Raw genomic sequence first — 55001 nt, forward strand, 5'->3', positions numbered from 1 at the left:
CTCCTCGCTGCTCGCGATCGGCTCGTTCCGCTCCGAGATCGGATCCCTGCTGCTCATGGTCGGCATGCTGTTCGGCATCTCGGCGCTCGTGATCGGTGCGTTCTTCACGGTGTGGACCATGCAGCGCGCGGGTGACGTCGCGATCCTCAAAGCGCTCGGGGCGACGACCCGGCGGCTCGCGCTCGACGCGCTCGGTCAGGCGTCCGTCCTGCTCCTCCTCGGCGTCGGGCTCGGCATCGGGCTCACGGCGGTGCTGGGTTCCGCCGCCGGCACGGCGCTGCCGTTCGTCCTCAGCCCACTGACGACGCTCCTGCCCGGCGTCATCATGATCGCCCTCGGGCTCGTCGGCGCAGCGTTCGCGCTGCGGTCGATCCTGTCGGCCGATCCCTTGACCGCGCTCGGCGGCAACCGGTGAACCCGGGCTCCGCCACCGCATCCACTCCAGCACCCACCCCCGTCACCATCGGAGTCCCCGCATGATCTCGCTCACCGACGTCTCCCTCACCTTCCCCGACGGCGACCACCGCGTCACCGCCGTCGACCACGCGACCCTCATCGTCCCGGCCGGGACCGTCGCCGCGCTCACCGGCCCGTCCGGCTCGGGCAAGTCGAGTGTCCTCGCCGTCGCGGCCGGACTCATCCGCCCCGACAGCGGCACCGTCGAGGTCGCCGGGATCGACGTGACCTCGCTCGACCGTCGAGCCGCCACCGACTTCCGCCGGACGAACCTCGGTATCGTCTTCCAACAGGCCAACCTCCTGCCGTCGCTCACCGCCCTCGAACAGCTGTGCGTGCTCGGGACCCTCGGCGGCCGCGCCTCCCGGGCCGACCGGGCACGGACCCGTGATCGGGCCACGATGTTGCTCGCCGCGGTGGGACTCGCGGACCAGGCCGGCAAACGGCCGCACCAGCTCTCCGGTGGTCAGCGGCAGCGCGTCAACATCGCCCGGGCGCTCATGAACGAGCCGGACGCGCTCGTCGTCGACGAGCCGACCAGCGCGCTCGACCACGAACGCGGTTCCGCCATCATCGAGCTCATCCTCGAACTCACCGCATCGTCGGGCGCAGCGACCCTGCTCGTCACCCACGACCGGACTCACCTCGGACGCATGGACCAGGTGCTCGTCATGGAGGACGGTCGTCTCAGCACGGCCGCCGACGCGCTGGCCCAGCGGTCCTGAGGTCCGTCGCCGCCCGACGGTAGTGTGAGGTCACGCCGAGAGAGGATCACCATGCGCAGCGCCACCCGAGGGCTCACCGTGATCGCGATCGTCGGAGCCCTCCTCGGCACCAGCGCGTGCACCGGCAGCTCGGACGAACCCTCCGGCCAGGGTTCCGCGAGTGCCGCCGGCGTGATCGCGCCCGTCATCGTCCAGCTCGTCGATCAGGACGGCCGCACGATCTCCGTCGGGCTGGACAACGTGGTGGACCTCGTCGCCGTCGACCCGAACGCCTGGTCCGCCGAGATCGAGGACCCGTCGATCGCCGAGTACGTGCCCGGTGGCTCCCGGGGCGGCGCCTCCTTCAACCCCGGCCTGCAGCCCCTCGCCGTCGGCAGCACCGACGTGACGCTGACGAACCGCTCCGACGACTCGACCGTCGTCTTCACCCTCGAGGTCGTCGCCGGACCCTGAGCCGAGACCGGCCGGAGACGCACCCACCGGTCCCTGAGCCTGTCGACGGGCAGCCGTTCAGCCGCTCAGATGTTCAGGTAGCGGCAGAGGTAGGCGGTGGCGACCTCCACCTGGACCTGGAAGCTGCTGCTCCCCGGGACGCTGAACTGGGCGTCGGGGCCGAAGTCCTGCCAGGCGCTCGTGTTGGGCAACAGGACGCGGAGTCGGCCGGAGATGACGGACATCTCCTCGGCCTTGCCGGTCGTGAAGGTGTACTCCCCCGGAGCCATGACCCCGACGCTCGCCGACTCGGCTCCCGGCTCGTGCGTGGCGAAGCCGATCGACTTCACGTTGCCGTCGAAGTACTCGTTGCTCGTCAGCATCAGGGGCCTCCCTCGTGGTCCACGACCGCGGTGGCCGATCCGCCATTCATCGTATCGGCTCGGCGAAGAAGGCCTCCTCGTGTGCCGCAGAGGCGAGGAACGCCCGACGCATCGCCTGGAGCTCCGTCGCATCCGCGCGCTCGGCGGCACCGGCGACGATCTCGATCGCGCGCGCGGTGGCGATCGCGAAGGAGGGATCGGCGTAGGTGTCGAGCCACGCGGCGAACGGGTGCGCGGCGTGCGACGCCTGGACGAGCCGCTCCCCCAGATCCTGATAGATCCAATAGCAGGGGAGGACCGCGGCGATCACCCGTCCGTAGTCGCCGTCGACACTCGCAGCGTGCAGGTGGTCGAGGTAGGCCGTCGTGGTCGCCGACGGTTCCATCTCCTCCCCGGCTGCGGCCGAGGCCTCGAGCCAGGTGCGATGGAGTTCCATCTCGGCCTCGATCGAGCCGGCGGCGCCCGTCGCCCAGAACACCTGTTCCTCGGGGGTCGGGGCCAGCGCGCTCGCCCGCGCGAGCACCCGCGAATAGGCGCGGAGGTAGATCGCATCCTGCTGCAGGTACCACGCGAACCGGGCCGGATCGAGGGTGCCGTCGGCGAGCATCGCGACGAAGGGTAGCCGGTCGATCCGCGCCCGCAGCTCCGCGATGTCGTCCCACCAGCCCCCGACGAGCTCGGCACCGTCCGCCCGGCGCGCACCGAGGCCCGCCGACTCCCACACCGTGGCGAAGTGGTTGATGGGCCCGCTCCCCGCGCCGACCTCGAGCGCATCCGCCGCCTCGAGACTCGCGGTGAGCCACGACTTCGCCGCGCCGAGCGCCTCCGACCAGGAGCCGGTGCGGGCGACGAGGGTCGCCATCGCACTCGACAGGGAGCAGCCGGTCCCGTGGGTGTTCGTCGTGGCGACGCGAGGTCCGTCGAACTCGACGAGCGAGCGGCCGGCACCGAGGCCGCCGCCGGCGTCGACGAGGGCGTCCGGGCAGTCCACCACCCCGGACAGGTGCCCACCCTTCACGAGCACGATCACCCCGGCCCGTTCCGACACCCGCCGCGCCTGCGCGAGGGCGTCGGCCCAGCGCTCCGCCACCGGTTCGTCCGCGAGGACCGCGAGCTCGGGGAGGTTCGGGGTGACGAGGTCGACGAGCGGCAGGAGCTCGCGCATGGCGGCCTCGGCGTCCTGCCGCAGCAGGCGGTCGCCGCTCGTCGCCACCATGACGGGGTCGAGCACGACGGGTCCGGTCACGGTCTCGCGCAGCCACGCGGCGACGGCCTCGATGATCCGTGCGTCGCCCAGCATGCCGATCTTGACGGCGTCGATGACGACGTCGTCGGCCACCGCGTCCAACTGTTCACGGAGGAACCCGACGGGCGGGGTGTGCACGGAACGGACGCCGCGGGTGTTCTGCGCGACGAGGGCGGTCACGACCGCCATGCCGTATCCACCGTTCGCGGCGATGCTCTTGAGGTCGGCCTGGACACCGGCGCCGCCGGTCGGGTCCGTCCCGGCGATGCTCAGCACCCGCGGCGTGGTCCTCGTGACGAGCGGCCGTCGCCCGATCCCCGCGTCGTGCGACGGCCGGGCCGGGGCTGTCCTCAGCGAGTCGGTGGCGCTCACGCGGGCACCTCGTCCCACGCGGCACGGAACGCGCGAGCCGCCGCGGCCGGATCGTCGGCAGCACAGATGGCGGACACCACCGCGAGCCCGGCGGCACCCGCCGATCGGAGGGCCGCGGTGTCGGCGAGCCCGACCCCGCCGATCGCCACGCAGGGCAGCTGGGTGGCGGCGGCGATCGCGGCGAACCCGTCCACGCCGAGCGGCTCCGGGTGGTCCGGTTTCGTCGCCGTCGGGCGGATCACGCCGACGCCGAGGTAGTCGACGGTCCCCGCGGGCAGGGCGGCCACCGCGTCGAGGTGGGCTGGCGTGTTCGCCGTCAAGCCCACCACGGCCGCGTCACCCACGATCCGGCGGACCGCGTCGACCGGGAGGTCGCTCTGCCCGACGTGGACACCGTGGACGACGGCGCCGGCGGAACGGGCGGCGAGGAAGACGTCGACCCGGTCGTCGACGAGGAGCAGGGCTCGACCCGAGACGAGCTCCGCGGCACGGAGCGTCAGCTCGAACAGCTCGCGGGCCGTCGCGGTCTTCTCCCGGAGCTGCACCGCGGTCACCCCGCCGTCGACGGCCCGACGCACGACATCGAGCACGCCCCGGGCGCCGCTCGCCGAGGCGTCCGTGACGAGATACGTCGCCATGGCCCGGCGCACGAGGGCAGCGTGCGAACGCGCCGCGTGCACCCCGTCGGACATCGTCCCGGCGCTCATGCCACCACCGCCAGTCGGTGGACGGTCTCCGCGTCGAGGAGGTGGAGGCGGTCGAGGAACGCCGGGGCGAAGGACCCGGGCCCGCGGCTCTCCGCGGCGGCAAGCTGAGCGGCGACCGTGTACACGCTCGTGGCGGCCACCGTCGTCAGCAACCGGTCGTCGTCGAGCGAGGCGAACGCGGCGAACACGGCGCCGAGCGCGCACCCGCCGCCGGTCACGAGCGTGAGCCAGGCGTGCCCGTTGGAGCAGCGGACGATGCGCTCACCGTCGGTGATGACGTCGGTCGGCCCCGAGATCGCCACGACGGCTCCAGAGCGGCGCGCGATCGCGGTCGCAGCCTCGATCGCACTGTCGACAGAGTCGGTGCTGTCGACCCCGCGACCGCCGGCGCCGAGGCCGGCGAGGGCGATGATCTCACTCGCGTTGCCCCGGACGATCGTCGGCCGGAGCGCGAGGAGCTCTGCGGCGAGCGCCGTCCGGACGGGGAGGGACCCGACCGCGACGGGATCGAGCACCCACGGGGTGCCCACCTCGTTCGCGGCGGTCGCGGCTTCGATCATGGCCTCGCGCTGCTCCTCCTGCGGTGTGCCGAGGTTGAGGAGCACGCCGGAGGCGATGCGGGCGAACGGCCCGGCCTCCGTGGGGATGTCGGTCATCGCCGGGGCGGCACCGACGGCGAGGAGGACGTTCGCCGTGAAGTTCGTGACCACGGCGTTCGTGATCGATTGGACGAGCGGGGTGCGTTCGCGCAGGCGGTCGAGGAGGTCCCCCGCGGTGCTCGCGAACCCGCCGGCGGCGGCATCGTCGGTGGACGGGTGGGCAGACTGCTGCGGTGTGCGAATGCTCATTCGCGACATCCCTTCGCTCGGACTAACGAGATCAGGTTCGACGGGTGTGTTCTCAGCCGGTCGTCATGGGATCGGCACCCCGTGTCACTCGCGACCACCATAGCGGGTCGGCGCCGCTTCCCGTCCGGCGAGGCGACGAGGATGATGGGCGCATGGACTTCTTCGAGCTGGTCACCATCGTCTTCGAGGTCGCCGGTGTCGGGGCGATGGTCGTGGGCTTCGTGATCGCCGTCACCCTGTCGGCCCGCCTGTGGCTCCGCACCCGTGACGGCGGGCGGGCCTTCCGGATGCTGCGGGAGACGATCGGCTCGGTGATCCTGCTCGGGCTGGAGATCCTCGTCGCCGCCGACCTGGTGAAGACGGTCACCTCCACGCCGTCGCTGACCGACGCAGCCGTCCTGGCGATCATCGTCGTCATCCGCACCCTGCTGAGCTTCTCCCTGCAGATCGAGATCGAGGGGACCCTGCCCTGGAGACGCCTCGCGACGACGGGACCGCAGGCGTTCGGCCAGACCGTCGCGCGCGGCGGTGAACGCCCGCGAGGAGCCGTCAACTAGCAGGATGTGACCGCCCCGGACGCCGGAGGAGCCACCGTGCCTGACGACGACGGCCGGTTCCCGGAACTGCGCAGTCGCGGCTAGCGCGTGGTGGCGGTTTCCGCCCAGGTGTCTCGGATGAGGTCGGGCAGCTCACGCATGTCGTCGAAGACGTGGGTGCCGTCGCCGATGAGGCGCTCGGCCGGGGTCATGCCACCGGCGTAGGCGTACACGGTCATCCCCGCGGCCCGCGCGGCGAGGACGCCGACGACGCTGTCCTCGACGACCGCGCACCGCTCGGGGGCCGTGTCGAAGTCGGCAGCCGCATGCAGGAACAGGTCCGGGGCCGGCTTGCCGACGGCGACGTCGGTGGCGCTGAAGATCCGCCCGGCGAACCGGTCGTGGATGCCCACCTGGCCGAGGTTGCGGACGACGTCGTGGAACATGCCGTTCGAGGCGACGCACAGCGGCACCCCGGTCGCCGCGATGCCGTCGAGCGCGTCGACGACACCGTCGACCGCTTCCAGCTCGCGCTCGCAGATTCCACGGAACATGTCGCTCCAGCGCTGGATCCAGTCGGCCTCCAGGGGCTTGCCGAGCCGCGCTTCGACGAGCGTCGCGTAGGTCTCGAGCGATGCGCCGACGAACAGTTCGCGCACCTCGGCCTCGGTGTAGTCGCCGCCGACCTCGTTGAGGAGCTGCAGGTTCACGCGTACCGAGATGCGTTCCGTGTCGACGAGGGTGCCGTCGCAGTCGAAGATGACGAGGTCCGGATAGTCGACTGGCATGCTCCGAGCCTAAACGACACCGCCTGCGTCCACGCCGGGCGCGTCTCGGGGAAGCTGCCGGCAGCACAGCCGGCCGGGATCAGCGGGACAGGCTGACGCCCTGCCGCTGCCAGGTGACGATCATGCGTCGCGCATACTGGGTCGCCGCCACGAAGTGCCCGACGAGCCCGAGGAGGATCGCGACGAAGCCGATACCGCCGAACACGCGGGACAGCGGCGAGGCCGGATCACCACCGCCGAGCGCGAGCCCCGTGAGCAACGCGAAGAAGCCGACGAAGAGGAGCACCGTACGGATCTTGCCGGCGAGGCTCACCGGCACCTCGGGCGTCCCGCGGAACGCGACGACCGCGATGAACGCGAGGAGGAGGTCGGGCACGATCATGACGACGAACACCTGCCATGGGATGATCTGCGCGACGGCGAAGGACGCTGCGACCACGACGACGGTCAAACGGTCGGCGACGCCGTCGAGCCAGGTGCCGAGCGCCGAGACGGCCCCCGTCCGGCGCGCGATCTGCCCGTCGGCGACGTCGCTCAGGAACACGACCGCCCCCACGACGAGCGCCGCCCAGTAGGAGCCGGTGATCACGAGGACGGCGAAGACGGGGAGCAGGAGGATGCGTCCCGCCGTGATCGCATTGGGCAGGTTCCGCCAGTCGTCGTCCGCGAAGAGCTGGGTGCGGAGGCGCGCGAGCGGCGTCTTCTCGTGCAGGGTCACCGGGATCATCGCTTCGTCGCCCGGGATCGCGAGGCCCCGTCGAGCGCGGACGATCGCGACGGCCGACACCACGACGACGAGCGCGAGCAGCAGCACCCACCCGGCGGAACCGAGGTACTGGCGGACCCCGTCGAGCACGACACGGACGAGCGAACCGACCCCGACGAAGACGGCGGACCACAGGAGCGAACCGAGCACCGACGCCAGGAGGAACGATCGGTACGGCACGCGGGCGACCCCGGCCGCGGCCGGCGTCAGGCACCGGAGCACGGGGACGAGGCGGGTGAGGAAGACGGCCTGGGCTCCGCGCCGTTCGAGCGCCTCGACCGCCCGGTCCCAGCCGCCGACGCCGAGACGCCGGACGACGGCCGTGTCGCGGAGGCGCCCGCCGCTCCGACGACCGATGAGGAAGCCGAGGTGGTCTCCGAGCGATCCACCGAGCGCGACGGCGAGGAACAGGACGAGCGCGGCCGGACCGGAGTCGAGCATCGCCGAGAGGAGGAGCACGACGGGCTCCCCCGGCACCAGCAGGCCGAGCCAGAGCCCTGACTCCGCCACGGCGAAGAGGAGGCCGACCAGCCAGATCATCGGATCGGGCAACGCCGTCGTGGCGCCGTCCACCCAGCCGATGACGTCCACGGGTCCCCGTTCACGAATGCGATCCGCGCCCCTGGTCGGAGCGCGGCTCGCCCAAGTCTACGGACGAGCCGCGTGCTCCGATCCCCTTCGGGACGACGGAGCGGTCAAACGTCGGACGGGGTGTCCCGCTCGGCACGTCGACGTCGGAGGACCGCGGCCGTCACGACGCCGGCGGCTCCGAGCACGAAGAGCACTCCGGCCGCGACGATCCAGGGCATCGTGTCCGCGCCGGTCGAGGGCAGGCGGCCCGAGGTGCCCGGCACGGCGGGGTCGCTCGGGCTCGCCGAGGGCACGGGCGTGACGGCATCCGGGACCAGGACGAACGCGGGCACGGAGACCACCGATCCGTCGGCCGCGACGATCGCGACGGCCGAGGCGGCACCCTCGGCGGTGTAGCCCGATGGCACCGTCACCGTGACCTCGTACGAACCCGCGGCGAGATCGTCGAGGAGATAGGCGCCCTCGGCGTCCGTCGTGACGACGACCTCCCCGGCCGGGGTGTCGACCGTCACGCCGACGTCCGCGAGCGGGGCACCGGCATCCGTCTCGATGGTTCCGGACAGCCCACCGAGCACCGCGTCCGCGACGAGCACGAAGCTCGGCACCGTCTGCACCGAACCGTCCGAGCCGACGACCGCGACCGCGGTCGTCACTCCGCCATCGGGGACCGAATACCCTGCCGGCACGGTCAGCGTCACCGGGTAGTCGCCGGGCGGAAGGTCGGCGAGCCCGTAGGAGCCCTCACCGGATGTCGTCAACACCACCGGGCCCGTCGGCGTCTCGACCGTCACCGTGGCTCCGGGGACGGGCGCACCCGTGTCCGTCACGACATCGCCGATGACGGTCCCGAGCCGGGCGAGCTCGAAGTCGACCGCGTCCAGATCCGTGTCGGCGAGCTCCTCGGAGCGCGTCGCCGTCCCGGAGACGACGTAGCCCTCGGGCGCGACGATCGAGACGGTGTACGACCCCGCCGGCAGGAGCGGGAAGCTGTACGAGCCGTCGGCGGCCGTGACGGCGCGTTCGACGCCGCTCGGACCCTCGGCGCTCACCGTGACGCCGGCCACGCCGACCCCGCCGGAACTGATCACGCCGCCGAGGCGCGGGTTCGCGACGAGCACGAAGTCCTGTGCCGTGACGGGCGTCTCGCTCCCGGCCGGGACGGAGAACGGGGACGGCGCGATCTGCACGGCGTACCCCGCCGGTGGGGTGATGACGAGCGTGTGGTCGCCGACCGGCACGGTGTCGAAGAGATAGTCCCCGTCGGTGTCGGTGGTCACGCTCCCCACGCCGTCGATGGTGACGGTGGCCCCGACGATGGGGACACCATCGGCGTCGAGGGCGGTGCCGGAGACCGCGACGGGCACGATGTCACGGACGACGAAGTCCGCGATCGCGTCGGTGTCCGTGAGGTCGGCGCCGACCCGCGTCGCCTCGACGGCGATCTTGCCGGCCGGCGGGACGAGCTGCACGGTGTAGCCGTCGGTCGCGAAGTACCCCTCGAAGGCGTATGCGCCTCCGCCGGCGGTCGTCGTCGAGGCGACCACCCGGCCGACGCGGTCGATGAGTCGCACGCCGACGCCGTCCAGACCGCCGGTGACCTGGTCGGTCACGGTACCGGTCACGTCACGCGCGATCGACGCGAACCATGTCTGGAACACCGGGAACCCTGCGCGCTGCTGGAAGGAGAAGGTGAGGCTGGAGATGGGAGCGGCGGGCTCGAACCAGGCGGCCGCACCGCTCGTGTCGGCGGCGGCGGCGTTGCCGCGCAGCACCTGCGTCGCGGGATCCCAGGTGGGGACGTCCGTCGCGGAACCGGTGCAGGAGGGCTTGCCGGTCAGGCCGGGAGCGCAGGCATTGAAGCCACCGTTGAACCCGAGCTCGTCCGCCGTCAGGGCGACCCCGTCGGGACCGATCGCCGTCACGGTGACCTGGTCGGCGTCGATGTCGCCGAGCACGAACGTCCAGCCGGACGGCGGTGTCGGCGTCGAGAAGGAGTAGGTCGTGGTCGAGGGCGACGCCGGGTTGTTCGCCTTCGGCCGGAGGTTCAGATAGGGCTGATCACGACTGCTGCCGTACTTCGCGCCCACCGGGGTCGACGCCGCCAGCCAGTTCGAGGCGCCGGAGACGAGGTTCGCGCCGCCGAGCGAGTCGCTCGTGAGCGTCGCGGTCAGGGCGGGCTGCCCGGCCAAGGTCATCGTGCCCTGGTACGAACCGAGGCGCCGGAGAAGGTGGGCCACGCCGCCCAGCTCGAGGTGGTGGCGGCGGAGGCCGCCGGAACGGCTGCGGTGAGGGCGAGCGCGGAGGCTCCGAGCAGGACGAGCACAGCGGCTCCGATGCGGCGGGTCATGCCCCCGCCACGATAGGCACTCCCCTTGCGGCGCAGGAAGCCTGAATCTGATGCGGGACATCCTGGACGATCCGTGATGTGTCCACCGTGGTGGCACCACCGACCCACGGACCGGTCACCCCGGATGGTCCCGCAGGACGAGGGAAGATCGGGCGCGCGGGCGATCCGCGACGGACACGATCGGAGGAGGCTTGCAGCATCAACCGAACAGCTCCGCAACCGCGGAGGAAGGAACGAAGCCCATGTCCGCCTCAGCCACCACCGAGTCCCCCACGACCTCGCCCGCCGAGGACGTGACCCTGGCCGACGCCCCGACCGAATCGTTCGGCACGGACCCGCTCGCCCAGACGACACCCCTCCCGGATCAGACGACACCCGTCCAGACGATCCCCACCACCCAGACCACCGCCCTCGCCGCCCTCCCGCCGGTGCCGGCCACCGCGGCGGCAGACCGCGAGAGCTCCACGCAGACGCTGTCGATCATCGCCTTCGCGCTGTCGATCGCCGCGATCGTGGCCCCCTCGTTCGTCCTCCTCCCGATCGCCTCGCTCGTCATGGGCATCATCGCCCTGGCCCGCAAACCGCACTCGAAGGGCTTCGCGCTCACCGCCGTCATCATCTCGGGCACCATGCTCGCGCTGGCCCTGATCGTCGCCGCCGGTGCCGCCCTGCTGCTCGGCGTCTCGATGGTCGCCTCCATCAACTGATCCGCCATCGCGACGACGCCCGCCTGCTCCACGAGCCGGCGGGCGTCGTCGTACGTGGTCCCACGACATCGGGCGTTGATTGTTACACAATCCTCCGCCAGGCTGTCCCCATGACCCGATCAGCCACCTCGGCCGGCCCGAGCGCTCCAGCCCCGGCGGCGCAGCGCCTCCCGGTCGCGGCCGCGATCCTCGCCGCCGTGTGCTTCGGCACGACGGGGACGGTGCACGCCCTCCTCCCCATCGAGGTCGGCTCGGTCGCCTTCGGCGCCGCGCGGATCGTGTTCGGCGGCGTCCTCCTCGTCCTGGTGTGGGCCGTCGTGGCGAGGCGAGCGATGGTGGCCCGCACCGACTCCCCCTCCGCAGCTCGTCCGCGGGCCACGGCGCTCGCGCGGCCGGCGCTCATCGCGGCGATCGTCCTCGGAACCGTCGGTGTCGCGGCCTACCAACCCTTCTTCTTCCTCGGTGCGGAGCGCAACGGCGTCGCGATCGGCACCCTCACCGCGCTCGGCTCGGCACCCGCCATCACCGGACTCCTCGAATGGGCGATCCATCGACGTCGCCCGAGCGCCCGCTGGTTCCTCGCGACCGTGGTCGCGGCCGCCGGCGTCGCCGTCCTGTCCGGCCTGACCGGCGGCGTCGGGGAGGTCACCGTGGACGGGCTGCTCGCCTCGGTGGGTGCTGGCGCCTCCTACGCCCTCTACACGCTCTGCAGCAAAGCGCTCATCGACCACGGCTGGAGCCCCCTCGGCACCATGGCGGCGCTCTTCGGCTCGGCCGCGGTCGTCTCCCTGCCCGTGCTCCTCGCCACCGAGGTCGCCTGGATCGCCACCGTCCCCGGTGCGCTCGCGGTCGCCTGGCTCGCGCTCGTGAACACGCTCGCGGGGTACCTGCTCTTCGGCTACGCGCTCGGCGGGCTGCCAGCCTCACGGGTCGCGACGCTGACCCTCTTCGAACCCATGACGGCCACCCTGCTGGGTATCCTGCTGCTCGGCGAATCGTTCGGGCCGACCACCGTCGTCGGCGCCGCACTCCTGCTCGCCGGGCTGGCGATCCTCGTGACGCCGGCGCGCCGGAGCCGTCGCCCGGGCAGCCGATGACCGCCGTCGAGACCGTCGCGCACGCGCTGCGGGAGGACATCCTGGACGGCCGAACCGTCGCGGGCGAACCCCTGCGGGAGGCCGCCCTCACCACCCGGTTCGGCGTCAACCGGCACACCGTCCGCGCGGCGCTCCAGATGCTCTCGGCCGAACGCCTCGTGACGTTCGAGGCCTACCGCGGCGCACGGGTGCGGTCGTTCAGCGATGCGGACGTCCTGGCCCTCATGGAGTACCGCACGGCGATCGAGGTCGAGGCACTCCGGCTGCTCCGGACGCGATCGGCGGCAGGACCGCGACCGCACGACGCGATCGTCGCGGCGAACGAGGCGCTCCGGACGGCCTGCACCGCACGACCCCACGGGCAACGCCGCATCGAGCGGGCCCACGCCGAGCTGCATCACGCGATCGTGGCCGCCGCGGGCAGTCCGAGGCTGCTCGAAGCCCACGCCGGACTGCTCGCCGAGCTCGGGCTGTTCATGGTGCAGCTCCGGAGCGTCCTCCCGCCGGAGGAACTCATCAGCCAGCACGACCGGCTCGTCGACGCACTGCTCGGCGACCACGCCGAGGCGGAACTGCGTGCACACCTCGCGCACTCGGCCGAGCAACTCGTGGCGCTCCGCCACGCCGCCGGCTGAGGCCCCACCTCGACAGGCTCGGTGACCGGGGCGGGTGCTTCGGTGGCCCCCGGTCCCTGAGCCTGTCGAAGGGCGGCGGTCAGGACCGGGCCGAGGGGACCTCGTCCGGGTGCACCGCGGCCGCGCCACCGGCCGACGACCGGACGGCCGGGTGCTCGTCGGACGGCCCCGACCACGGCAACGTCACCGTGAACGTCGTGCCGGCGGGCGAGGAAGCGACCTCGATCGCGCCCTCGTGCCCTTCGGCGATCGACAGGGCGATCGCGAGACCGAGTCCCGTGCTTCCCGCGGCCCGAGACCGGGACGAATCGGCCCTCGCGAAGCGGTCGAACAGCTCAGGGAGGAACGCCTCGTCGATGCCGGGGCCGTCGTCCGCGATCGTGAGGGCCGCGCGCTGCGGCTCGTCGGCGTTCTTCGGCGCGGCGATGCGCGTCACCACCGAGGTGCCGGCCGGGGTGTGCACCGCGGCGTTCGACAGCAGGTTCACGACGAGCTGGTGCAGCCGCTCGCGGTCGCCCCGGACGATGATCGCGCGCTCCGGCACGTCGACCGACCAGTGGTGCCCGGGAGCCGAGACCGCCGCATCGCTCACCGCGGCGGCGACGAGGTCGCTCAGGTCCACGTCGTCCAGGTGGAGGTCCTGGCCCTCGTCGAGTCGAGCGAGGAGGAGCAGCTCGCTCACGAGCGAACTCATGCGCGTCGCCTCCGACTCGATACGGGCGAGGGCGTGCTCCGTCATCGGCGGGAGGTTCTCGCTGTCCTGGCGGGTGAGCTCCGCATAGCCCTGGATCGCGGCCAGCGGCGTCCGCAGCTCGTGGCTCGCGTCGGTCACGAAGCGCCGCATGCGCTTGTCGGTGGCCGCGCGCACGGCGAGCGCCCGGTCGACGTGGTCGATGAGGCCGTTGAGCGCCTCGCCGACCTTGCCGATCTCCGTCCGCGGGTCGGTGTCGGCCTGATCCACGCGCACGTCGATCCCCGTGTCGCCTCGCTCGAGTTGCAGCGTCGAGACCTCGGCTGCGGCGGCGGCCACCCGCGAGAGCGGGCGGAGCGCGAGCCGGACCACGATGATCGCCCCGACGATCGTGACGGCGAGGGCGAGGACGGCGAGGATCGCGATGACGATCGCCTCCTGCTGCACGGCCGCGCGAGGGGTGGCGAGGGAGACCCCGGCGACGAGCGTCTCGCCGTCGCCGTGGTCGAGGAACTCGAGCCGGTATCCGCCGAGTGACCCGAGGCCGATGTTCTGCCGTTCGGTGCCGCCGGCGGCTGCGGCCTCCTCGATGAGCGCCTGCGTGCGGACGTCGAGCGCCTTCGCGTTGGACTGGGTGAACCGTGCCGAGTCGACCACCTGGCCATCGGTGATGAGGGCGATGAGGGTCCCTGGCCCGTGGCCGACGTAGTCGACGAACGGCTTGACGTAGCCGGGCTCGCCCCGCGTCGCATCCGGGTCGGCGACGGCCCCGTCGCGGGACTGCTGGTCGTGGAACTTCACGACGGAGTGCTCGAAGGCCTCCATCGAACCGGTGAGCTGGGTGTCGACGACCGCGGTGACCGACGCCTCGACCGTGACGATGGTCAGGACGCCGGAGACCGCGAGGACCGCGGCGATGACGGCGGCGATGCCGGTCACCAGGCGGCGCTGCAGGGTCCACGGGTGCCGCTGCTTCGGTGGGGACGTCGGGACGCCCGCGGTCGGGACCGCTCCGGTGCTCATTCGACGGGCCGCAGCACGTACCCGACCCCGCGGACGGTGTGGATCATCGGCGCGCGGTCGGCGTCGATCTTCTTCCGCAGGTAGGAGACGTAGAGGTCGACGATGCTGGCCTTGCCGGCGAAGTCGTAGTTCCACACCCGGTCGAGGATCTGTGCGCGACTCAGCACGCGCTTCGGGTTGCGCATGAAGTAGCGCAGGAGTTCGAACTCGGTAGTGGTGAGCGCGACGGGCTCACCATCGCGGCTGACCTCGTAGCTGCGCTCGTCGAGGAAGAGGCCGCCGATCGTGATGCGCGAGTCGTCGTCGGACACGACGTGGGCGGTCCGGCGGAGCAGGCCGCGGAGGCGCGCGACGAGTTCCTCGAGCGAGAAGGGCTTCGTCATGTAGTCGTCACCACCGGCGGTGAGCCCCATGATGCGGTCGTCCACGGAGTCCCGCGCCGTGAGGAACAGGGTCGGTGTGCCCGACTCCGGCTCGCCCTGCGAGAAGCTGCGGAGCTGGCGGAGGACGCTCAAGCCGTCCATGTCGGGCAGCATGATGTCGAGGACGACGACGTCGGGTCGCTCGGCGCGGTACCGCTGCACGGCCTCGCGCCCGTTGGTGGCGACGTCCACGACCCACCCCTCGTAGCCGAGGGCGAGGCTCACGAGGTCGGTGAGGACCGCCTCGTCGTCGACGAGGAGGACACGGATCGGCGAGCCGTCGGCCCGGTACATCCGCGGAAGCTTGGCGAGGACCGCCCGGCGGCGCCCCGAGTCGACGACCTGCGTCGGCAGGTCGGAGGGCATGCATCGATTATCCGTCGTCCGGTGCGGGGAACACGCAGCGACGGGCGATTCATAGCGGGCTCATATCTTTTCAGGCCGAGCGCATGAGCGAGGTGCCTACCGTGGAGGGCATGACCCGAGCAGAGCCCCTGGGCACGCCGTACACCTCCCGCCATCGCCGGCGGCCGGGTGACGCGCCCGGAGCGACGCAGGGTCTGCGGGTCACCCTCGGCGAGGTCGTCCGAGCACTCCGTCCGCTGATCCCGGCAGGGGTCTCGCGCCCTCGCCTCTTCCGCGGGCCGCGGATCGAGACGCCGGTCGACGCGCACCCGATCCGCACCGACCGCCTCGTCCTGCGGCGTCACCGCCTCGAGGACGCCGAGGCCTGGTACCGCATCCAGTCCTCCCCCGAGGTCGTCGAGCACCTGCCGTGGCCGGTCCGCGACCGCCAGGCGTCCCTGGAGCACCTGCGCCATCGGATGGGACACCGCCGCCTGTGGCAGTCCGGCGACTTCCTCGCGCTGGCCGTGGAACGGGACGGGGAGCTCGTCGGCGACGTCTCCCTGCACCTCCGCGACGTGCGGCCGACCGAGCGCTCGGTGGAGATCGGCTGGGTGCTCGACCCGGCTGCCGGCGGCCAGGGGTTCGCGAGCGAGGCCTCCGCCGCGATGCTCGACCTGGCGTTCACCGAGGTCGGGGCGACGACGGTGACGGCCGTCATCGAACCCGGGAACACCCGGTCCATCGCCCTCGCGGAGCGTCTCGGCTTCCTCCGGGAGGACGCACCCCGCCGCTCGTCGAGCATCACCTTCGCGATCACACCGTCCCTGCTCGATGCTCGACGCGCCGAACGCGCGGCAGCCGGCATGCCGCAGGGCGACACCGCAGCACGTCGCCCCTGACGCTCGCCGTCCCGATCGCCGAACCTGTCGGGGCCGTGTCTCCCCCACACTGGCCCCGGCAGGTTCAGCCATCGGGGCGGCGATGCGTGCCTGGACGACGCCGAAGCGCCTCCGCGTGCCGCGGCAGGCCGATGCCCGACCGTCCCGATGCACCGTCGGGCTCCTGCGTCGTGCAACCCAGGGTTCCGCTCGGTTCCAATATCCTATAGGATTATCGCGATGTACCGGCTGGTGCCGGAACGACGGACTCGATGACGAGGAGATGCAGATGACCAGGCTCTGGAACCGGCCGGCGGACTTCGCCGATGAGATGGTGGACGGCTTCGTCCGAGCCAACGGTCGTTGGGTGCGCAAGGTCTCCGGTGGCGTCTCCCGGTCCACGCGGTCCGCCGAACCGGAGGTCGCGCTCGTCATCGGCGGCGGGTCGGGGCACTACCCCGCGTTCGCCGGCTTGGTCGGCCCCGGCCTCGCCCACGGTGCGGCGATGGGCAACCTGTTCGCCTCCCCCTCGGCCCACCAGGTCGAGAGCGTCATCCGCGCGAGCGAACAGGGCGAAGGCGTTCTCCTCAGCTACGGCAACTACGCGGGGGACGTGCTGCACTTCACCGCCGCCCAGGACGCCGTGCGCGCCGACGGCATCGACTGCCGCACGGTCACCGTGACCGACGACATCTTCAGCGCCCCGGCGACGGAACTCCAGAAGCGCCGCGGGATCGCGGGCGACCTGACCGTCTTCAAGGTGGCGGGCGGAGCAGCCTCCAGCGGCTACCGCATCGACGACGTCGAGCGCGTCGCGATCCTCACGAACGCCCGCACCCGCTCGATGGGCGTCGCGTTCTCCGGATGCACCCTGCCGGGTGCCGACGAGCCCCTGTTCTCCGTCCCGGAAGGGCGCATGGCCGTCGGGCTCGGCATCCACGGCGAACCCGGCATCGACGAGACCGACATCCCGTCCGCCGACGGCCTCGCCGAGCTGTTCGTGCGGCATCTGCTCGACGGCGCCGAGATCCCCGAGGGCGTCACGGTGGACGGTGCGCGCGTCGTCCCCATCCTCAACGGCCTCGGCTCGGTGAAGTCCGAGGAGCTCTTCGTCGTCTACGACCGCGTCGCGACCCTCCTCGAGGACGCCGGCGTCACCCTCGTGGACCCGCAGGTCGGCGAATTCTGCACGAGCTTCGACATGGCCGGCGTCTCCCTGACCCTGCTGTGGGTCGACGAGGAGCTCGAACGGTTGTGGGGCGCGCCCGCCGACACCCCGGCCTACCGCACCGGCGCGGTGGACACCGGCGCCCTCGAGACCGTGACCGCCGAGGACACCGAGACCGCCGAGTTCGTCGTTCCGGAGGCGTCCGCCGAGTCACAGGAGTCCGCGGCCGTCGTCGCCACGGCCATCACGGCCATCCACGAACTGATCGCGGAGCACGCCGACGAACTCGGCCGCCTCGACGCCATCGTCGGCGACGGCGACCACGGCATCGGGATGGACCGCGGGGCAACCGCAGCCGCCGAGGAGGCCGAACGTCTGCGAGCGGCCGGCGCCGGCGTCGCGACCGTGCTCGACCGAGCGGGCGACGCCTGGTCCGACCGGGCCGGCGGCACGTCCGGAGCCCTCTGGGGCGTCATGCTGCGCACCCTCGGCGAGCGCCTCGGCGACACCGAACGCCCGACGGCCACCGCGGTCAGCGAGGGCGTCACCGCCGCGAAGGACGCCGTCATGCGCTACGGCAAGGCCTCCGTCGGCGACAAGACCCTCGTGGACGCCCTCGTCCCGTTCGCCGACACCCTGGCAGCACGCGTCGGCGACGGCGACGACCTCCCCACCGCTTGGACCGCAGCGGCCGCCGTGGCGACCACGGCCGCCCACGACACGGCCGGACTCATGCCCGGCATGGGTCGCGCCCGCTCGCACGGCTCGAAGGCCGTCGGCGTCGAGGACCCCGGAGCCGTCTCCCTCGCCCTCATCGTCGAACGCGTCGGCGCCCTGCTGTCCGACCACTGACCCGTCCCACCCACCGACCCTCGAACGGCATCCACGGTCCCTGAATCGACACCCCGGTCCCTGAGCTTGTCGAAGGGCCACCCACGAAAGGCACACCATGACCCGCACCTGGCGAATCGTCATCGGCTCCGATGACGCCGGTTACGACTACAAGGAGATCCTCAAGCGTGACCTCGAGGCGAGCGACCTCGTCGCCTCGGTGGTCGACGTCGGGGTCGACGCCGACGGCCACACCAACTACCCGACCGTCGCGGTGACGGCCGCGGAGATCGTCGCCCGCGGGGAAGCCGACCGGGCCCTGCTCATCTGCGGCACGGGCCTCGGCGTCGCGATCGCGGCGAACAAGGTCCAGGGCATCCGGGCCGTCACCGCCCACGACGGCTTCTCCGTCGAACGCGCCGTCCTCTCCAACGACGCCCAGGTGCTCTGCATGGGCCAGCGCGTCGTCGGCATCGAGCTGGCCCGCCGCAACGTCCGCGAATGGCTCACCTACGAGTTCGACACCACCAGTGCGTCGAACGACAAGGTGCAGGAGATCAGCGCGTACGAAGCCTCCTGATGACCCACCACCCCCGCCCGATCCTCGTCGGCGTGAGTCTGAAGATGTACTTCGGCCACGTGCAGACCCTCGACTGGTGCTCGGCCGTCGCGGGGGTCACGGCCGAGCACCACGCCCTCCGGAGCGGCGCCGCCGAGCTGTTCGTCATCCCCGGGTACCTGTCGATGACCGGGGCGGTCGAGCGGCTCCGCGGCGTCGCCTCCGTCGGGGGTCAGGACCTCGCGACCGAGGACAGCGGTGCGTTCACGGGGGAGGTCAGCGGCGCAGCGCTCCGCGAGGTCGGCTGCGAAGTCGTCGAGGTCGGGCACGCCGAACGTCGTCGACTGTTCGGCGAGACACCGGACATCGTCCGCGCGAAGACCACCGCCGCCCTCCGCAACGGACTCGCTCCCGTGCTCTGCATCGGCGAGGCTGCGCAGGGCGACCCCGAGGACGCGGCCGCCTCCTGCATCGAGCAACTCGACGACGCCCTGGCCGGAGCACTGGCCGCGGGGATCGTCGGCCGGGTCATCGTCGCCTACGAGCCGCACTGGGCCATCGGTGCCGCCGAGCCCGCCGCTCCCGACCACATCAGGACGGTGTGCGCGCGGCTCCGCGGCCATCTCGACGCGCTCGCCGAGCAGGGCGCGGTCGGCACCTCCTCGGCCGTCATCTACGGCGGCAGCGCCGGCCCCGGCCTGTTGACCACCATCGGCGACGCCGTCGACGGCCTCTTCCTCGGGCGTTTCGCGCACGACCCGGCGGCGCTCGCGCTCGTCCTGGATGAAGCCGCCGCCCTGCGGAGCACGGACGCCGACCTGCCACGATGACGCCGGATGGCCCCGTAAACTGGACCTCGACGATCATCGCGGCAGCTCGACCGGGGGTCCCCCTCCGTGACGACGCCCCGAGCACACATTTCGGAGACCGCCGTGGTTGATGCCGTCTTCCCGCTCGGCGCCTCCTCCTCGCTCGAACGCCGCGGGCTCCGCGACCGGGTCTACGAGCTGGTGCTCGACATGCTCCTCAGTTCGGGCATCGAGCCCGGCGCCCGGCTGTCGATCGACGCCATCGCCCGCGACCTCGACGTCTCACCGACGCCCGTCCGCGAAGCGCTCGTCCAGCTGGAGCGCACCGGCCTCGTGACCCGCGTCACGCACAAGGGCTATCGCGTCGCCCCGCCCCTCGCCGACGATCAGCTCGAGGCGCTCTTCGACGCCCGCATCGTGCTCGAGAGCGGCGCGACCGCCCTCGCCGCGGCCCAGGCCGACGGCCTCGTCCCAGCCCTCGAGGTCGCCCTCGCCCAACACGTCGAGATGACCGCCAGGGTGCGGGCATCGGCGTCGACCGGCGACATCCCCGTCGCCCTCCTGCGGGAGTACTTCGCGGTCGACTGGAACTTCCACCACCTCATCTTCGAGGGCACCCGCAACCCGTTCCTCCTCGACATGTCCGAGGGCATCTCGACCCGGGTGCACCGCATGCGCCAGACGGTGGAGACGGGCGTCACCGACGCCGACCAGGCCGTGGTCGAGCACCGGGCGATCCTCGACGCCTTCGCCGAGGGGCCTGAGGCCGCCGCGGCCGCCATGCGCTCCCACATCGAGCTCGTCCGCATGCGCGCCCGGAGCGACGCCGAGCACTGAGCCGCGCTGCTCCGGTCCCTGAGCCCCGCTCCTCCGGTCCCTGAGCTTGTCGAAGGGCGTACAGAACGGGGCCGACCGCGTGAGCGATCGACCCCGTCCGGGCGCTGCGTCGTGCCTAGTGCGCCGTGCGGTTCGCCGTCGTCTCGAGGAGTTCGTCCGCCTTGGCGCCGCGGAAGTACCTCGTGCAGTACAGCATCGCCGCCGCGAGGAACGCGAAGACGCCGAGCGACACCACGCCCCACGCGCCGCTGTCGGTCGGGACGCTCTCGTTGATCCCGGTCCGCATGATCGGCGCCACGAAGCCGCCGAGGTTGCCGAGCGAGTTGATGAGGCCGATGCCGGCCGCGGCAGCGGTTCCGGTGAGGAACGCCGTCGGGTAGGCCCACGTGATCGGCCCGACCGAGAGGAAGCTCGCCACGGCGATCGTGATGAACAGGATCCCGAGGAACGGCTGGTTGTTCGCGCCGGCCCAGGCCGAGGCAAGGATGAAGACACCGGTCGAGATGTAGAACATCGTGCCCCAGGTGCGCCGACGGACGACGGTGTTCGCGTTGCGGCCCACGTAGTAGCAGGCGAACAGACCCACGAGCCACGGGATGGCCGCCACGAGACCGACCTGCCAGCCGACGTCCTGGCCGATGAGGTTGGCCACCTGCTGCGGCAGGTAGAACGTCGTCCCGTAGACCGCGATCTGGAGGCAGAAGTAGATGATGGTGAAGTACCACACCTTCCAGCTCGTCATCGCCTTGGCGATACCGGTCGGGCCGTCCGACTGCCGCACGGTGTCCTCGCGTTCCATCGCGGCCGTCAACGAGTCCTTCTCCGATTGGTTCAGCCACTTCGCCTGCTGTGGCGAGTTGGTGAGGAAGTAGAGCGCCGCGAACCCGGCAAGGACCGCGAGCATGCCCTCGGCGAAGAACATCACCTGCCAGCCGTGCCACGGGGTCAGGGCGTCGCCGAAGCTGATGAGGCCACCGCTCAACGGGGCACCGAGCATCTGCGAGAACGGCTGCGCCAGGTAGAAGATCGAGAACATCTGGACGCGGACCTTGTTCGGGAACCACTCCGACAGGAACATGATGACGCCCGGGAAGAGCCCGGCCTCGGTCACGCCCAGCAGGAACCGCAAGATGATGAACATCGTGTCACCCGTGGTGAACGCGAACAGGGCGGCGACGATGCCCCAGGTCACCGCGATGCGGGCGAGCCAGAACCGCGCGCCGAACTTCTTCAGCAACAGGTTGCTGGGGATCTCGAAGATCGCGTAGCCGATGAAGAAGATGCCGGCGCCGAGGGCGAAGGCGCCGTTGGAGATGCCGCGGTCGACGCTGAGCGCCTCCTCGGCGAATCCGACGTTCGTGCGGTCGAGGAACGCGACGAAGTACAGGATGACGAGCATGGGCATCAGGTGCTTCGACGCCTTGCGGATCGCCGACTTCAGGGCCGGATCGTTGGTCGATCCGATCGCCGGCGGATTGGGTGTGGACAAGACACTCTCCTTTGAGATGACTGGTGCGGGTGGGCGCTGCTGGTACTGCTGGTACTGCTGCTGCTGCGTGAGGTGGTCAGGAGACCAGTGACGGGATGATCATCCAGAGGCCGATGCCGACGAAGACGATGCCGAGGCCGAGGAAGATCAGTCGGGACTTGGTCCACTGACCGGTGAGGTGCTGCATGGTGCTGCTCCGTTCGCTCGTGGTGCGGGGTGGTGCATGCACCGGCCGCACCCGGGGATCGGGGCGGCCGGCTCGGTGCGGGAGACGACTCAGTGCATGTAGAGGCCGCCGTCGACGTTCAGCGTCTGGCCGGTGACGAAGCCGGCGTCCTCGCTGATGAGGTAGGCGATCGCGGCGGCGATGTCGCGCGGGGTGCCGATGCGCGGGAGGACGCCGTCGGCGGCCATCGCCGTCTTGCGCTCCTCGGTCAGGGTGCCGCCCATGATGTCGGTGTCGATGGGGCCGGGCGAGATGGCGTTGACGGTGATGCCGTCGTGACCGAGTTCGCGCGCGACGCTGCGGGTGAAGCCGATGACGCCGGCCTTCGCTGCCGAGTAGGCGGTCTTGCTGAACGTGCCGCCGCCGCGCTGGGCGGAGACGGACGACAGGCTGACGACGCGTCCGACGCCGTTCGCCACCATCGACTCCACCGCACGACGGGTCGTGTAGTGGACGCCGTTGAGGTTGATGTCGATGACGCGCTTCCACTCGTCGGCACCCACCTCGAGGTACGGCACGGGCGAGGCCACACCGGCGAGGTTGACGAGCGCGATGAGCTGCGGGAGGGCGGACTCGAGGGCGTCGAACGCGGCACGCACCTGTGCCTCGTCGGCGACGTTCGCCCCGGCTCCGGCCGCCTGCACGCCGTGCTGCTCCGCGATCTCCGCGGCGACGGCCTGCGCGGCCGCCTCGTCGAGGTCGATGATCCCGATGTTCCACCCCAGCTCGGCGAGGTGGTGGGCGGACGCGCGCCCGATGCCGCGCGGGGAAGCCGCCCCGGTGAGGACGACGGTCTTGGACTCGGGGAAGGTGGTGGCGGTCATGGCCGGCCTTTCTGCGTGAGGGGTCGAGGGCTGTGGTGTCCGGTCGGACCGGACGGCCGGCTCAGTGGATGGGGGCCGGCCCGAGCTCGTCCATGAGCTGCTTGATCGCGACGTAGGCCTTGTTGCGGTAGGCGATGAGTTCCGGCGTGCGGTCCGCGGGCACGTCGAGGTAGCCGGCACCCGACTTGGTGCCGAACTTGCCGGCGTCGACGAGCTCCTTCAGGGAGTCCGGCGTGGCGAAGCGCTCGGGCCAGCGGGTCTGGAGCGAGGCGTAGCAGAACGAGTACACGTCGAGCCCGGCCATGTCGGCGATCGCGAACGGCCCGAAGACGGGCAGCCGGAAGCCGAACGTCGTGCGCACGATGGTGTCGATGTCCTCGGCCGTCGCGACACCCTCCTCGACGAGCTGCGTCGCCTCGTGGAACAGGGCGTACTGCAGGCGGTTGAGCACGAAGCCGGTGGAGTCCTTGACCCGGGCGGTCTCCTTGCCGGTGGCGGCGACGATCTCCTCGACGGTCGCGATGGCCGCATCGGCGGTGGTCTCGTGCGGGATCAGTTCGACGCCGGGGATGAACGGTGCCGGGTTCGAGAAGTGGACGCCGAGGAACCGTTCCGGGTTCGTGACGGCCTCGGCGAGCGAGCCGATGAGGATGGTCGAGGTGTTCGAGCCGATGATCGCGTCGGGCGAGGCCGCTGCGCTGATGCGGCGGAGGGTCTCGTGCTTGATCTCGATCTTCTCGGGGACGGCCTCCTCGATGAAGTCGGCACCGGTGACGGCCTCCTCGATGGACGCGGCCGGCGAGACGTTCGCGCGGATCCGCTCGACGGCGTCGGCGGGGAAGAGGCCGTCGGCGACGAACTGCTCGGCCTCGGCGATGAGGCGGTCGTAGTTCTTGCGCGCGATCTCCTCGGAGATGTCGGCGATGCGGACGGTGGCGCCGGACAGTGCGAGCACCTGGGCGATGCCGCCGCCCATGTACCCCGATCCGACGACGGCGATGGTGTGTGCGGTCATGGTGTCACTCCTGTTGGTCGTCGTGGTCAGGCCTGCGGCAGCAGGGTCCTGATGTACTTCTGGTTGGTGGAGCACATGCCGAGGCTGTCGCCGCCGTAGTGCTCGGCCAGGATGATGCCGTTGAAGCCGAGCTCGACGGCGTCACGGAAGACCTGGCGGTAGTTGATGAGGCCGGCCTCCATGGTGGAGGGGACGGACGTCGCCCAGCTGCCGTCGGCCGACTCGTCACGCGTGTAGTTCTTCACGTGCATGTAGTTGGCGTACGGCAGGGTCTTGGCGAACAGCTCGCGCCAGTCCTCGACGGGGCGGTGCAGGCGGATGAGGTTCGCGACGTCGGGGTTCAGGCCCACGTTGTCGAGGCCGACCTCCTCCACGAAGCGGACCGCGCTGTCGGCGGTGCCCAGGTAGGTGTCCTCGTACAGCTCGAGGGCGAGGGGCAGCCCGACGTCCGCGGCGTGCTTGCCGAGTTCGCGGATGCGGCTGACGGCCGCATTCCACACCTCGGGGTCGTCGGGGTCCTTCGGTCCCTGGGCGGTCCAGAACCAGAGCGCCTTCCGCTGCGCCTCGCTGAAGGGCTGGTGCAGACCGGTCGAGAAGACCTGCATGCCCCACTCCGCGGCGGCGTCGATGGTGCGGTGTGCGTATTCGAGGTTCCGCTCCTCGTGGCCCGGCATGATCACGCTCTGGCGCTGCAGGTGGACGGAGGGGACGCCGACGCCGTGCGACTTGGCGATGGCGAGGAACTCGTCACGACGCGAGGGTTCGAGGTCGGCTGGGCGCACGTGACTGTCGGGCAGTTCGGCGAGGGTGAAGCCGACGCCGGCGACCTGCGCGAAGAGGTCGTCCCAGGCTTCGGGCTCGGCGTCGTGCAGTGAGACGCCGTTGCGGTCGACCGGGGGGATGCCGTGGAGGCACGTGGCGATGGGCCAGGTCTCAGCGGTCCAGGTGGTCTTCGACGCCGCCGGGTTCGACGATGCGGTCGCGTTCGTATCCGTCATGATGCTCCATTGCGCTCAGGGACTGCTGCCCGGGGATGATGCTCCCGGTAAAAAGATCCTATAGGAAATAGTAAACCGTTTCCGGGAATGCGCAAGAGCACGCCGACAGGCCCGGTGACCGAGCCCTCCTGGTCACCGAGCCTGTCAAGGCGCAGTCGCCTCAGCCGCCGAGGATGTCCCAGTCCTCGTCGTCCGCGTCGGCGATGCCGCCCGCGATGAACGCCTCGCCGGCCTCGGTCGCGCGATCGCGCACCGCGAGCAGCAACTCCTCGAGGGAGCCGGCCGAGAGGAACCGCATCTGGTCGAGCTCGCTCACGGGCGCGATGCCCGCGAGCTGCCATGACGACTCGAGCGGATCGTCGGCGAGCTCGACCACCGAGGCCCACTGCTGCTCGCTGAACTCACTCGCCACCGCGAGCGAGCGACGGACGGCCGCCTCGGTCTCGCCGCGCAGCGACTCGAACCGGTCGTCCCACTCCAGGTCGTCGAGGGTTCGGATCTCGGCACGCGGATACGGGTCATCGGGCAACCAGTCGGTGACCTCGAAGCGCTGTCCACCCTCGGCGATCACCGCGACGAACCCCTCGCCGCCGTCGACCTCCACGATCTCGGCGACCGTGCCCGTTCGGAAGCGGTGTTCGCCGCCACCCGTCTCCCGGCCGCGCTCGATGAGCACCACGCCGAACGCGGGGTCCTCTGCCTCGAGGAGGTGGGCGAGCATCGTGAGGTAGCGCTCCTCGAACAGCCGGAGGGCGAGTGGCATGTGCGGGAACAGCACGGAGCCGAGCGGGAACATCGGGAGCTCGAGGACGGGGAGCCCGGAGGCCCAGGGCTCGGCGCTGAAGGAGTCGGTCATGTCAGCCTCCCTCCGTCTCGCAGGTCCCACCGGGTACCGCCCGGCGAACCGCCCACCTGAACCGTGCTGCGATCATAGTCGCCGGACACCGGAGGCGGCTCAGTCGCCGAGGACCGCTCGCAGCGCCTGATCGAACCGGATCGCCCGATCGATTTCGACCGCCGTCTCGTAGTCGGCCCCACGCAGGGCGACATGCAGCGGCCAGTCCACGTCGATGAACCCGATTCGCCGGTCGCCCTCGAAGACGCTGAAGCGGTCTGGCGTGAGCTGCTCCACCCAGGCTCGGCGGAGTTCAGACGTCTCGCTACCGGTGGAGCCCATGGAACGACCTCTCTCGGCAGGTGCAGCGACCGGGTCCGGACAACCCCTCGAAGTATCTCGATGGTCTAGCTATCTCCGCCGGGCTTCATCATGACAGCACCGACGACCGATGGACAACTCCGTATCCATCAGACGAAAAGAGCGCCTCCACGACATCGTTGCCAGATCGTGGCGCGATGGTGCGCGGATCCTCAGGAAGCGTCCGTAGGATGCTGACCGTGGGGTGGAAGTGGCCGTGGGGACGCAAGCGCATCGTCGATGCGCCGGTCGATGCCGGGTCCGATCCGTACCTCCAGTACCTGGAATGGGTACGCCTGGGCAAGCCGTCGCTCGCGTCACCCGACGATCCGCCGCTCACCTTCGACCCCCGGTTCGCTCCGAGGCTCGCCTCCGACGCGGTCAACTCCTCGCGCGCCGACGGCGTCTGACCCACCGCGTCTGCAGCACGGTCCGGGCACAGCACAGCGCCCGACACCAGTGGTGCCGGGCGCTGCGATGACGGACTATGCGGTGGCCTGCTCAGCGGCCGCCTCGCGACGCGGGAGCTTCCAGCCCGGGCGCACGAAGTGGCAGGTGTACCCCCACGGGATGCGCTCCAGGTAGTCCTGGTGCTCGGGCTCGGCCTCCCAGAACTCGGACACCGGCTCGACCTCGGTGACGACCTTGGCCGGCCACAGCCCGGACGCGTCGACGTCGGCGATCGTGTCGCGTGCGACGCGCTCCTGCTCGGGTGAGGTGAAGAAGATCGCCGAACGGTAGCTCAGGCCGACGTCATTACCCTGGCGGTTCTTCGTCGACGGGTCGTGGATCTGGAAGAAGAACTCCAGGAGCTCGCGGAAGGACAGCTTGCTCGGGTCGAAGACGACCTCGAGGGCCTCCGCGTGGGTGCCGTGGTTGCGGTAGGTGGCGTTGGCGACATCGCCACCGCTGTAGCCCACGCGCGTCGACTTCACGCCCGGCATCTTCCGGACGAGGTCTTCCATGCCCCAGAAGCATCCGCCGGCCAGCACCGCGCGTTCGGTCGTCGTGCTCTGCTCGTCTGCTGCACTCATCGTGACTCCTCCTTCGTGCCGAGCACCGTGCGGGGTCCCCGCGTGCTCCGGTCTTCGGCTCCATGGTATGCAACAGCGTCCGCTTCCGGACTGTTCCGCCCGGGGCTTGCACTCAGCGGTCGCACAGGTGCGACGACGCGACGACGCTCAGACGGCCCGCTTGCGACGGAGCTGCTTGATCGATTCGTGGATCTCGGGGGCCAGGGCCACGGCACCCGACTGCTCCGACTGTTCGAGGGCGACGGCTTGGGTCTCGTCCGCCGCGGCGAACCAGGAGGCGATGGTCACGCCGTGGCCGGGCTGCCGGACGATCTCGATCGTGTCGCCCGCCTGGACCGCCCCGCTCTTGACCACCTTGAGGTAGGCGCCGGGCCGTGCCGCGTCGGCGAAGCGCTTCACCCAGCGCGGCTCGCGGAGCCGACGCTGGAACGTGCCGCACGGGGTGCGCGGGCACGTCACCTCGACGACGAGGGTGTCGCCGATGCGCCAGCGTTCACCGATCTCGGCGCCGTTCACGTCGAGCCCCTGCGTGCGGAGGTTCTCACCGAACAACCCAGGGGTGATCTCGCGACCGAGTTCGCCCTCCCAGAACTGCGCGTCCTCCTCGGCGTAGGCGTAGAGCGCCTTCGTGAGGCCGCCGTGGTGCTTGCGGTCGGCCTGCACGTCACCGTAGAGCCCCATGGGCCGCACGTGCAGCGGCTCGTCGACCGCGCGCTTGTCGATGGCGGTGACGCCGATCGACCCGTCGTCCATCTGGAGGGCGTCGACACGGCAGAGGGCGAGGAGTTCAGGCATGGGACCAGTCTGCCGTGTCCCGGGAGCAGGCAGCGGCACGGCGCCCGGTCAGGCTCAGGCGGACTCGCGCACGACGAGCGAGACGCCCACCGTCCGCCGGACCGTCGGCCCCGTCAGCGGCAACGAGCCGGACATCATGCCGTCGAGCAGCTCCAGACTCAGCCGGGCGAGGTCGCGCTTGTCGACGGCGACGCTCGTCAGCTCCGGGGTGACGAAGCGGCCGAGGTCGAGGCCGTCGATGCCGATCACCGCGACGTCCTCCGGCACGCGCACCCCGGCGCGCGCGAACCCCTTGAGCACCCCGACCGCCATGACGTCGTTGAAGACGAGGACCGCGTCGACCTCGGGGAAGGCGTCGCGGCAGCGGAGGGCTGCGGCGACGCCGCCCTGGTGGGTGTCGTCCGCCCACGTCTCCGAGGCCTCCGACCAGGGCAGGCCGTGCTCCGCGAGGAACGCCCGATACGCGAGGCGACGCCCGGACGGCTCGGCCGAGGCGTCGATCATCGCGATGGAGCGCCGACCGGTGGCTGTGAAGTGGGCGATGGCCTGACGGATGCCGTCGTCGAAGTCGATGTCGACGCCGGCCACCGGCGCCGCAGCCGACTCCCCCGCCGCTGCCGGATCGTCGTGCTCGCGGGCGCGCTGGTCGCCGAGGGACACGAAGGGGATGGCCGCGAACGCCCCCTGCAGGGCGCCGTGGTCGGCGCCGTTGCGTCCGACGACCGCGTCGACCTGTCTCGCGAGTTCGGCGAGCTGCGCGCGTTCCGCGTCGGGGAGCTCGGAACCCCGGTCGGCAGCGGTCGGCCGCTCGCCCGAGGCGCCACCCGCTCCCCCGACCTCGGCGACCAGCACGGTCCACCCGCGCTCGGCGGCCTGCTGCACGAGTGCCGCGGCGAGTTCCGGGTAGTAGGGGTTCCGCAGGTCGTCGACGACGAGACCGAGCGTCGTGGTGCGCCCACTGACGAGGTGCTGTGCGGCCCGGTTCGGCCGGTAGTTGAGTGACGCCGCGACCTCGATGACGCGTTGCCTGGTGGCCTCGCTGACGTCGCGCATGCCGTTGAGCGAGCGGGTCACGGTCTGCCTGGAGACCCCGGCGACCCGGGCGACGTCGATGATCGTCGCTCGTGCGGGAGCCTGATCGTCGCGGGGTCTGGTCATGGACACATCGTACTGATACCATCGCCGTGAACGTTCACGGTAGCGTTCACGAAGACCACAGAACCGCCGATCAACGTCGAGGAGCACCACCACATGGAACACGTCGCCTGGGGAATCATCGGACCCGGAACCATCGCGGAACGCTTCGCGACGCAACTGCGCGAGAGTCGCACCGGGCGACTCGCGGCCGTCGCCAGTCGCGATGCGGCCCGCGCCCAGGAGTTCGGCGATCGCTTCGGCGACGGCACGGCACCCGTCCGCGCCTACGATTCCGTCGCCGAACTGTTGGCCGACCCGGACGTCGACGCCGTGTACATCGCCACCCCGCACACCGAGCACGTCCGGCTCGTCATCGAAGCCGCCGAGGCCGGTAAGCACATCATCAGCGAGAAGCCGCTCTCGGTGAACCGCGCCGGAGCGATGCTCGCCGCGGAGACCGCCCGTCGCGCCGGGGTCTACCTCGCCGAGGCGTTCATGTACCGCTTCCACCCGCAGACGGCCAAGCTCGTGGAGCTCGTGTCCTCCGGCACCATCGGCGAGGTCCAGCACATCGAGGCGTCGTTCGCCTTCGCCGCGAACCTGCCCGCCGACCACCGACTCATGAACCCGGAGCTCGCCGGCGGCGGCATCCTCGACGTCGGCGGCTACCCCGTCTCGATCGCGCGCCTCATCGCCGGTGCCGCCGTGGGCGCGCCGTTCGCCGACCCGACGGAGGTCACCGGCAACGGGACCATCGGTTCGACGGGCGTCGACGAATGGGCCAGCGCGTCACTCGTCTTCCCCTCCGGCATCACGGCGCACGTCACCAGCGGTGTCCGGGTGCAGGACGACAATCGTGTCGTCGTCACGGGCTCGGCCGGGCAGATCATCGTCGCCGATCCGTGGCTGCCCTCCGTCGAGGACGGCTCGACGATCGAGATCCGCACCGTCACGGGCACCGAGTCGATCCTGATCCCCGGAGCACCCCAGTACGCGATCCAGGCCGACGCGCTCGCCGAGTTCGCCGATGCCGGACAGGCGCCGCAGATGCGTTGGGCCGACTCGATCGGCAACGCCGCCACCCTCGACCGTTGGCGGGCCGCGATCGGCCTCGAGTACCCCTTCGAGTCGATCGACACGGACGTCCCGACCGGTTCCGGCCGTCCGCTCACCGTGCGTGCCGAACTGCCGATGCCCACCGGTCGGATCGCCGGCATCGACCACGACATCTCGCGACTGGTCATGGGCGTCGACAACCAGGAGACCCTGCCGCAGGCCTCCGCGATGTTCGACGACTTCTTCGAGCGCGGCGGCAACGCCTTCGACACCGCCTGGCTGTACGGCGACGGACTCCAGGAGCAGCTCCTCGGGCGGTGGCTCGCGAACCGCGGTGTCCGCGACGACGTCGTCGTGATCGGGAAGGGCGCGCACACGCCGTTCTGCGACCCCGAGTCGATCTCACGTCAACTGTTCGAGAGCCTCGAGCGGTTGGGGACCGACCACCTCGACCTGTACCTCATGCACCGCGACAACGTGGAGGTGCCGGTCGGTGAGTTCGTCGACGTGCTGAACGAGCACGCCGAGGCCGGCCGCATCCGCGCCTTCGGTGGGTCGAACTGGTCGATCGAGCGGTTCGAGGAGGCGAACGCGTACGCCGCGGCCCACGGGAAGCGTGGCTTCGCGGCGCTGAGCAACCACTTCGGTCTCGCGCGGGCGCTCGACGTGCCGTGGGCCGGCTGCGTGGAGGTGACCGACCCCACGAGCCGCGCCTGGCTCGAGGAGACGAAGACGCCGTTGCTGCCGTGGTCGTCGCAGGCTCGCGGGTTCTTCACGGGCCGTGCCGAGCCCGAGGACCTGTCGGATCCCGACCTCGTGCGCTGCTACTACAGCGACGACAACTTCGAGCGCTTGGCTCGTGCCCGGAAGCTCGGTTCGGAGCTGGGAGTCGCGCCGACCGCGATCGCCCTGGCGTACGTGCTGGCGCAGGACTTCCCGACCTTCGCACTCATCGGGCCGCGGTCGATCGAGGAGACCCGCTCGTCGACCGACGCGCTCTCGCTGAAGCTGACGCCGGAGCAGGTGGCCTGGCTCGACCTGCGAGTCTGAGCGCGTCCCTCGGGTGGTGCCAGCGCGGTGCGCTGACGCGAGCGCGGGTCTATGGCGGGGCGCCAGCGCGGTGCGCTGACGTCACCGCGGGTCTGTGACGTGAGCGCGGGTCTCCAGAGACCCGCGCTCAGTCGTGCGGGGCGCGCCCACGCCGAGTCGCGACGTCTCACGTCAGCGCACCGCGCTGACCCGTGCGCAGGGCGTCGGGGCCCGACCACGCGTACCCGGCGCCAGCGCGGTGCGCTGGGCCTCGCCGCGGGTCATGGGCGTGAGCGCGGGTCTCCAGAGACCCGCGCTCACGCGTATGGGTCGCGCTCGCGTCAGCGCACCGCGCTGGCCAGACCACACCACCACAGCGAGACTTGGATGGGCGTCAGGTGAGGGGTTTGCGGGCTCGGTCACGCGCGAGGAGGACACCGAGCAGCAGGATCAGGATGAGGACGACCCCACGCGCGAGGCCCTGCCAGTAGAAGGACAGGCCGATGAGGTTCATCCCGTTCGTCAGCAACGCGAAGATGAGCACTCCGACGAGCGTCCCGAAGAGGTTCGGCCGCCCGGTCCGGCTGAGCGTCGTCCCGATGAACACCGCACCGATGGAGTCGAGCACGTACAGCTGCCCGCTGTTCGCGACGAAACCGTTGCTCCGCGCCGCGAGGATCAACCCGGCGATCGCCGCGATCCCCGCCGCGAAGACAAACGCCGTCGCCATCGACGTGCCCGCCATCCGCCCGGCGATCCGCGTGGCGGTCGGCTGCTCCCCGGCGGCCGTCAGCACGCGCCCCCAGCGGCTCCGCTCGAGCGCCGCCCACACGATGAGGAGGACGATCACGGCGATCACGATCGGCGCGGCCACCCCGAGCAGCGAACCGGCACCCAGCCACGCGAACTCGTCCGGCACACTGCTGCGCGACAGGTAGATGGGCGAGCCGCCGTCGGTCGCCACCTGCTGCACGCCACCACCGATGAACCAGACGCTCAACGTGGCGAGGAACGGGCGGATGCGCAGCACGACGATGAGGAACGCGTTCACCGCACCCACGAGGAGGCCGACGACCAGTCCGCCGACGATCGCGACCCAGGCGACGTAGTCGTCCGCGAGGAGCGCCGAGGCGGTCAGCGCCGCGAGGTCGATGGCGACCCCGATCGACAGATCGATGCCGCCGGCCCGCACGACCACCGTCATCGCCACCGCCGCCAGCAGGAGCAGGGCGTTCTGATTGAGCACGCCGAGCAGGTTGTCGGCGGTCAGGAACGACGGCGACAGGACCGCGAAGACGATGAGCAGGACGGCGAGTACGGTCGGGGCGAGGGCCTGCCGAACGGCCGCCCCGAGTCCGCTGACCGTCAGGGTGGAGAGCGGACCGCCGGCCCGCTTGCCCGAGCCAGCCCCCCGGCGACCCGGAGCGTCGTTCCGCCGGCCCCCGCTGGTGGTGGACGAGTCGGCTGCGGACGTGGCGTCTTCCCGGGTGTCGATGCTCATCGCTTGACGCTCCGTTCACGGATCGCGGCGACCGCGAGGACCAGCAGGATCAGCACACCCTTGGTGATGCCGATCCACTGGCTCGGGACGCCGAGCTGACTGAACCCGTTCGTGAGGATCGCGACGAACACGGCGCTGAAGAGCGTGCCGGTGATCGTGACGACCAGGCGACGGGAGAACGCGATCGAGAGGAAGGTCGCGAGGAGGATGTCGATCAAGGACTGCTCCCCGATCCCCGGGAGAGCCGCGGAGAGCCGACTCGTCATGAGCACCCCCGCGATGCCGGCGAGCACGGCGGCGAGCACGTAGCTGCCGACGAGATGGCGGTTCACACTGATCCCGGCGACCCGCGCGGCGGTGGGGTTCTGACCGACGGCGGCGTTCCGCACACCCCAGCTGGTGCGACCGGTGGCGAAGGCGACGATCGCGAAGACGATCACGAGCACCACGACCGCGGCCGGGACCCCGAGCACATGACCGCTCCGCAGCCAGACGAGTCCACCGTCGGACACGGGCACCTTCACGTTGTCGGTGATGACGATGGTGAGGCTCGTGACGATGCTCATCATGGCGAGCGTGACGAGCAACGGCCGGATCCCGGCGACCACGACGAGCCCGTTCACGAGCCCGATGAGCGCGGTGGCGCCGAGGCCGAGGAGCAGGGCGAGCGGCAGGCCGAGCTGGGCCTGCAGCAGGACCGCGACGAGTGCGCCAGAGAAGCCCAGGACGGCGCCGATCGAGAGGTCGATGCCGCCACGCACGACGTCCTCACCACCCGTCACCACGACGACGGACAAGCCGAAGGCGGCGATGGCGTAGACCGCGGACTGGGTCAGGATCGTCGCGAGGTTGGCGGGATCGAGGAAGCCGGGGGACGCGACCGCGAAGACGACGATCTCGATCACGACGATCGCGTAGCCGATCAGCCCGAGTCGGGACACCGGGCGGCGCTTCGTCGTGGACTCGGCGGCGGCCGACGGCGCAGCGGGCGGTGCGGACAGGGCGGTCATGCGGAGGCTCCTCGGGTGGGCGATGCTGCGTTCCGGGAGGTGCTCGAGGGCCCTTGGACAGGCTCAGGGTCCGGGGACGGCTCAGGGACCGGGGATGACTCAGTGACCGGGGCGAGCTCGGCGACACCCGTCGACCACGCGAGGATCGTGTCGGCCGTCGCCTGCGACCGCGGAAGCTCCGTGCGGATGGTTCCGCGGTAGAGCACGAGCACGCGGTCGGCGAGGCCGATGAGTTCCTCGAGGTCGACGCTCACGAGCAGCACCCCGGCACCCTGGGCGACGAGCGCATCGATCTCCGCATAGATCTGCTGGCGCGAGCCGATGTCGACCCCGGAGGTGGGCTGATCGAGCACGAACACGGTCGATCCGGCGGCCAGCCAGCGACCGAGGACGACCTTCTGCTGGTTGCCGCCGGAGAGGCTGCCTGCGACCGCGGCGTCGTTCGCCGGTCGGATGTCGAGCCGCTCGACGAGGTCGGCGGCGATCGCCCGCTCGCGTCGGCCGCGCAGGATGCCGCCGAAGCCCGTGATGCGGTCGAGCGCCGCGAGCGTCAGGTTCTCCCGCACCGACTGCCGGTTGAGGATGCCGTCGCGGTGGCGGTTCGCCGGCACGTAGGCGCCGCCGGCGCGGACGAAGGCACGCGGCGACCGGATCGTGCCGCCGGCGCCGAGGCGCACCGTTCCACCGCGGGCGCGGAGGCCGACGACGGCGTCGGCGAGCTCCTCGAGCCCGGAGCCGACGAGGCCGGTGACCCCGACGACCTCGCCCGGCCGCACCGTGATCGAGACGCCGAGGAGCCGGTCCGGCACCGTCAGCGCGTCGATCGCGAGGACGGGCTCGCTCCCCGCGTCCGCCGCGACGCGTTCACCGTCGCCGAACTCGGTGACACTCCGGCCGACCATGAGCTGCACGATGGCGTCGAGCGTGGCGTCGGGGTCGGCGAGATCGAGCGCACCGACGCGTTCGCCGTTGCGGAGGACGACGACGCGGGACGCGATGTCGCGCACCTCCTGCAGGTAGTGGGAGATGTAGATGACGGCGACACCCTCGGCCTGCAGGGCGCGGACGGTGCGGAACAGGCGCTCCACGTCCCCCGCGGCGAGCGGGGCCGTCGGTTCGTCGAGGACGAGGACGCGCGGGCGGGTGATCGTCGCGATGGCCAGCTGGAGGAGTTGCTGCTCGGCCACGCTGAGCTCGTCGACGAGGGTGCTGCCGGGGACGTCGAGGCCGACGAGGTCGAGCAGCTCGCGTTCGGCCCGGCGGTCGAGCTGCCGTCCCGTGAGGAACGCGGTGCGTGAGCCGAGGAACAGCTGCTCGGCGACGGTGAGTCGTCCGGCGAGGTGGCGGTCCTGGTGGATGACCCGGATGCCGAGGCGTTCGGCGTCGCCGGGGTTCCGGATGACGGCGGGTTCGCCGTCGATCTCGATCGTCCCCTCGCTCGCCGTGTAGAGCCCGGTGAGGATCTTGATGAGCGTGGACTTGCCGGCACCGTTCTCGCCGACGAGGGCGACGACCTCGCCGGGCTGCACCTCGAGGTCGACGTCGTGCAGGACGCGGACGCCGCCGAAGTCCTTCGCGATGCCCCGCATGGTCACCGCCGGCACGGGTGAGCCGGCCGCAGCCGCACCGGGCCGACCGTCCAGCGTGCGCTGGGCGGTCGACTCGTCGATCGAGGTGCGGTCCGTCATTCCAGGCCGAGCCGCTTGCGCTCGTCGGCGACGTTCGCCTTGTCGATGAACACGGCGTCGAGGTAGGTGCTCAGCGGCACCTCGTCCTGCTGTCCACCGAGGTACCGGGCGACGTTGTCGGCGCTCGTCGTGCCGAACAGGGTCGGCTGCTGCGCGACCGTGAACTGGTAGACCGAGGCGGGGTCCTCGATGAGGTCGAGCGCGCCGGGCTCGGCGTCGACGCCGTACACCTTGATCTCGTTCCGACCGGCTGCGTCGATGGCCTGGGCGGCACCGATGGCCGGGAGATCCCAGCACGACCACACGGCCGAGATCTCACCCTTGGGGTAGCGGGTCAGGGCGTCGTTCGTCTTCTGCTTGGCGTCCTCGATGGTGCCCTCGTAGACGTCCTGCAGCTCGGGCTCGATGACCTCGATGTTCGGGTAGTTCTTCAGCACCAGCTTGAACTCGTCGTAGCGGATCTGGCAGGGGGTGACGTCGTAGAAGCCGTTGAAGACGAGCACCTTGCCCTTCCCGCCGATGTCCTCGGCGAGGGTGCGGGCGAGCGTGGAGCCGATCTGCCAGTTGTCGGAACCGATGTTGTTCACCGAGTTCTCGCTGGCGTGGTCGATCGTGAAGACGGGGATGTCGGCGTCCTTCGCCTGCTGCAGCGCCGGTGCGAGCGTCGTGGCGTCGCCGAGGATGACGACGATCGCGTCGACCTTCTGCGAGACGAGGTTCTCGACGTTGGCGAGGTGCTTGTCGTCCTGCGCATCGGCCTGGGTCGCGACCACCTTCGCGCCGAGCTCCTCCAAGCGGTCCTGGACGCCCTGGTAGGTGAGGCGACCGAAGTCGCGCACGACGTCCTTCGCCGCCACGCCGACGGTCTTGCCCTTGAGCGAGGGGACGTCGGCGTCGGAGGCCGCTGAGCTGGCGGCGGGGCCGCTCGTCGACTCGCCGGATGAGGACTGCTTCAGCGAACAGCCGGTGGCGAGACCGGCCACGACGGCCAGCGAGATGATGGACAGCGCGAGGCGTGATCGACGACGCATGGGGACTCCAGAGGACGGTGGGGCGCGGGAGGGTGCAAGGGTGGTGGGGCGGGCCGGCGTCCGCTGTCGGCGCGTGGGGGCGCACCGGGACGTCGGGTTGCAGTAACAGTAAGGAGTGATCGGACGGGCCGCGAGAGGGCGCTCAACCTGACGTAACACAAGCCGCGCGGCGTCGGAGGTGCGTGCTGACCGGTGCCGGCGCAGCCCACGAAAACGTCGGATGTATCATGGCGCGAGGCGGAGCGACCGGCGACCGTCGTGCACCAACGGGGGGTCTCCATGGCAGTCACCGACGAAGCGATCGCGAGGATCCAGGCGATGATCGTCGCCGGCGATCTCCAGCCCGGGCAGCGGCTCCCTCCGGAGAAGGAACTCAGCGAGACGCTCGGGCTCTCGCGCAGCTCGCTCCGTGAAGCGGTCAAGGCCCTCGAACTCATCCGCGTGCTCGACGTGCGTCGCGGCGACGGCACCTACGTCACGACGCTCGAACCGAGCCTGCTGCACGAGGCGATGTCGTTCGTCATCGACATGCACGCCGACGGTTCCCTCATCGAGATGTTCGAGGTGCGGCGGATCCTCGAGCCGTCCGCCTCGGTGATGGCGATCCGCCACCTGGACGACGAGAAGATCGCCGAACTGCACGCGATGGTCGACGAGGTGGACGAGTCCACGACCGTCGAGGACCTCGTCGCGCACGACCTGCAGTTCCACGCCCGCGTCATCGAGCTGAGCGGCAACGCCTACCTCGCGAGCCTGCTCGCCGCCCTCGGCAGCAAGACGGTCCGCGCCCGCATCTGGCGCGGCCTCACCGAGGAGAAGGCCGTCGCCCGCACCCTGCAGGAGCACCATGCGATCGTCGACGCCCTCGAGAAGCGCGACACCGAACTGACGCGTGCCCTCGTGACCGTGCACGTGAGCGGCGTCGAGAGCTGGCTGCGCCGGTCCCTCTGACCCCTGCCACGTGCCCGGGTGGGTCGGAGCGGGCTCAGCGTCCGCCGAGCCCGCTCGTCACGATGCCCCGGATGAGGTGCTTCTGCAGCAGGATCAGCATGAGGACGGTCGGGAGCATCGAGATGACCGAAGCCGCCATCACCAGATTCCACTGGCTGCCCTGCTGCCCGAAGAACTGCTGGAGACCGAGCGGGATCGTCCCATAGGTGTTCACGTCGTTGACGATGATGAGCGGCCAGAGGAACGAGTTCCAGTAGGCGATGAACGAGAAGACGGCGAGAACCGCGAGCGTCGGGCGGGCGAGCGGGAGCATGACGTGCGTGAACGTCTTGATCACGCCGGCGCCGTCGACACGAGCGGCGTCGTCCAGTTCCTGCGGCACGGTCAGGAAGAACTGCCGACAGAGGAAGGCGCCGAGCGCGGTGAACGCGAACGGGATGATAAGTGCTTGGAACGAGTCGACCCAGCCGAACCCCTGCATCATCACGTACAGCGGGATGAGGAGCACGTCCTGCGGGATCATCATCGTCGCCAGGAAGAGGACGAACACGAGGTTGCGGCCCCTCCACCGGAGGCGGGAGAAGGCGTAGCCGCTCAGCACGGAGACGGCCATGTTGATCATGGTGCCGACGACAGCGACGAACAGACCGTTCAGGAGGAACCGGCCGAAGGGCAGGTAGCTGAAGGCCTCGGAGTAGTTCTCCCAACGGATCGACGAGCCGATGAGCGTCGGGGGTGTCGTGAACGTCTCGGCCGGAGGCTTCAGCGAGGTCGCCACCATGTAGACGAGCGGTGAGATGAACGCGAGGGCGACGAGACACAGCACCACGTAGGACACGATCGACCGAGCACGGCTGACGGACTTCGTCTGCCCCCGCCGGAGCCCGCGGGGGTTGACGGTGACGAACGACGAGGTCGGCGGATGCTGTCTGGCGGCCGACCTGCCCGCCGAGATCCGATTACTCATAGTGCACCCACTTCTTCTGGCCGAGGAACTGCACGGCGGTGATCGCCAGGATGATGATGAACAGCACCCAGGCGGCGGCGGAGGCCACCCCGAGCTGCTGGAACACGAATCCCTGGTTGTAGATGAATTGCACGAGCGTGGTGGTCGATGAACCCGGACCACCCTTCGTGAGGATGAACGGCTGGGCGAACACTTGGAACGCGGTGATGAGCGTCATCATGGCGGCGAAGAAGATCGACGGCGAGATCATCGGGAACTTGATCCGCCAGAACGAGGTCCATGCCCCGGCACCGTCGAGCTCGGCCGCCTCGAGCTGGCTCTCCGGTACCGAGTCGAGCGCTGCGGAGAAGATGAGCATGTTGTAGCCGAAGCCCTGCCAGACGCTCATCGCGACGATGGCGAGCATGGCCCAGTGCTCATCGGCGAGGAAGTTCGGAGCCGAGACCCCGATGCTCGACTGCATCGTCGCGTCGATCAGCCCGTCGGGCTGGTAGATCATCCGCCAGATGACCGCGTTCGCGACGATGGGGGTGACCGTTGGGATGAAGAAGAGGACCCGGAAGATCTGACGGTGTTTGATCTTCGGGCTGAGCCAGGCTGCGAGTCCCATCGACACGATGAGGTTGAGCGGCACGTACAGGACGACGAACAGGGTCGTGTTGAGGATGACCGTTCGGAAGATCGGGTCTGCGAACAACGCTGCGTAGTTGTCGAAGCCGACGAAGGTCGGCGATCCGAGCATCGGCCAGTTGTTCAGGCTGATGACGAGCGACGCGATGATCGGCACGACGGTGAACAGCGCGAGACCGATCGCGTGCGGACTGGCGAATCCCAGTCCCCACCAGGATCGTCGGGCGTGGACCGCGTCCGGATCGACGCGCGCGGTGCGCTTGGAGGGCCGGACGGCTCGCACCGGGGCCGCTGGGAGGGTAGCCATGCGGGTTCTTCCTTTGCTTCGACGACGATCGGAGCGGCTGGTGGGCGACGTGGGTCGCCCACCAGCCGGAGCTCACTTCGGCAGTTGGCTCGAGATCTGGTCGAGGACCTCGGCGCCGGATTGCTGTCCGTTCATCGCCTGGATCGCGTACTGGGACATCAGTTGGGCGAGCTGATCGCTGTTCTTGTTCCCGGGCAGCGGGACGGATCCGTCCTGGGCTGCTGCGAAGCTCTCCTCGACGCCGTCGATACCGGCGTTGTCGAACCAGGCGCCCTGCGCTGTGGTGCGGGCGGGGAACGCCCGCCCCTCCTTGCCGAGTGTCGAGAGCACGTCCTCACTCGTCATGGTGGTGATCGCCTGATAGGCCTGCTCGGGGTACTTGCACTCCTTCGAGACACCGAAGCCCGATCCCGCGGAGAAGGTCGTCGGGGCGCTACCGGCCGGCAATGTCACGACGCCGACGTCGAACGTCGCCTTGGCTTTCGTGTTGATGAGCGACCAGGGTCCGTCGACATAGGTGGCGGCCTGTCCGTTGATGAAGGCGTTGTCGTCGGCCGAACTGTCGGCGCTCGCAGGCGTCGCGTAGCCGTCCTTCACGAGGCCGGCGATCCACTCGAGACCCGCAGCGAATTTGGCGTTGGTCACGTCGAGCGAACCGTCCTCGCTCACCACCCGACCGCCGTTGTAGGACAGGATCATGGACTCGAGGTAGAGATCCTCTGCGCTCGGCGCGTAGAGCTGCTTCCCCGCCGATTTGAGCGCTTCACCCGCGGCTTCGAAGTCGTCCACGGTCCAGCCGGGCTTCGGTTCGGCGACGCCGGCCTCGGCGAAGAGGTCCTTGTTGTAGAACATGACGAGCGGGCCGGTGTCGTAGGGGAGGGCGTAGAGCTTGCCGTCGACCTTCATCGCGTCGAGCGCGGTCGCGTCGAACTCGTCGAGCGCGGTGCCGCTGCTCTTCGCGAGGTCGTCCAGCGGGAGGAGGACATCGGTGTAGTTGGCCGCCCGAAGGCTCTGCACCGTGACGATGCAGGGGGCAGTACCGGCACTCAACTGGGTGCGGAGCTTCGTCCAGTAGTCGGAGAACGGCGCGCCCTGGATGGTGACGTCGATCTTGTCCGACGACTTCACCTCGTCGGCGACCGTCTGCCACGCTGCCTGGTCCTCCTGACCGGCGATCCACATGGACCAGACGAGCGACTCTGCAGTCTGGGAGCCGGTCGCGCTGCCACCGGAACACGCCGTGAGGGCGAGGACACCGGCCATCGCCGCGCCGGCCATGAGCTGTCGTTTCATCGGATGCTTCTCCACTTCGTTGGGCGTGCAGTACTCAAGGGATCCAGACCCGGTCGGGAAAGACGGCTGAACGTGGTGCGATCTAAACATCGGATGTCTCATCTGTCAACTGTTGATATTTCCGCGAATCTGGGCCACTTTGGAGACATTCGCCCCGCAGAGTACGGATGATTGGCATCCCTGACTCGCATCTCAGCCGCATCATCGACGACGAAGGATCACGCATGGCCATGTTCAAGGACGACTCCGTCCGCCTCCCCGAGTTCGAGAAGTTCGTCCACGAGACACCCGCCTGGTTCTCCGACGCCAAGCTCGGGATCTTCGTCCACTGGGGGGCGTACTCCGTCGCAGCCTGGGCGGAACCGATCGGTGAGCTCGGGGCGACGGACCACGCGCACGACTTCGCCCGGAACCCGTACGCCGAGTGGTACTTCAACACCATCCGCATCGAGGGGAGCCCGGCGCAGCAGCACCACCGGGAGACCTTCGGAGACGTCGACTACGACCACCTGCTCGAGCTGTGGCGCGCCGAGCGCTTCGACGCGGACGAGGTGCTCGCCCTCGTGAAGCACACGGGAGCACGGTATTTCGTGCCGACGACGAAGCACCACGACGGGATCACGCTCTGGGACGCTCCCGAGACGAACGGCCGCAACACCGTCGCCCGAGGCCCGAAGCGCGACCTCATCGGCGAATTCGCTGCAGCGACGGAACGCGCCGGGCTGCGCTTCGGCGTCTACTATTCGGGCGGGCTGGACTGGCACTTCTCCCCGTCCGAACCGGTCGTCGAGACCGACGGGCCGGACGGCTGGACGAACCGGGCCAACGACCGGCCGTACGCCGACTACGCATACGACCAGGTCGCCGACCTCATCGAGCGGTACCGCCCTGACATCCTCTGGAACGACATCGAATGGCCCGACCCGGGCAAGGACGACGGCGCGCGTGGACTCGTCTCCCTCTTCGACCGCTTCTATGCCGCCGCCCCGGACGGACTGATCAACGACCGCTGGGGAGACACCCATTGGGACTACCGGACCACGGAGTACCAGATGGGCGGCATCACCGATGACCCGTGGGAGAACTGCCGCGGCATCGGCTACTCCTTCGGCCACAACACCCTCGAAGACGAGAAGCAGCTGCTGAGCGGCGAGGAGGCGATCCGGTACTTCGTGGACATCGTCGCGCGAGGCGGGAACCTGCTCTTGAACATCGGCCTGCAGGCGGACGGTACCGTCCCTCCGGAACAGCGCGCGACGCTGGAGGCGCTGGGCGATTGGAACGCGGTGAACGGTGCGGTCGTCTTCGGTTCACGACAGCTCGACGACGGGATCGCGAGCGGTTCGGAGTCACCGTGGACGAGGTGGACGCGTACCGGCGACATCGCCAACGCGATCATCGATGCGGACGGCCCGGTGACGCTGACACTCGCTGCCGACGCGATCCTGGTCGACTCCGCTCGACTCGTCGACGGCACGTCGCTCGCCGCGTCCGTCGTCGACGGTGGTGTCAGGGTCGATCTTCCGACGCGCTCGGTGCCCGGCCCGCAGGTGGTCCGCTTCGATCTGAGCTGAGCCCGCTCCCGCTGCCCGCGATGGCGGGCGGGTAGTTTGAGGGGATGAACGGCACGATCGACACCCGAGCGCTCATCGACCCGGTCGACAGCGAGGCCATGGCGAAGGCGCCCGCGTACCACCGCGCGCCGTCCGCGCGGCTGTTCATCGGCCTGATCACGGGAGTCGTCGTGGTCGTCGTCGCCGGGTTCGTCCTGTTGGGAACGGTGTCCTCGGCCTCACGAGGCGGATCCGGCCCGACGCCGCTGCTCGGGATCGGACTCCTCGCGGCCGCCGCCGTCGCAGTGGTCGCCGTCCTCTCCTGGCGCACGAGGCGCATCAAGCGCTTCCGCCTCTCCCAGTTCGCCGCAGCCAACGGGATGACCTACACCGCCGACCTCAGCTACCCGCCGTTCCCCGGCATGATCTTCGGGATCGGATCGTCGCGGCAGGCCACCGACGTGCTGCGGGGCGCTCGTCCCCGCCCCGTGGAGTTCGGCAACTACCGGTACACGGTCCGCCACGGGAAGAGTTCGACGACGCACCACTGGGGGTACGTCGCGGTGAAGCTCGACGTCCCCCTGCCGAACATCGTGCTCGATGCGATCGGCAACAACGGGTTCGGCTCGAACCTCCCGGCGGCGTTCCAGCGCGCCCAGCGGCTGTCGCTGGAAGGCGACTTCGACCAGCACTTCACGCTCTACTGCCCGGCCGGCTACGAACGGGACGCCCTGTACCTGTTCACCCCGGACATCATGGCGCGGTTCATCGACCACGCCGCCGAGCTCGACGTCGAGATCATCGACGACTGGCTGTTCCTCTACACGAAACGGGAGGTGTCGACGCTCGATCCCGACACCTGGGCGTGGCTGTTCGGGATCGTCGACGCCTTGACGACGAAGTTCGACCAGTGGGCACGGTGGCGGGACGACCGCCTCCAGCCGCAGTCGACCGGTGCATCGGGGCACCCGTCTGCACCGGGCACCCAGGCTGACGCTCCCGCCCTCGGGCTCATCAAACCGCCGCCGGGGGTCGCTCCGTCCGGCCGCAGGTTGCGACGATCCGGAACGTGGATCCCGGTCGCGTTCGTGGTCGGAACGGTGATCGTCTGGATCGTCATGCGCATGAACTGACCCCGTGGTTCCTGGGCATGTCGAGGACGTCTGGTGATCGACAGACGAGGACGGAACACCTCGGTTGCTGGGATGGGCGGATGACCGACACCGGTCGCCCTCAGAAAGGACCATCCCATGCGCAGATCCGCCGCCCTCGGCTTCGCCGTCCCCGTCCTCGCCCTCATGCTGGGGCTCACCGCCTGTTCCGGGACGACGGACGCACCGCCCGGAGGTGACGCGTCGCCGACCGCCGACGCCTACGCCCAGGCGTTCGACGACTACACGATCTCGCTCGCGGGTTGCCTGCGCGACCACGGGGTGGACGTCGTGGACCCCGAACCCGGTACGGCGATCACGCTCGACGGCAGCGACGTGATGAACCAGGCCTACGACGCCTGCACCACGGAACTCGGCCCACCGCCGGCGAACCCCGACCAGCCCACCAGGGGTGAGATCTCCGACGAACTACGGCTCCGCGCCCAGTGCCTGCGCGACCAGGGGTTCGACGTCCCGGACCCCGACGCGAACGGCGTGTGGGACCTGCCGGAGGACCTGTTCGACGAGGCCAGAGCCTGCGCCGTGCAGTGACGACCGCTCCCGCCGGGACGGCCGACCGATCCGTCGATCGGTCGGCCGTCCCGTCGTCGCGGGGTCAGGCGTCGTCCGGCTCGGGACCGTGCACGGCGGGCAGCAGCACCGTCACCTCGAGACCTCCGGCCGGCAGTGGCGCGAGGCGCAGCGAACCACCGTGCAGTTCGACGATCCGCGCACCGAGCGTCAGCCCCAGCCCGTTGCCCCGGTCGGGCCCGGCGGCGCGCGCGATCCTGGCGTCGCGGCGATCGAACGGCTCGACGAAGCGAGCGACCTCGTCGACGCCGAGGAGCGGTCCGGAGTTGCTGACGACCACGACCGCGCACTCGGCCGCGGACCGGTCGGCCTGCGGATCCCTGCCCACCCGCACCGAGACCCACCCGCGCGGACCGCTGTTGTACCGCACGGCGTTCGACAGCAGGTTCGTCAGCAGCTGCTGGAGGAGCACGCGGTTGCCGAGCACGGCGGTGCTCCGGAGGGTCGAGGAGATCGCGACACCGGCATGGGCGGCGTCCGGTGCGACGAGCTGCGACGCGTCACGGACCACCGCCGCCAGGTCGACGGGCGAGGTCACGAGCGGTCGGCGGTCGAGCTGGTTCAACTGCAGGAGGGCCTCCACGATCGCGATCCCCCGCTCGTTCGTCTCGTGCAGCCGGCGGAGCGCGCGGTCGACGTCGCGGCCCTCCGGATCGGCCTGCGCCACCTCGATGAGCATCTTCATGGTCGCGAGCGGCGTGCGCAGCTCGTGCGAGGCATTGGCCGCGAACCGCTTCTGCGTGAGGAACGACTGCTCCAGGCGTGCGAGCATGTCGTCGAAGCGGTCGGCGAGTTCGCGGAACTCGTCGCGCGGACCCGTCATCGCGATGCGGTGGTCGAGCGAGCCCGCCGCGGCGGCCCGCACCGCGTCGTTGAGGTCGCGCAGCGGCCGCAGCACCCGACCGGCGACGATCCAGCCGACGCCGGTGCCGATCACGGCCATCGCGATGAGCGCGAGCATCGAGTAGTTGATGAGCGAGTCGCGGATCTCGCCGCGGGTGATGCCGGACAACTGCTCCGGATCGCCGGCCGGCGCGATCGGGTAGTCGGGGAAGCGCCAGATGATGACGTTGATGACGATCAGCGCGACGAGGCCCGTGACGACGGTGAAGGCGGCATACGTCGCGGTGAGCTTGACGCGGGCGGTGATGCGTGTCGGACGGGACGAGACCGGGCGCGCGGGCGACGCGGTGGTCATGCGCCGTCCACCCTCGTGGGCTCGTCCTCGCCCGGCGGGAGCACCCGGTACCCGACGCCCGGCACGGTGTGGATGACCCACGGCTCACCGAGCACCTTCCGGAGGGTCGACATCGTCACCCGGACGGCGTTCGTGAACGGGTCGGCGTGCTCGTCCCAGGCCCGTTCGAGGAGGTCTTCAGCGCTCACGACACCACCCCTGGCCGCGAGGAGGACCTCCAGCACGGCGAACTGCTTCTTCGCCAAGCGCACGTACCGCCCGTCGCGGTACACCTCCCGACGGAACGGGTCGAGCCGCACCCCGGCGTATTCGAGGACGGGCGGCAGGGACGCGGCAGGCCGACGAGCCAGCGAGCGCAGTCGGAGCACCAGCTCGCGCAGCTCGAACGGCTTCGTCAGGTAGTCGTCGGCACCGATCTCGAACCCGCTCTCCTTGTCGTCGAGCTCGGCGGCGGCGGTGAGCATGAGCACCCGGGAGCGCAGCTCCCGGGCGACGATCCAGCGACAGACGTCGTCGCCGTGCGTACCGGGGAGGTCGCGGTCGAGGACGACGACGTCGTAGCTGTTGACGGCGAGCCGTTCGAGCGCGGCGTCGCCGTCGAACACGAGGTCGGCGGCGAGCCCCTCGTGCTGCAGCCCCTCGAGGATGCTCTCGGCCAGGTACTGCTCGTCCTCGGCGATCAAGACACGCATGGAACCTCCGGTCGTCTGGGCGTCGTGTCGATCGTAGGCGGCCGGATGTTTCGGAACCGTCTGACGATCGCCCGACGCCCACGAGACCCCCGGGCGGCTGGACTGGGACCACGATCACCGGACGTCGACCCACGGTGATCTGTGGAGGAGGAATCATGCGACACCAGGACTTCGACCAGCGGCGCCACCCGCGGCGCCAGCACGCGACGCGACGGCCGGCAGCCGGCCGGCGCACCGCGAACCGGGCCGCCACGGTCCTCGCCGTGTCCGCCGTCGCCCTCGCCGCCGCGATCGCCCTGGTCGCGTGCACCGGCGTCGCGCCCGCGATCACGCGCGCGATCACCTCCTCGGCGGGGCAGCCCGATCCGGACGACGGTACGACCACGACCGAAGGCGGGTTCGGGACCGCCGACGGCGTACTCGACGAGAACCGCTTCACGGTCGACGACACCGCGCTGCCCGGCATCGCGAACCTCGAACCCGACCTCCTCGAGGCGGTCCGCCAGGCGACCGAGGCCGCTGCCGACGACGACATCACGCTGTTCATCAGCTCGGGATGGCGGAGCACGGCCTACCAGCAGCATCTGCTCGACGAGGCGATCCTGCGGTACGGCAGCGAGGAGGCGGCCCGGCAGGTCGTCGCCACCCCCGAGGGTTCCTCGCACACCCGCGGGGCCGCCGTCGACATCGGTGCGACGGACGCCGACTACTGGCTCATCGAGCACGGTTCCGCGTTCGGCCTCTGCCAGACCTACGCGAACGAGATCTGGCACTTCGAACTGGCCACCACCCCGGGCGGCGACTGCCCGGAGCTGCTCCCTGACGCCGGGTGACCGCCGTCAGGCCAGTCCGTGCGGCGCCTCGTCGTGCGGCCCCGCGGGTACCGGTGCCAACCGGCTGACGAACTCGTCGACCCGGACCCGCAGGTCTCGGAACGCCTCGTCGAACGCCTCCTCGGTGGCGGTCAGGGCGGGGTCGGGGACGGACCAGTGCAGGTCGTCGCGGCCGACGAGTTCCTCGTGCGCCCGGTTGCAGACCGTGATGATGAAGTCGTCCGGCCGGAGGACCTCCTGCGTGCCACGCGGGTGCTGCGAACCGATCCGGACGCCGTGTCGTGCTGCCGCCCGCACGGCTCCCGGGTTCACCACGTCGGCGGGACGACTGCCCGCCGAGGCGACCGGCACGGTGCTGCGGTCCAGCCAGAGCGCCTCGGCCATCCGGGAACGCGCGGAGTTGGCCGTGCACACGAAGACCACGCGGCTGGGGACGCTGATCGGTTCCGGCGCGAGGCGGTCGAACGCGCCGGGGACGAGGCGGACGTAGTTGCGACGCCCGTCGGATTCCGACCGCGAGCGCGAGAGGATCCCCGCCTTCTGCAGGACGCTCAGGTGATGGGCGACGAGGTTCGAACTCATCCCCAGCGCCGTCTGGATCTCCGTCGGCGACAGATCGCCCAGGGCGAGGAGGTCCACGATGCGCAGGCGGGCGGGCTCGGCGAGCGCGGCGAACTTCGACGCCCTTACCGCTAGCGACTCCACCGACACAACCCCCGTTGACTCAACCACGATTGACTCAATAATAGGCTGAGGCACCCGTCGGTCACGCTCGAGCACGCCCGCTCGACGCCCGGGTCACCTGGAGAAGGAGCTTGTCATGGGTATCGGAACCGGAATCGCCCTGATCGTCATCGGAGCCATCCTCGCCTTCGCCGTCAACATCGACGTCCCCGCCGTGGACCTCACCCTCATCGGGTACATCCTCATGGCAGCAGGTGCCGTCGTGTTCCTCATCTCGCTCATCCTCGTGCTGCGTCACCGCCAGGTGTCGTCGACGACGCGTTCCGCCGTCGACCCGAGCAGCGGCGAGCGCGTGACCCGCCGCAGCACCACCGACAACGACGGTCCCGTCCTCTGAGGACCGGGGCGATCGCACCACCCATGGCCGAACCCGGCGTCGACGACCCGCGCACCGGCGAACTCCTCGACGGACGCTACCGCCTGGGAGCGCGCATCGGATCCGGCGGCATGGCGACCGTCCACCTCGCGACCGACGAGACCCTCGGGCGTCAGGTCGCGGTGAAGCTGTTCCGCCCCGGCACGACCGACGCCTCGCTCGGCGCGCGGACCGCCTCGGAGACGCGTCTGCTGGCATCGCTCAACCATCACGCGCTCGTCACCCTCTTCGACGCGCGCGTCGTCTCCGGTGACGGTTCCTACCTCGTCATGGAGTACGTCGACGGACCGACGCTGTCGCAGCGCATCAGCCGGTCGCCGCTGCCGTCACCTGAGGTCGCTGCGATGGCGGTCGACCTCGCGGAGGCGCTGCACACGGTCCACGCCGCCAGGGTCGTGCACCGCGACATCAAGCCGTCGAACGTGTTGTTGCGCCGATCGGTCCTCCCGCACCAGGAGTATCGCGCGAAGCTCGCCGACTTCGGCATCGCTCATCTCATCGACAGCACCCGCATGACCGCGCCCGGCTCCCTGATGGGCACCGTCGCGTACCTCAGTCCCGAACTCGTCCGGGGCGCCGATCCGGCCACGCCCGCCGACGTCTACGCGCTGGGGCTCGTCCTCCTCGAAGCCCTGACGGGCCGCCGTGCCTACCCGCAAACCAGCACCCATGAATCCCTGATGGCGCGCTTGAACGCGTCGCCGACGATCCCCGGTGCGCTCGGGTACCAGTGGAAGTCCCTGCTGACGGCGATGACCGCGTCGGATCCGGCTGCGCGCCCGACGGCGCTCGAGGTCGCCATGGCGGTGCGCGACCTCGACCCGGTGCGCGACCAGGCACCGGATCCGGCGACCGCGACGATGGCGATGTCGGCCGGGCCGGCGTCGACGACGGACGCGACCACGCCTGCCACCGCGATGGCGGAGGCTCCGACGGCGACGACGGAACGGTTCGATGCGCCGGGCCCGCCTGTCGATCCGACGCTGGTGCTCCCGAGCGGATCGCGCGACGGTGAGGGGCTCGCCACGACGGCCGTGCTCGATGACTCCCCGCGCTCGACGCGTCGGGTCGACGAGCGCGCTCGACGCGCTGCCGTCGAGCGCCGCCGGCGGACGATCCGGGTCTGGGTGCTCCTCGGCGTGATCCTGCTCGTGGCGGCCGCCGCCCTCGTGTGGTTCCTCGTCTCGTCGGCGCAACCCTCCGTGCCGGCCCTGCCTGAGCTACCGGATCCGCTGTCGACGCACCTGGACGAGCTCATGCGGGAGGTGACCCCGTGACGCGGCCGGGGAACCGCACTCGGGCGCTGTTCGCAGCTCCCCTGCTCGTGGTGGCGCTGCTCGGCGGCTGCGCGTCGCCGAACGCCGGACTCGATGCGGACACCGGCCGTGAGCTGCAACAGGCGGTCGTCCTGGTCGCCGATGCTGCCGCCGCCGGCGACACCACCGGTGCCATCGCGGCGTTGGACGCCCTCGAGGCGCGGCTGGCCGAGGCTGAGGCGGACGGTTCCGTCTCCGCGAGCCGACTGTCGGAGATCCGATCGGCGATCGCCACCGTCCGCGCCGACCTCTCCCCCGTCGTCGAGACGCCGGCAGCCACACCGACGCCGACGCCCATGCCCAGTTCGGTCGAGCCGGTGGAGCCTGCCGCCCCGGTGGATGACGGCGCGGACGAGCCAGGCGACGATGGTGGCCCCGGGAACGGGAACGACGGCGACAAGGGTGACAACGGCAAGAACGGCGACAAGGGCAACAACGGCAACGGCAACGGGAACGGCAAGAAGGACAAATGAGACGACGAGGCATGTCAGCAGCGGCAGCGGACGACGAGCCCGGCACCGGGCCGGACGACGAGCAGTCGGCGAAACGCGACCGCCGGGAGCGCGACGGGGTGTCGACCGTGCAGCACAGCGTCGTCGTCGAGCTCCCCATCGCGGCCGTCTACAAGCAGTGGGTCGACTTCGAGTCGTACCCGGAGTTCCTCCCGGCGGTGCGCGAGGTGTCGACGACCGGCGAGGTCTACAGTCGCTGGACCGTCGCGATCAGCAAACTCTCGCGGCAGTTCCTGGTCGAGATCCTCGAGCAGCTTCCCGAGGAGCGTCTGGTCTGGCGCACCATCGAGGGCGACGTCTGGTTCAGTGGTGACGCCGTGTTCGACGCGATCGACAAGCAGCAGACCCGCGTCGACGTCACGGTGCACTGGAAGCCGGTGACCGCGGTGGAGCGGACCGCTGCGGCGCTCGGGCTCGCCGGGCGGGCCGTCCGTGGGACGCTCGAGGCGTTCAAGACCTACATCGAGTCGACCGGCGGCCCCTCGGGTCACTCCCGGATCAAGGTCGTCTCCCCGAAGGGCTAGCCGTCCGCCGCACGACAGACGACCCCGGGACCTCAGGTCCCGGGGCCGTCGTCGTCCGACCGGTTGCGGCTACCGCTCGCGCGACTCGGAGGTGATGGTGGTCGTCGCTGGATCGTCGCCGCCACTCGCACGGTCCGTCGTCGTGCCACCGGCGGCGGACGCCGTCACCTTGCCGCGCGCGGCGGCTTCGAGGGACTCCGCCTCCTCGCCTCCGAGCGCCTCGCCGCGGGCGACGAGCCCGGCGACGTCGGAGAGCGGGATCTGCTTGAGCAGCAGCGAGAGCAGGAACGCAGCACCGATGAACGGCAGCAGGTACCAGAACACCGGGGCGAGCGCGTCGGCGTACGCGGTCACGACCCCGTCGCGGACGCCCGGCGGGAGCTGGCTGAGCGTCTGCGGGTCGATCGTCGACGCCGCACTGGACGCCTCGTCTGGGCTCGCACCCGAACCGGCGAAGACGTCCCGCAGGTTCGAGGTCAGGCGCGTGGTGAAGATCGTGCCGAACACGGCGACGCCGAGCGATGCACCGACCTCGCGGAAGTAGTTGTTCGTGCTCGTCGCCGTACCGACCATCGACGCGTCGACCGAGTTCTGCGCCACGAGGACGACGACCTGCATGATCAGGCCGAGGCCGGCGCCGAAGAAGAACAGGAACACGCAGATGAGCCAGATCGGGGTGTCGGCCGTGAGCGTCGTGAAGGCGATCATGGACGCCGCCGTGACGAGCGTGCCGATGACCGGGAACATGCGGTAGCGACCGGTCTTGGTGATCAGGTTGCCCGACACGATCGACGTGCCGATGAGGCCGACCATCATCGGGATCATGAGCAGGCCGGACGCGGCGGCGGAGGTGCCGGACGACATCTGGAGGAAGGTCGGCACGAAGCCGATCGCCGAGAACATGCCGAGCCCGAGCGTGAGGCCGATCGCGGTCGCGTTGATGAACGTCGGGTTCTTGAACAGCGACAACGGGATGATCGGGTCCTTCGCGCGCGCCTCGGTGACGACGAAGAGCAGTGCGGCGACGAGCATGCCGATGCCGAACAACCAGGTCTCGATCGCACCCCAGCCGTGGGCCTCGTCGCCACCGAAGTCGGTGAAGAAGATCAGGCAGGTGGTGAAGGCCGAGAGGAAGATCACGCCGAGGATGTCGATCGGGGCCGTGGCCTTCTTGTTCGGCAGCTTCAGGGTGAAGAACGCGATCGCGAAGGCGGCGATACCGACCGGGATGTTGATGTAGAACGCCCACTGCCAGGTGAGGTGGTCGACGAAGAAGCCACCGAGGAGCGGGCCACCGACGGCGGAGAGACCGAACACGGCACCGAGCGGGCCGAGGTACTTGCCGCGCTCGGAGGCGGGGACGATGTCGGCGATGATCGCCTGCGACAGGATCATGAGCCCGCCGCCGCCGAGGCCCTGGACGGCGCGCCACACGATGAGCTGGGTGAAGTCGCCGGCGAAGGCGCACCCGACGGAGGCGATGGTGAACAGCGCGATCGCGACGAGGAACAGTCGACGACGGCCGAGGACGTCACCGAACTTGCCGTACACGGGCATGACGACGGTGGTCGCCAGCAGGTAGGCGGTGGTGAGCCAGACCTGGTGGTCGACGCCACCCAGCTGCCCGACGATCGTCGGCATGGCTGTGGAGACGATCGTCTGGTCGAGGCTGGAGAGCAGCATGCCCGCGATGAGGGCGGCGAAGATGATCCAGATGCGGCGCTTGGTGAGCAGCATCGGGCCCTCGGTGGGCGCGGCGGTGGCGGCGGTCACGGGAGGTCCTTTCGGGGAGTGGGGTTGGTGTGGGGGTTCTGGGGGGCGGCTGCGTCGCCGTCGTCCTCGGCAGGCTCGAGCACGGCGCGGTAGGTCGCGAGGCAGTCGCGGATGGAGCCGACGATGTCGAACTCGCCGCCCTCGCCGAGGTCGACGACACCGCTGCCGAACACGCGCGCCATGGTCGTCTTGATCGCCATCCCGAAGAGGTCGGCGCAGGCGCGGGCACGCGGGTCGTCGGCCGGGACGCCTTCCCGCACGGCGATGAGCTCGACGAGCATCTGCTCGCGCTCGCGGTTCAGGCCCATGAAGCGGACCAACAGCTTGGGTTCGCGCTCGAGGGCGGCGTGGAAGTCGACGTGCTCGGCGAGGCCGAACCCGGACCGCTCCGCATGGGCGGCCGCGATGAGCATGAAGTCGTCGAGCACGGCGCGCCACCCTCGCGAGCCGAGGGCGAGGAACTCGGTGGCGAACCGTTCGCTCTCCTCGGACTCGTCGATGCCGAGGACCGCGTCCTCCTTGCTCGGGAAGTAGTTGAAGAAGGTGCGGCGCGAGACGCCGACCTCCTCACAGAGTTCCTCGATGGTGAATCCGTTGAGGCCCTGGGCAGCGGTGAGTCGTCGGGACACCGTCGTCAGGCGTGTGGCGGTCGCGGCCATCCGCTCGGACAGCCGATTCGTCGAAGTTGCACTCTGCATCACGAAGTGCAGTATTGCACTCTCCATCCCAGGGTGCAAGTCGCCCGCTTCGAGCCCGTGCCGAGCTCGCAGCTGCGCTCACTAGAGTGAGCGGATGGACCCCCGCCAGGCACGCACCCGTCGCGCCCTCCGCGAGGCGATCCACACGCTCGCGACGGAGGGTCGCATCGACCAGGTGACGGTCGCGGATGTCGCTCGAGCGGCCGGGATCACCCGCGACACCTTCTACCGGCACGCGCCGACGCCCGTCCATCTGCTCGCCGACGTGCTCGGCGAGGAACTGGACGACACGCTGCGCGCGCACGTGGATCTCCCGGCGGAGAGCGGCTCCGAACTGAGCGTCTTCGACGAGTCGGAGCGCGACCTCCTGCGGCACGTCGCCGAGCACGCGACGATCTACCGCAACGCGATGCAGCCTCGGCTCGTCGGACCACTCCGCGATGCGCTCACCGAACGGATCGAGGCGGCCCTCCGTCACCACCTCGACCGTCACCCGCAGATCGCCCCGCCGCGCGAGGAGGGCGTCGACCCCGAACGACACGTGCGCATGCTCGTCGCTTACGCCGGGGCCGGCACGGTCGCGGCGATCGAGGAGTGGCTCCGCACCGGGGAGCTCGACGACATCGACGCCGCCGCCCGCACCGTCATCGCCGCCTCCCCCGCCTGGTGGCTCGGTCGTCGTTAGGCCGGTTCCAGCCGCCCGGACCGCGCCTATCAAAGACATATGTCGGTGTAGGCATATCTGCTCTGTGGATAACCCCGGGGCGGGTTCCGTCCGCGCCTAGCGTCGAGGGATGCCAGTCACACCACGTCCTCGCACCCATTCCGCCCTCGCCCTCGCGGCGGGCCTCCTCGCCCTGACGGCGTGCTCCGGCCCGGATCCCGCGCCGCCGCCGAGCAGCGCCCCGCCGGTGTTCGCCAGCGAGGAGGAGGCACTCACCGCGGTGACGGAGACGTACCAGCGGTTCCAGCAGCTGTCGTACCAGATCCTCGCGGAGGGAGGGGCTGACCCCGAGCGAATTCGATCGCTGACCTCGGACGAGGTAGCGGAAACGGAGATGGACGGATATCGCCGCGCAGCAGATCAGGGATATGTGTTCACCGGGGCGCCAACCATCCAGTCCACTGCCCTGGATCTCTGGTTGCCCTACCCAGACCCCCTGCAGGTGGTGGCTCGGGCGGAGCTCTGCATCGACATATCGAATGTCCAGGTGGTCGACGGCGCAGGCACGTCGGTCGTGTCGACGGAACGGCAGCCCCAGTCCTTGTGGTCGGTCGACATCTCCTACCGGGAGAACGATCAGACGCTCATCGTGGGCGCCAAGGAGAAGGTGGACGATCGATGCGACGACTGAACGCTCGCCGTCCGGCGGTCATCGCCGTTGGAGCTCTCGTCATCGGCTTGTTCATCGCGGTGGCGCCTGGAAGTGTCGCAGTGGCTGCGCAGTGTTCAGATGTGGACCACGCCATCGGCGCCTGCATCGGCAATGGTTCGGTCGACATCGGTGGCAGCGTCGAGCGGCCCGGGACCGGTGGTGGGGGCTCCGGCGGCTCAGGCGGTGGTGACAGCGGTGGCGGTTCGACCGAGCTCCCGCCCGGCGTCACCGACGGACCCAACGGCGAGCGCACTGTGTGCAGTCTCGTGCGTCCCGACGACTGCTACACGATCACCCCCGGCGAGCTGATCCCCGGTTTCGAACCCACACCCGCCGCACAACCGGTCACCATCCGGGACCTCATCAGCTTCGCGCCCGCCGCCCCGACCGTCACCACCGAACCAGGGAGCTGGGGTGTGCGCGGGCTGCACACGAACGTGATCGCCGGTGCATCAGGCCACACCCGCTCGGGCACTTTGCTCGGTCAGACGGCGGAGGTGAACTTCATCCCCGTCGGGTTCACCATCGACTACGGCGACGGCACCACCGCCACCAGCAGCACCGGTGGTGCCACCTGGGCGTCCCTCGGGCTCCCCGAGTTCTCCAAAACGCCGACCAGTCACCGGTACACGACCGTCGGGACCAAGACCATCACCGCTGAGGTGGAGTACGCGGCCGAGTACCGGGTCGGCGACAGCGGTTGGCTTCCCGTGATCGGGACCCTGACCATCCCGACGGACACTCCGCACCCCATCCAGATCGTCCGCAACGCGACGGTCGGTGTCGACAAGCCCTGCCGACCCGGCACACCCGCCCTCGGCTGCTGAACCCCGCACCGGTTCACTGCCGTGAGCGCGCCCCGGCGGCGTGAGCGCACCTCTCCGGCGGCCCGCGCCCACGTCACCGGGGCGCGCCCGCGCCCGCAACACCGCGCTCACGCCAGCGCACCGCGCCGGCACAACGCGCTGACGCAGACCGGCGGAGGAAGAGCGTCAGGAGGTGGTGAAGACCGAGATCCGCGCGAGGTGCGGCTGCGCTCGGCATGCGGTGATCGTGACGCGCAACTCGGTCGTCTCGACCGCGTCGAATCGGAGGATCCGCTGAGCTCCCACGGTCGCCGCCGAAGCGAGCACCCGCGGCACACCGTCGGTATCCAGCGCCGAGACCTCGACCCCTTCGACCACCTGGCCATGTGCGATCGCCTCCCGCACACTCACTCCGGACACCGGCTGCGGTCGGTCCCATCGGAACCGCAGGGTCGGCAGGGGATCGTCGTCGTCCGGGCG

Annotated in this window: 58 protein-coding genes and 1 riboswitch (2 of these 59 only partly in view); of the genes, 26 read left to right on the forward strand and 32 right to left on the reverse strand. The window is 70.3% G+C overall.

Going from position 1 to position 55001, the window contains the following annotated elements:
- From ASE44_RS01650 to ASE44_RS01660, 3 genes are all read left to right on the forward strand, one after another.
- A protein-coding gene (locus ASE44_RS01650; protein WP_056776788.1) for an ABC transporter permease crosses the window boundary here: on the forward strand, positions 1 to 415 show its 3' end. It extends 674 nt beyond the left edge of the window; the window shows 415 of its 1089 coding nt (coding positions 675–1089); its start codon lies off the left edge, out of view; its stop codon occupies positions 413 to 415.
- A 61-nt stretch (positions 416 to 476) separates the two neighbouring features.
- A complete protein-coding gene (locus ASE44_RS01655; RefSeq protein WP_056776791.1) occupies positions 477 to 1181 on the forward strand; it encodes an ABC transporter ATP-binding protein in 705 nt (234 codons plus the stop codon).
- Between the two features lie 51 nt (positions 1182 to 1232).
- Entirely contained in the window at positions 1233 to 1634 is a 402-nt protein-coding gene (locus tag ASE44_RS01660; protein ID WP_056776792.1) for a hypothetical protein, read from the forward strand.
- Positions 1635 to 1699: 65 nt separating this feature from the next.
- Here ASE44_RS01660 and ASE44_RS01665 read toward each other — a convergent pair whose 3' ends face one another.
- From ASE44_RS01665 to thiM, 4 genes are all read right to left on the reverse strand, one after another.
- A complete protein-coding gene (locus ASE44_RS01665; RefSeq protein WP_056013836.1) occupies positions 1700 to 1996 on the reverse strand; it encodes a pyrimidine/purine nucleoside phosphorylase in 297 nt (98 codons plus the stop codon).
- 46 nt (positions 1997 to 2042) lie between these two features.
- Positions 2043 to 3614 (reverse strand): bifunctional hydroxymethylpyrimidine kinase/phosphomethylpyrimidine kinase, encoded by a 1572-nt coding sequence (locus tag ASE44_RS01670; protein ID WP_235522515.1) that lies wholly within the window; start codon positions 3612 to 3614, stop codon positions 2043 to 2045.
- Positions 3611 to 4321, reverse strand: a complete 711-nt coding sequence (gene thiE, locus ASE44_RS18355) for a thiamine phosphate synthase (RefSeq protein WP_235522516.1) — start codon at positions 4319 to 4321, stop codon at positions 3611 to 3613. The genes ASE44_RS01670 and thiE overlap by 4 nt, the downstream gene beginning before the upstream one ends.
- Positions 4318 to 5169, reverse strand: coding sequence for a hydroxyethylthiazole kinase (gene thiM, locus ASE44_RS01680; protein ID WP_082455629.1), 852 nt, complete (start codon positions 5167 to 5169; stop codon positions 4318 to 4320). The genes thiE and thiM overlap by 4 nt, the downstream gene beginning before the upstream one ends.
- A riboswitch (TPP riboswitch) is annotated at positions 5161 to 5261 on the reverse strand. Its footprint overlaps the gene before it by 9 nt.
- Positions 5262 to 5321: 60 nt before the next feature.
- Here thiM and ASE44_RS01685 point away from each other — a divergent pair.
- Complete coding sequence (locus ASE44_RS01685; RefSeq protein ID WP_056776795.1) at positions 5322 to 5726, forward strand: DUF1622 domain-containing protein; 405 nt, start codon at positions 5322 to 5324, stop codon at positions 5724 to 5726.
- Between the two features lie 80 nt (positions 5727 to 5806).
- Here ASE44_RS01685 and ASE44_RS01690 read toward each other — a convergent pair whose 3' ends face one another.
- The 4 genes from ASE44_RS01690 to ASE44_RS18360 all read right to left on the reverse strand — a co-directional run bounded on the left by ASE44_RS01690 (position 5807) and on the right by ASE44_RS18360 (position 10197).
- Positions 5807 to 6493, reverse strand: coding sequence for an HAD family phosphatase (locus ASE44_RS01690; protein WP_056013833.1), 687 nt, complete (start codon positions 6491 to 6493; stop codon positions 5807 to 5809).
- A gap of 79 nt (positions 6494 to 6572) precedes the next feature.
- A complete protein-coding gene (locus ASE44_RS18145; protein ID WP_082455631.1) occupies positions 6573 to 7850 on the reverse strand; it encodes a CDP-alcohol phosphatidyltransferase family protein in 1278 nt (425 codons plus the stop codon).
- 104 nt (positions 7851 to 7954) lie between these two features.
- Positions 7955 to 10045 (reverse strand): carboxypeptidase regulatory-like domain-containing protein, encoded by a 2091-nt coding sequence (locus tag ASE44_RS01700; RefSeq protein ID WP_157579750.1) that lies wholly within the window; start codon positions 10043 to 10045, stop codon positions 7955 to 7957.
- Positions 10042 to 10197, reverse strand: coding sequence for a hypothetical protein (locus ASE44_RS18360; protein WP_157579751.1), 156 nt, complete (start codon positions 10195 to 10197; stop codon positions 10042 to 10044). Before ASE44_RS18360 ends, ASE44_RS01700 begins: the two co-directional genes overlap by 4 nt.
- 242 nt (positions 10198 to 10439) lie before the next feature.
- Between ASE44_RS18360 and ASE44_RS01705 the strand changes: the two genes are divergently transcribed.
- The 3 genes from ASE44_RS01705 to ASE44_RS01715 all read left to right on the forward strand — a co-directional run bounded on the left by ASE44_RS01705 (position 10440) and on the right by ASE44_RS01715 (position 12636).
- On the forward strand, positions 10440 to 10904 hold the full coding sequence (locus ASE44_RS01705; protein WP_056776799.1) for a hypothetical protein: 465 nt from the start codon (positions 10440 to 10442) through the stop codon (positions 10902 to 10904).
- A 110-nt stretch (positions 10905 to 11014) separates the two neighbouring features.
- Positions 11015 to 12001 carry a DMT family transporter gene (locus ASE44_RS01710; RefSeq protein ID WP_056776802.1) on the forward strand — a complete coding sequence of 329 codons (987 nt, stop codon included), beginning with the start codon at positions 11015 to 11017 and terminating at the stop codon, positions 11999 to 12001.
- Positions 11998 to 12636 (forward strand): GntR family transcriptional regulator, encoded by a 639-nt coding sequence (locus ASE44_RS01715; protein ID WP_056776804.1) that lies wholly within the window; start codon positions 11998 to 12000, stop codon positions 12634 to 12636. The genes ASE44_RS01710 and ASE44_RS01715 overlap by 4 nt, the downstream gene beginning before the upstream one ends.
- 79 nt (positions 12637 to 12715) lie before the next feature.
- On the opposite strand, the gene ASE44_RS01720 is transcribed toward ASE44_RS01715, so the two are convergent.
- Both ASE44_RS01720 and ASE44_RS01725 read right to left on the reverse strand, forming a co-directional pair.
- The gene (locus ASE44_RS01720; RefSeq protein WP_056776807.1) at positions 12716 to 14350 is read right to left on the reverse strand and encodes a cell wall metabolism sensor histidine kinase WalK; all 1635 of its coding nucleotides are present in this window, start codon (positions 14348 to 14350) and stop codon (positions 12716 to 12718) included.
- Entirely contained in the window at positions 14347 to 15138 is a 792-nt protein-coding gene (locus ASE44_RS01725) for a response regulator transcription factor (RefSeq protein ID WP_056013818.1), read from the reverse strand. The genes ASE44_RS01720 and ASE44_RS01725 overlap by 4 nt, the downstream gene beginning before the upstream one ends.
- A 110-nt stretch (positions 15139 to 15248) precedes the next feature.
- Between ASE44_RS01725 and ASE44_RS01730 the strand changes: the two genes are divergently transcribed.
- From ASE44_RS01730 to ASE44_RS01750, 5 genes are all read left to right on the forward strand, one after another.
- The gene (locus ASE44_RS01730; RefSeq protein ID WP_082455635.1) at positions 15249 to 16019 is read left to right on the forward strand and encodes a GNAT family N-acetyltransferase; all 771 of its coding nucleotides are present in this window, start codon (positions 15249 to 15251) and stop codon (positions 16017 to 16019) included.
- A 268-nt stretch (positions 16020 to 16287) separates the two neighbouring features.
- A complete protein-coding gene (locus ASE44_RS01735; protein WP_056777091.1) occupies positions 16288 to 18018 on the forward strand; it encodes a dihydroxyacetone kinase family protein in 1731 nt (576 codons plus the stop codon).
- Positions 18019 to 18115: 97 nt separating this feature from the next.
- Entirely contained in the window at positions 18116 to 18577 is a 462-nt protein-coding gene (locus ASE44_RS01740; protein WP_056013815.1) for a ribose-5-phosphate isomerase, read from the forward strand.
- Entirely contained in the window at positions 18577 to 19386 is an 810-nt protein-coding gene (locus tag ASE44_RS01745) for a triose-phosphate isomerase family protein (protein ID WP_056776809.1), read from the forward strand. Before ASE44_RS01740 ends, ASE44_RS01745 begins: the two co-directional genes overlap by 1 nt.
- Positions 19387 to 19488: 102 nt before the next feature.
- Complete coding sequence (locus tag ASE44_RS01750; RefSeq protein ID WP_056776812.1) at positions 19489 to 20202, forward strand: GntR family transcriptional regulator; 714 nt, start codon at positions 19489 to 19491, stop codon at positions 20200 to 20202.
- A 115-nt stretch (positions 20203 to 20317) separates the two neighbouring features.
- Here the strand turns inward: ASE44_RS01750 and ASE44_RS01755 are convergent, their stop codons facing one another.
- The 6 genes from ASE44_RS01755 to ASE44_RS18365 form a co-directional block, all read right to left on the reverse strand.
- A complete protein-coding gene (locus tag ASE44_RS01755) occupies positions 20318 to 21691 on the reverse strand; it encodes an MFS transporter (RefSeq protein WP_056776815.1) in 1374 nt (457 codons plus the stop codon).
- A gap of 276 nt (positions 21692 to 21967) precedes the next feature.
- Complete coding sequence (locus ASE44_RS01760) at positions 21968 to 22741, reverse strand: SDR family NAD(P)-dependent oxidoreductase (protein ID WP_056776818.1); 774 nt, start codon at positions 22739 to 22741, stop codon at positions 21968 to 21970.
- A 61-nt stretch (positions 22742 to 22802) separates the two neighbouring features.
- Positions 22803 to 23756 (reverse strand): 3-hydroxyacyl-CoA dehydrogenase family protein, encoded by a 954-nt coding sequence (locus ASE44_RS01765; RefSeq protein WP_056776820.1) that lies wholly within the window; start codon positions 23754 to 23756, stop codon positions 22803 to 22805.
- Positions 23757 to 23782: 26 nt separating this feature from the next.
- On the reverse strand, positions 23783 to 24754 hold the full coding sequence (locus ASE44_RS01770; RefSeq protein ID WP_056013799.1) for a sugar phosphate isomerase/epimerase: 972 nt from the start codon (positions 24752 to 24754) through the stop codon (positions 23783 to 23785).
- 160 nt (positions 24755 to 24914) lie between these two features.
- Positions 24915 to 25610 (reverse strand): LON peptidase substrate-binding domain-containing protein, encoded by a 696-nt coding sequence (locus ASE44_RS01775; RefSeq protein WP_235522517.1) that lies wholly within the window; start codon positions 25608 to 25610, stop codon positions 24915 to 24917.
- A gap of 99 nt (positions 25611 to 25709) precedes the next feature.
- The gene (locus ASE44_RS18365; RefSeq protein WP_157579752.1) at positions 25710 to 25931 is read right to left on the reverse strand and encodes a hypothetical protein; all 222 of its coding nucleotides are present in this window, start codon (positions 25929 to 25931) and stop codon (positions 25710 to 25712) included.
- Positions 25932 to 26140: 209 nt separating this feature from the next.
- Here ASE44_RS18365 and ASE44_RS01780 point away from each other — a divergent pair, with 209 nt between their 5' ends.
- Complete coding sequence (locus tag ASE44_RS01780; protein WP_056013797.1) at positions 26141 to 26359, forward strand: hypothetical protein; 219 nt, start codon at positions 26141 to 26143, stop codon at positions 26357 to 26359.
- Between the two features lie 75 nt (positions 26360 to 26434).
- Here the strand turns inward: ASE44_RS01780 and msrA are convergent, their stop codons facing one another.
- The 3 genes from msrA to ASE44_RS01795 form a co-directional block, all read right to left on the reverse strand.
- Positions 26435 to 26983 carry a peptide-methionine (S)-S-oxide reductase MsrA gene (gene msrA / locus ASE44_RS01785; protein ID WP_056776824.1) on the reverse strand — a complete coding sequence of 183 codons (549 nt, stop codon included), beginning with the start codon at positions 26981 to 26983 and terminating at the stop codon, positions 26435 to 26437.
- Positions 26984 to 27130: 147 nt separating this feature from the next.
- The gene (locus ASE44_RS01790) at positions 27131 to 27778 is read right to left on the reverse strand and encodes an MOSC domain-containing protein (RefSeq protein ID WP_056776828.1); all 648 of its coding nucleotides are present in this window, start codon (positions 27776 to 27778) and stop codon (positions 27131 to 27133) included.
- 54 nt (positions 27779 to 27832) lie between these two features.
- Positions 27833 to 28936 (reverse strand): LacI family DNA-binding transcriptional regulator, encoded by a 1104-nt coding sequence (locus ASE44_RS01795; RefSeq protein WP_056776831.1) that lies wholly within the window; start codon positions 28934 to 28936, stop codon positions 27833 to 27835.
- Between the two features lie 93 nt (positions 28937 to 29029).
- On the opposite strand from ASE44_RS01795, the gene ASE44_RS01800 reads away from it, so the two are divergent.
- Positions 29030 to 31021 (forward strand): aldo/keto reductase, encoded by a 1992-nt coding sequence (locus tag ASE44_RS01800; protein WP_056776835.1) that lies wholly within the window; start codon positions 29030 to 29032, stop codon positions 31019 to 31021.
- Between the two features lie 373 nt (positions 31022 to 31394).
- Here ASE44_RS01800 and ASE44_RS01805 read toward each other — a convergent pair whose 3' ends face one another.
- From ASE44_RS01805 to ASE44_RS01820, 4 genes are read right to left on the reverse strand one after another with little or no spacing between them, the layout of a single operon-like run.
- Complete coding sequence (locus tag ASE44_RS01805) at positions 31395 to 32501, reverse strand: ABC transporter permease (RefSeq protein WP_056776837.1); 1107 nt, start codon at positions 32499 to 32501, stop codon at positions 31395 to 31397.
- The gene (locus ASE44_RS01810) at positions 32498 to 33511 is read right to left on the reverse strand and encodes an ABC transporter permease (protein WP_056013784.1); all 1014 of its coding nucleotides are present in this window, start codon (positions 33509 to 33511) and stop codon (positions 32498 to 32500) included. Before ASE44_RS01810 ends, ASE44_RS01805 begins: the two co-directional genes overlap by 4 nt.
- A complete protein-coding gene (locus ASE44_RS01815) occupies positions 33508 to 35199 on the reverse strand; it encodes a sugar ABC transporter ATP-binding protein (protein ID WP_056776840.1) in 1692 nt (563 codons plus the stop codon). Before ASE44_RS01815 ends, ASE44_RS01810 begins: the two co-directional genes overlap by 4 nt.
- Complete coding sequence (locus tag ASE44_RS01820) at positions 35196 to 36230, reverse strand: sugar ABC transporter substrate-binding protein (protein WP_082455637.1); 1035 nt, start codon at positions 36228 to 36230, stop codon at positions 35196 to 35198. Before ASE44_RS01820 ends, ASE44_RS01815 begins: the two co-directional genes overlap by 4 nt.
- A gap of 279 nt (positions 36231 to 36509) precedes the next feature.
- On the opposite strand from ASE44_RS01820, the gene ASE44_RS01825 reads away from it, so the two are divergent.
- On the forward strand, positions 36510 to 37181 hold the full coding sequence (locus ASE44_RS01825; RefSeq protein ID WP_056776843.1) for a FadR/GntR family transcriptional regulator: 672 nt from the start codon (positions 36510 to 36512) through the stop codon (positions 37179 to 37181).
- Between the two features lie 34 nt (positions 37182 to 37215).
- Here the strand turns inward: ASE44_RS01825 and ASE44_RS01830 are convergent, their stop codons facing one another.
- The 3 genes from ASE44_RS01830 to ASE44_RS01840 form a co-directional block, all read right to left on the reverse strand.
- The gene (locus ASE44_RS01830) at positions 37216 to 38148 is read right to left on the reverse strand and encodes a carbohydrate ABC transporter permease (protein ID WP_082455639.1); all 933 of its coding nucleotides are present in this window, start codon (positions 38146 to 38148) and stop codon (positions 37216 to 37218) included.
- On the reverse strand, positions 38141 to 39085 hold the full coding sequence (locus ASE44_RS01835) for a carbohydrate ABC transporter permease (RefSeq protein WP_082455641.1): 945 nt from the start codon (positions 39083 to 39085) through the stop codon (positions 38141 to 38143). Before ASE44_RS01835 ends, ASE44_RS01830 begins: the two co-directional genes overlap by 8 nt.
- Before the next feature lie 72 nt (positions 39086 to 39157).
- Complete coding sequence (locus ASE44_RS01840; protein ID WP_056777104.1) at positions 39158 to 40378, reverse strand: ABC transporter substrate-binding protein; 1221 nt, start codon at positions 40376 to 40378, stop codon at positions 39158 to 39160.
- A 224-nt stretch (positions 40379 to 40602) separates the two neighbouring features.
- Here ASE44_RS01840 and ASE44_RS01845 point away from each other — a divergent pair, with 224 nt between their 5' ends.
- The 3 genes from ASE44_RS01845 (at position 40603) to ASE44_RS01855 (ending at position 43634) form a co-directional block, all read left to right on the forward strand.
- Positions 40603 to 41952 (forward strand): alpha-L-fucosidase, encoded by a 1350-nt coding sequence (locus tag ASE44_RS01845; protein WP_056777107.1) that lies wholly within the window; start codon positions 40603 to 40605, stop codon positions 41950 to 41952.
- A gap of 44 nt (positions 41953 to 41996) precedes the next feature.
- Positions 41997 to 43064: a hypothetical protein gene (locus tag ASE44_RS01850; RefSeq protein ID WP_056776846.1), complete on the forward strand. Its 1068-nt coding sequence runs from the start codon at positions 41997 to 41999 to the stop codon at positions 43062 to 43064.
- Between the two features lie 117 nt (positions 43065 to 43181).
- Positions 43182 to 43634, forward strand: coding sequence for a hypothetical protein (locus tag ASE44_RS01855; RefSeq protein WP_056776848.1), 453 nt, complete (start codon positions 43182 to 43184; stop codon positions 43632 to 43634).
- 64 nt (positions 43635 to 43698) lie between these two features.
- On the opposite strand, the gene ASE44_RS01860 is transcribed toward ASE44_RS01855, so the two are convergent.
- Positions 43699 to 44871 carry a HAMP domain-containing sensor histidine kinase gene (locus ASE44_RS01860; protein WP_056776851.1) on the reverse strand — a complete coding sequence of 391 codons (1173 nt, stop codon included), beginning with the start codon at positions 44869 to 44871 and terminating at the stop codon, positions 43699 to 43701.
- A complete protein-coding gene (locus ASE44_RS01865; protein WP_056776853.1) occupies positions 44868 to 45563 on the reverse strand; it encodes a response regulator transcription factor in 696 nt (231 codons plus the stop codon). Before ASE44_RS01865 ends, ASE44_RS01860 begins: the two co-directional genes overlap by 4 nt.
- 155 nt (positions 45564 to 45718) lie before the next feature.
- Here ASE44_RS01865 and ASE44_RS01870 point away from each other — a divergent pair, with 155 nt between their 5' ends.
- Positions 45719 to 46396, forward strand: a complete 678-nt coding sequence (locus tag ASE44_RS01870; RefSeq protein WP_056776856.1) for a M15 family metallopeptidase — start codon at positions 45719 to 45721, stop codon at positions 46394 to 46396.
- Between the two features lie 6 nt (positions 46397 to 46402).
- Here ASE44_RS01870 and ASE44_RS01875 read toward each other — a convergent pair whose 3' ends face one another.
- Positions 46403 to 47101, reverse strand: coding sequence for a metalloregulator ArsR/SmtB family transcription factor (locus ASE44_RS01875; RefSeq protein WP_235522518.1), 699 nt, complete (start codon positions 47099 to 47101; stop codon positions 46403 to 46405).
- 115 nt (positions 47102 to 47216) lie between these two features.
- On the opposite strand from ASE44_RS01875, the gene ASE44_RS01880 reads away from it, so the two are divergent.
- Genes ASE44_RS01880 through ASE44_RS01895 form a run of 4 tightly spaced genes read left to right on the forward strand, consistent with a single transcriptional unit; the run spans position 47217 to position 49868 of the window.
- Positions 47217 to 47477 (forward strand): DUF6458 family protein, encoded by a 261-nt coding sequence (locus ASE44_RS01880; RefSeq protein WP_056013767.1) that lies wholly within the window; start codon positions 47217 to 47219, stop codon positions 47475 to 47477.
- A 23-nt stretch (positions 47478 to 47500) separates the two neighbouring features.
- Positions 47501 to 48793 (forward strand): serine/threonine-protein kinase, encoded by a 1293-nt coding sequence (locus tag ASE44_RS18770; RefSeq protein ID WP_056776861.1) that lies wholly within the window; start codon positions 47501 to 47503, stop codon positions 48791 to 48793.
- Entirely contained in the window at positions 48790 to 49305 is a 516-nt protein-coding gene (locus ASE44_RS01890) for a hypothetical protein (RefSeq protein ID WP_056776865.1), read from the forward strand. Before ASE44_RS18770 ends, ASE44_RS01890 begins: the two co-directional genes overlap by 4 nt.
- Before the next feature lie 11 nt (positions 49306 to 49316).
- Positions 49317 to 49868 (forward strand): SRPBCC family protein, encoded by a 552-nt coding sequence (locus tag ASE44_RS01895; protein WP_056776868.1) that lies wholly within the window; start codon positions 49317 to 49319, stop codon positions 49866 to 49868.
- A gap of 69 nt (positions 49869 to 49937) precedes the next feature.
- On the opposite strand, the gene ASE44_RS01900 is transcribed toward ASE44_RS01895, so the two are convergent.
- Together ASE44_RS01900 and ASE44_RS01905 are read right to left on the reverse strand one after the other, a co-directional pair.
- Positions 49938 to 51605 (reverse strand): MDR family MFS transporter, encoded by a 1668-nt coding sequence (locus ASE44_RS01900; RefSeq protein ID WP_056777111.1) that lies wholly within the window; start codon positions 51603 to 51605, stop codon positions 49938 to 49940.
- Between the two features lie 32 nt (positions 51606 to 51637).
- A complete protein-coding gene (locus ASE44_RS01905; protein ID WP_162235723.1) occupies positions 51638 to 52339 on the reverse strand; it encodes a TetR/AcrR family transcriptional regulator in 702 nt (233 codons plus the stop codon).
- 94 nt (positions 52340 to 52433) lie between these two features.
- On the opposite strand from ASE44_RS01905, the gene ASE44_RS18775 reads away from it, so the two are divergent.
- The 3 genes from ASE44_RS18775 (at position 52434) to ASE44_RS01920 (ending at position 54542) form a co-directional block, all read left to right on the forward strand.
- Positions 52434 to 53024, forward strand: a complete 591-nt coding sequence (locus ASE44_RS18775; protein ID WP_056013755.1) for a TetR/AcrR family transcriptional regulator — start codon at positions 52434 to 52436, stop codon at positions 53022 to 53024.
- A gap of 109 nt (positions 53025 to 53133) precedes the next feature.
- On the forward strand, positions 53134 to 53694 hold the full coding sequence (locus tag ASE44_RS18665) for a hypothetical protein (protein WP_200935824.1): 561 nt from the start codon (positions 53134 to 53136) through the stop codon (positions 53692 to 53694).
- Between the two features lie 101 nt (positions 53695 to 53795).
- Positions 53796 to 54542, forward strand: coding sequence for a hypothetical protein (locus ASE44_RS01920; RefSeq protein WP_056776875.1), 747 nt, complete (start codon positions 53796 to 53798; stop codon positions 54540 to 54542).
- A 165-nt stretch (positions 54543 to 54707) separates the two neighbouring features.
- On the opposite strand, the gene ASE44_RS01925 is transcribed toward ASE44_RS01920, so the two are convergent.
- Positions 54708 to 55001 carry the 3' end of an alpha-L-fucosidase gene (locus ASE44_RS01925; protein ID WP_082455651.1) on the reverse strand. Its footprint extends 1182 nt past the window's final position, so the window shows 294 of its 1476 coding nt (coding positions 1183–1476); the start codon falls outside the window, past its right edge; the stop codon is at positions 54708 to 54710.

Source organism: Plantibacter sp. Leaf1 (genome assembly GCF_001421315.1).
Classification (GTDB): domain Bacteria; phylum Actinomycetota; class Actinomycetes; order Actinomycetales; family Microbacteriaceae; genus Plantibacter.

Bases quoted from the DNA above. Each gene is read 5' to 3' on its own strand.
- ASE44_RS01655 (WP_056776791.1), top strand. From the start codon at position 477: ATGATCTCGCTCACCGACGTCTCCCTCACCTTCCCCGACGGCGACCAC.
- ASE44_RS01660 (WP_056776792.1), top strand. From the start codon at position 1,233: ATGCGCAGCGCCACCCGAGGGCTCACCGTGATCGCGATCGTCGGAGCC.
- ASE44_RS01665 (WP_056013836.1), bottom strand. From the start codon at position 1,996: ATGCTGACGAGCAACGAGTACTTCGACGGCAACGTGAAGTCGATCGGC.
- thiE (WP_235522516.1), bottom strand. From the start codon at position 4,321: ATGAGCGCCGGGACGATGTCCGACGGGGTGCACGCGGCGCGTTCGCAC.
- thiM (WP_082455629.1), bottom strand. From the start codon at position 5,169: ATGAGCATTCGCACACCGCAGCAGTCTGCCCACCCGTCCACCGACGAT.
- ASE44_RS01685 (WP_056776795.1), top strand. From the start codon at position 5,322: ATGGACTTCTTCGAGCTGGTCACCATCGTCTTCGAGGTCGCCGGTGTC.
- ASE44_RS01690 (WP_056013833.1), bottom strand. From the start codon at position 6,493: ATGCCAGTCGACTATCCGGACCTCGTCATCTTCGACTGCGACGGCACC.
- ASE44_RS01700 (WP_157579750.1), bottom strand. From the start codon at position 10,045: ATGACCTTGGCCGGGCAGCCCGCCCTGACCGCGACGCTCACGAGCGAC.
- ASE44_RS18360 (WP_157579751.1), bottom strand. From the start codon at position 10,197: ATGACCCGCCGCATCGGAGCCGCTGTGCTCGTCCTGCTCGGAGCCTCC.
- ASE44_RS01705 (WP_056776799.1), top strand. From the start codon at position 10,440: ATGTCCGCCTCAGCCACCACCGAGTCCCCCACGACCTCGCCCGCCGAG.
- ASE44_RS01710 (WP_056776802.1), top strand. From the start codon at position 11,015: ATGACCCGATCAGCCACCTCGGCCGGCCCGAGCGCTCCAGCCCCGGCG.
- ASE44_RS01715 (WP_056776804.1), top strand. From the start codon at position 11,998: ATGACCGCCGTCGAGACCGTCGCGCACGCGCTGCGGGAGGACATCCTG.
- ASE44_RS01720 (WP_056776807.1), bottom strand. From the start codon at position 14,350: ATGAGCACCGGAGCGGTCCCGACCGCGGGCGTCCCGACGTCCCCACCG.
- ASE44_RS01725 (WP_056013818.1), bottom strand. From the start codon at position 15,138: ATGCCCTCCGACCTGCCGACGCAGGTCGTCGACTCGGGGCGCCGCCGG.
- ASE44_RS01730 (WP_082455635.1), top strand. From the start codon at position 15,249: ATGACCCGAGCAGAGCCCCTGGGCACGCCGTACACCTCCCGCCATCGC.
- ASE44_RS01735 (WP_056777091.1), top strand. From the start codon at position 16,288: ATGACCAGGCTCTGGAACCGGCCGGCGGACTTCGCCGATGAGATGGTG.
- ASE44_RS01740 (WP_056013815.1), top strand. From the start codon at position 18,116: ATGACCCGCACCTGGCGAATCGTCATCGGCTCCGATGACGCCGGTTAC.
- ASE44_RS01745 (WP_056776809.1), top strand. From the start codon at position 18,577: ATGACCCACCACCCCCGCCCGATCCTCGTCGGCGTGAGTCTGAAGATG.
- ASE44_RS01760 (WP_056776818.1), bottom strand. From the start codon at position 22,741: ATGACCGCCACCACCTTCCCCGAGTCCAAGACCGTCGTCCTCACCGGG.
- ASE44_RS01765 (WP_056776820.1), bottom strand. From the start codon at position 23,756: ATGACCGCACACACCATCGCCGTCGTCGGATCGGGGTACATGGGCGGC.
- ASE44_RS01770 (WP_056013799.1), bottom strand. From the start codon at position 24,754: ATGACGGATACGAACGCGACCGCATCGTCGAACCCGGCGGCGTCGAAG.
- ASE44_RS01775 (WP_235522517.1), bottom strand. From the start codon at position 25,610: ATGACCGACTCCTTCAGCGCCGAGCCCTGGGCCTCCGGGCTCCCCGTC.
- ASE44_RS18365 (WP_157579752.1), bottom strand. From the start codon at position 25,931: ATGGGCTCCACCGGTAGCGAGACGTCTGAACTCCGCCGAGCCTGGGTG.
- ASE44_RS01780 (WP_056013797.1), top strand. From the start codon at position 26,141: ATGCTGACCGTGGGGTGGAAGTGGCCGTGGGGACGCAAGCGCATCGTC.
- msrA (WP_056776824.1), bottom strand. From the start codon at position 26,983: ATGAGTGCAGCAGACGAGCAGAGCACGACGACCGAACGCGCGGTGCTG.
- ASE44_RS01790 (WP_056776828.1), bottom strand. From the start codon at position 27,778: ATGCCTGAACTCCTCGCCCTCTGCCGTGTCGACGCCCTCCAGATGGAC.
- ASE44_RS01795 (WP_056776831.1), bottom strand. From the start codon at position 28,936: ATGACCAGACCCCGCGACGATCAGGCTCCCGCACGAGCGACGATCATC.
- ASE44_RS01800 (WP_056776835.1), top strand. From the start codon at position 29,030: ATGGAACACGTCGCCTGGGGAATCATCGGACCCGGAACCATCGCGGAA.
- ASE44_RS01805 (WP_056776837.1), bottom strand. From the start codon at position 32,501: ATGAGCATCGACACCCGGGAAGACGCCACGTCCGCAGCCGACTCGTCC.
- ASE44_RS01810 (WP_056013784.1), bottom strand. From the start codon at position 33,511: ATGACCGCCCTGTCCGCACCGCCCGCTGCGCCGTCGGCCGCCGCCGAG.
- ASE44_RS01815 (WP_056776840.1), bottom strand. From the start codon at position 35,199: ATGACGGACCGCACCTCGATCGACGAGTCGACCGCCCAGCGCACGCTG.
- ASE44_RS01820 (WP_082455637.1), bottom strand. From the start codon at position 36,230: ATGCGTCGTCGATCACGCCTCGCGCTGTCCATCATCTCGCTGGCCGTC.
- ASE44_RS01825 (WP_056776843.1), top strand. From the start codon at position 36,510: ATGGCAGTCACCGACGAAGCGATCGCGAGGATCCAGGCGATGATCGTC.
- ASE44_RS01830 (WP_082455639.1), bottom strand. From the start codon at position 38,148: ATGAGTAATCGGATCTCGGCGGGCAGGTCGGCCGCCAGACAGCATCCG.
- ASE44_RS01835 (WP_082455641.1), bottom strand. From the start codon at position 39,085: ATGGCTACCCTCCCAGCGGCCCCGGTGCGAGCCGTCCGGCCCTCCAAG.
- ASE44_RS01840 (WP_056777104.1), bottom strand. From the start codon at position 40,378: ATGAAACGACAGCTCATGGCCGGCGCGGCGATGGCCGGTGTCCTCGCC.
- ASE44_RS01845 (WP_056777107.1), top strand. From the start codon at position 40,603: ATGGCCATGTTCAAGGACGACTCCGTCCGCCTCCCCGAGTTCGAGAAG.
- ASE44_RS01850 (WP_056776846.1), top strand. From the start codon at position 41,997: ATGAACGGCACGATCGACACCCGAGCGCTCATCGACCCGGTCGACAGC.
- ASE44_RS01855 (WP_056776848.1), top strand. From the start codon at position 43,182: ATGCGCAGATCCGCCGCCCTCGGCTTCGCCGTCCCCGTCCTCGCCCTC.
- ASE44_RS01860 (WP_056776851.1), bottom strand. From the start codon at position 44,871: ATGACCACCGCGTCGCCCGCGCGCCCGGTCTCGTCCCGTCCGACACGC.
- ASE44_RS01865 (WP_056776853.1), bottom strand. From the start codon at position 45,563: ATGCGTGTCTTGATCGCCGAGGACGAGCAGTACCTGGCCGAGAGCATC.
- ASE44_RS01870 (WP_056776856.1), top strand. From the start codon at position 45,719: ATGCGACACCAGGACTTCGACCAGCGGCGCCACCCGCGGCGCCAGCAC.
- ASE44_RS01880 (WP_056013767.1), top strand. From the start codon at position 47,217: ATGGGTATCGGAACCGGAATCGCCCTGATCGTCATCGGAGCCATCCTC.
- ASE44_RS18770 (WP_056776861.1), top strand. From the start codon at position 47,501: ATGGCCGAACCCGGCGTCGACGACCCGCGCACCGGCGAACTCCTCGAC.
- ASE44_RS01895 (WP_056776868.1), top strand. From the start codon at position 49,317: ATGTCAGCAGCGGCAGCGGACGACGAGCCCGGCACCGGGCCGGACGAC.
- ASE44_RS01900 (WP_056777111.1), bottom strand. From the start codon at position 51,605: ATGCTGCTCACCAAGCGCCGCATCTGGATCATCTTCGCCGCCCTCATC.
- ASE44_RS01905 (WP_162235723.1), bottom strand. From the start codon at position 52,339: ATGCAGAGTGCAACTTCGACGAATCGGCTGTCCGAGCGGATGGCCGCG.
- ASE44_RS18775 (WP_056013755.1), top strand. From the start codon at position 52,434: ATGGACCCCCGCCAGGCACGCACCCGTCGCGCCCTCCGCGAGGCGATC.
- ASE44_RS18665 (WP_200935824.1), top strand. From the start codon at position 53,134: ATGCCAGTCACACCACGTCCTCGCACCCATTCCGCCCTCGCCCTCGCG.